This is a genomic window from Bacteroides sp. AM10-21B, from assembly GCF_003472565.1.
Lineage (GTDB): Bacteria > Bacteroidota > Bacteroidia > Bacteroidales > Bacteroidaceae > Bacteroides > Bacteroides propionicigenes.
Genome location: NZ_QRME01000002.1, coordinates 1 through 56,442, shown reverse-complemented (window position 1 = coordinate 56,442; position 56,442 = coordinate 1). Strand labels below are relative to the sequence as shown.

The window sequence follows — 56,442 nt, the reverse complement described above, 5'->3', positions numbered from 1 at the left end:
GACTTTGTTGACGTTGTAGGTACTTCTAAGGGTAAGGGTTTCCAGGGTGTTGTGAAACGTCATGGTTTCGGTGGTGTAGGTCAGACTACTCACGGTCAGCACAACCGTGCTCGTAAGCCGGGTTCTATCGGTGCTTGTTCTTACCCTGCAAAAGTATTCAAAGGAATGCGTATGGGTGGACAGCTTGGTGGAGACAGAGTGACTGTTCAAAATCTGCAAGTATTAAAAGTAATCGCGGAGCATAATCTCCTTTTGATTAAGGGTTCTGTTCCTGGTTGCAAAGGTTCAATCGTAATAATTGAGAAATAATGGAAGTTAACGTATATAACATTAAAGGTGAAGACACTGGGAGAAAGATTACGTTAAACGAGTCTATCTTCGGAATTGAGCCCAACGACCACGCTATCTACTTGGACGTTAAACAGTTTATGGCTAATCAGCGTCAGGGTACACACAAGTCAAAAGAAAGAAGCGAAATTAGCGGTTCTACTCGTAAAATCGGTCGTCAGAAAGGTGGCGGTGGTGCACGTCGTGGTGATATGAACTCACCGGTACTCGTTGGTGGTGGACGTGTATTCGGTCCGAAACCGAGGGATTACTACTTCAAACTGAATAAGAAAGTAAAGGCTCTGGCGCGTAAGTCAGCTTTGTCATATAAAGCTCAGAATAATGCTATCGTTGTAGTAGAAGACTTCAATTTCGAAGCTCCTAAAACAAAAGATTTTGTTGTTATGACAAAAAATCTTAAAGTTTCTGACAAAAAGCTGCTTGTAGTTTTACCGGAAGCAAATAAAAACGTATATTTGTCGGCTCGTAACGTGAAAGGTGCCAATGTGCAGACTGTCTCAGGGTTAAATACTTACAGAGTATTGGACGCTGGCGTTGTTGTGTTTGCTGAAAGTGCACTTTCTGCTATCGACAATATCTTAATGTAAAAAGGAGGCTTAAATAATGGGAATTATTATTAAACCGTTAGTGACAGAGAAAATGACAGCAATTACTGATAAGGCGAACAATCGTTTCGGCTTTATCGTGCGTCCTGAAGCTAATAAACTGGAAATTAAGAACGAAGTTGAAGCCCTTTACAACGTTACCGTAGTTGATGTGAATACAATTCGCTATGCCGGCAAAAACAAGAGCCGTTATACGCGTGCAGGTATCATCAATGGACGTACAAATGCTTATAAGAAAGCTATCGTTACGTTGAAAGAAGGAGATACTATTGATTTTTATAGCAATATTTAAAAGAAATGGCAGTACGTAAATTTAAGCCCACAACACCGGGGCAAAGACATAAAATTATTGGTACTTTCGAAGAAATTACTGCACGAGTACCAGAAAAGTCTCTTGTATTTGGTAAGAAATCTACTGGTGGTCGTAACAATACAGGTAAAATGACCATGCGCTACATTGGTGGCGGTAGTAAGAAGATTATCCGTATCGTAGACTTCAAGAGAAATAAGGACGGTGTACCTGCAGTGGTTAAAACAATTGAATACGATCCGAACCGTTCGGCTCGTATTGCTCTGTTGTTTTATGCAGATGGTGAAAAAAGATATATTATTGCTCCCAATGGATTGCAAGTTGGTGCGACTTTGATGTCAGGTGAAACTGCAGCTCCGGAAATCGGAAATGCTCTTCCGCTTCAGAATATTCCGGTCGGTACCGTGATTCACAATATCGAATTACGCCCGGGTCAAGGCGCTGCTTTGGTTCGCTCGGCTGGTAACTTCGCTCAGTTGACTTCAAGAGAAGGTAAATACTGCGTTATCAAGTTGCCTTCTGGTGAGGTTCGTCAGATTCTCAGTACATGTAAGGCTACTATTGGTAGCGTTGGTAACTCAGATCATGGATTGGAAAGTTCAGGTAAAGCTGGACGTTCTCGTTGGTTGGGACGTCGTCCGCGTAACCGTGGTGTTGTTATGAACCCGGTTGATCACCCAATGGGTGGTGGTGAAGGACGTGCTTCAGGAGGACACCCGAGATCTCGTAAGGGATTGTACGCTAAGGGTCTTAAGACAAGAGCTCCGAAGAAACAATCGTCTAAGTATATTATTGAGAGAAGAAAGAAGTAATCTGATTAATTGAGTAAATTATGAGTCGTTCATTAAAAAAAGGTCCGTATATTAACGTTAAGCTTGAGAAAAAAGTGCTTGCCATGAATGAATCAGGCAAGAAAGTGGTAGTTAAGACTTGGGCCAGAGCTTCAATGATTTCGCCTGATTTTGTAGGCCATACTGTTGCAGTTCACAATGGAAATAAATTTATTCCTGTTTATGTTACCGAAAATATGGTAGGACACAAGTTGGGTGAATTCGCTCCAACTCGTACATTCAGAGGACACGCTGGTAACAAGAAAAAATAAAACAGGATTTATTTGAAATAATAAAGTAATAATATAATGGGAGCAAGAAAAAAAATATCGGCTGAAAAAAGAAAAGAGGCCCTTAAGACCATGTATTTTGCGAAATTGCAAAATGTTCCTACTTCCCCCCGTAAAATGCGTCTCGTGGCTGACATGATTCGTGGGATGGAAGTGAACAGAGCACTCGGCGTTTTGAAGTTCTCTTCAAAAGAGGCTGCCGCCAGAGTGGAAAAACTGCTGCGCTCTGCAATTGCTAACTGGGAGCAGAAAAACGAACGTAAAGCTGAAAGTGGCGAGTTGTTCGTAACCAAGATTTTTGTTGATGGTGGTGCTACGCTCAAAAGAATGAGACCGGCTCCGCAGGGTAGAGGTTACAGAATCCGCAAACGTTCAAACCACGTAACGTTGTTCGTTGGTTCTAAAAGTAATAACGAAGATCAAAATTAAGGTAAATGGGACAAAAAGTTAATCCAATAAGCAACCGTTTAGGAATTATCAGAGGATGGGATTCCAATTGGTATGGTGGAAAGAATTACGGCGACTCTTTGCTGGAAGATAGCAAGATTCGTAAATATTTGAACGCTCGTCTTGCTAAAGCAAGCGTTTCAAGAATTGTAATCGAACGTACACTGAAACTCGTGACTATTACCGTTTGTACAGCACGTCCGGGTATTATTATCGGTAAAGGTGGCCAAGAAGTTGATAAGTTGAAAGAAGAGTTGAAGAAGGTCACTGATAAAGATATCCAGATCAATATCTTCGAAGTTAAAAGACCTGAGTTGGACGCTGTTATCGTGGCTAACAACATCGCTCGTCAGGTAGAAGGTAAAATTGCCTATCGCCGCGCTATTAAAATGGCTATCGCCAATACTATGCGTATGGGTGCAGAAGGTATCAAAATTCAGATTTCAGGACGTTTGAATGGTGCGGAAATGGCCCGTTCTGAGATGTATAAGGAAGGAAGAACTCCGTTGCACACTTTCAGAGCAGACATCGACTATTGTCATGCAGAAGCATTGACTAAGGTAGGTCTTCTTGGTATTAAAGTTTGGATTTGTAGAGGTGAAGTTTATGGTAAGAAGGAGTTGGCTCCGAACTTTACACAAAGCAAAGAAAGTGGTCGTGGAAGCAATAGCGGAAACAATGGCGGAAAGAACTTCAAAAGAAAGAAAAATAATCGCTAACGAATTTGATTTTTAGGAATTATGTTACAACCGAAAAAGACAAAATTCAGAAGACAACAAAAAGGCCGTCAAAAAGGTAATGCCCAAAGAGGAAACCAGTTGGCTTTCGGTTCTTTTGGTATTAAGGCCTTGGAGACGAAATGGATTACAGGCCGTCAGATTGAAGCTGCGCGTATTGCAGTGACAAGATATATGCAACGTCAAGGACAGATTTGGATTCGTATTTTCCCGGATAAACCTATTACAAGAAAGCCTGCTGACGTACGTATGGGTAAGGGTAAAGGTAGCCCCGAGGGATTCGTTGCTCCTGTTACACCGGGTAGAATTATTATCGAAGCTGAAGGAGTATCTTATGAAATCGCAAAAGAAGCTTTGCGCTTAGCTGCACAAAAGCTTCCTATCACAACTAAGTTTGTGGTTAGACGTGATTATGATATCCAAAATCAAAATGCGTAAGAAGTATGAAAATTGCAGAAATTAAAGAAATGACTACCAATGACTTGGTAGAAAGAGTAGAAGCAGAAGTGGCTAACTATAGCCAAATGGTTTTAAATCATTCTATTTCTCCTTTGGATAATCCTGCTCAGATCAAACAATTACGCAGGACTATTGCGCGTATGAAAACTGAATTACGCCAGAGAGAACTTAACAATAAATGATGAGCTTGATGGAAGCAAGAAATTTAAGAAAAGAAAGAACAGGGGTTGTGCTGAGCGATAAGATGGATAAGACCATCACTGTTGCAGCCAAGTTTAAGGAAAAACACCCCATATATGGTAAGTTCGTTAGTAAGACGAAGAAGTACCATGCTCATGATGAAAAGAATGAGTGCAATATCGGAGATACTGTACGCATCATGGAAACTCGTCCTTTGAGCAAGACAAAGAGATGGAGATTGGTTGAAATAATTGAAAGAGCTAAGTAATTATGATACAAGTAGAATCCAGACTTACAGTATGTGATAATAGTGGAGCAAAAGAGGCTCTCTGTATCCGCGTTTTGGGTGGAACAGGTCGTCGCTATGCTTCAGTAGGGGACGTGATTGTTGTCTCTGTAAAGAGCGTTATCCCTTCAAGTGATATTAAAAAAGGTGCAGTGTCTAAAGCTTTGATCGTACGTACTAAGAAAGAAATCCGTCGTGCTGATGGTTCTTATATACGTTTTGATGATAATGCTTGCGTGTTGCTGAACAATGCAGGTGAAATTAGAGGTAGTCGTATTTTCGGTCCGGTAGCTCGTGAACTTCGTGCTACTAACATGAAAGTTGTGTCACTCGCTCCTGAAGTACTTTAATTTTGTAAAAGATTTAAGTAATGAGTAAATTACATATTAAAAAAGGCGATACAGTTTACGTAAATTCTGGTGAAGATAAGGGTAAGACTGGTCGTGTATTGAAGGTTCTTGTTGATAAAAAACGTGCAATCGTTGAGGGTATCAACATGGTGTCTAAGAGCACAAAACCGAATGCAAAGAACCCGCAAGGTGGTATCGTGAAGCAAGAAGCTTCTATCCACATTTCAAACTTGAATCCGGTTGATCCAAAAACTGGTAAAGCAACGCGTGTTGGTAGAAAAGTAAGTGCTGACGGCACTTTAGTGCGTTATTCTAAAAAATCAGGAGAGGAGATTAAGTAATGAGTAATACTGCTAGCCTTAAGAAAGAATATGCAGAGCGTATTGCGCCTGCATTGAAATCACAGTTCCAGTATTCTTCTTCAATGCAGGTACCCGTACTTAAGAAGATTGTTATCAATCAGGGTTTAGGTATGGCCGTTGCTGATAAGAAGATTATCGAAGTGGCAATTAATGAAATGACTGCGATCACTGGTCAAAAAGCCGTTGCAACCATTTCTCGTAAAGATATCGCTAACTTTAAGTTGCGTAAGAAAATGCCGATTGGTGTTATGGTAACTTTGCGTCGCGAGAGAATGTATGAATTCCTTGAAAAACTGGTTCGTGTAGCTTTACCGCGTATCCGTGACTTCAAGGGTATTGAAAGTAAGTTCGATGGAAAGGGTAACTATACCCTTGGTATTCAGGAACAAATTATTTTCCCTGAAATTAATATCGATAGTATTACCAGAATTCTCGGAATGAATATTACCTTTGTAACCTCTGCGGAAACAGATGAGGAAGGTTATGCCTTGTTGAAAGAATTCGGTTTACCGTTTAAGAACGCTAAAAAAGATTGATAATATGGCAAAGGAATCAATGAAAGCACGTGAAGTAAGACGTGCCAAATTAGTAGCCAAATATGCCGAGAAAAGAGCTGCATTGAAGCAAATCGTTAGAACTGGTGATCCTGCTGAAGCTTTTGAAGCTGCACAGAAATTGCAAGAGTTGCCTAAGAATTCTAACCCAATTCGTATGCACAATCGTTGTAAATTGACAGGTCGTCCTAAAGGTTATATCCGTCAATTCGGTATCTCCAGAATTCAGTTCCGTGAGATGGCATCCAACGGTCTTATTCCAGGTGTAAAGAAAGCAAGCTGGTAATTTTTGTTTTTAAATATTGTCAGGGTAGTCCTGATTAATTTAATTTATTTTTATATGACTGATCCAATAGCAGATTATTTGACGAGGTTGCGGAACGCTATTCAAGCAAAGCACAGAGTTGTTGAAGTTCCCGCTTCAAATTTGAAAAAAGAAATCACTAAGATTCTTTTTGAAAAAGGCTACATTCTTAATTACAAGTTTGTAGAAGATGGTCCTCAAGGTACTATTAAGGTTGCCTTGAAGTATGATCCGGTTAACAAAGTTAACGCTATCAAGAAGCTGGAAAGAATTTCTTCTCCGGGTTTGCGTCAATATACCGGTTACAAAGATATGCCGCGAGTTATTAATGGTTTGGGTATTGCTATAATATCTACTTCCAAAGGTGTAATGACCAACAAAGAAGCCGCTGATTTGAAAATCGGTGGTGAAGTTTTGTGTTATGTATATTAATAGGAGGAATTAGCAATGTCAAGAATAGGAAAATTACCCATTAGTATTCCCGCTGGAGTAACAGTTACTCTGAAGGATAATGTGGTTGCCGTAAAGGGACCCAAAGGCGAAATGAGCCAATATGTAGATCCTGCTATCAATGTTGCCATCGAAGAAGGCCATGTCGTTTTGACAGAGAATGAAAATGCAATGCTGGATAATCCGAAGCAGAAACATGCATTCCATGGTCTGTACCGTTCATTGGTTCACAACATGGTTGTTGGTGTATCTGAAGGATATAAGAAAGAGTTGGAACTTGTCGGTGTAGGTTACCGTGCTTCTAACCAAGGTAACATTATTGAATTGAACTTAGGTTACACGCACAGTATCTTTATTCAGTTGCCTGCTGAGATCAAAGTAGAAACAAAATCTGAAAGAAATAAGAATCCTCTTATTATTTTGGAATCTTGCGACAAACAATTGCTTGGTCAAGTTTGCTCTAAAATACGTTCTTTCCGTAAGCCTGAACCGTATAAAGGTAAAGGTATTAAGTTTGTTGGCGAAGAAATTCGTAGAAAGTCTGGTAAATCAGCCGGTGCTAAATAATCATTTAAATTGATAGTATTATGACAACAAAAATAGAAAGACGTATTAAGATTAAATATAGAGTACGCAATAAAATTTCAGGTACAACTGAATGTCCGCGTATGAGTGTGTTTAGAAGCAATAAGCAAATCTATGTTCAGATTATCGACGATTTGTCCGGTAAAACTTTGGTTGCTGCTTCTTCTTTGGGTATGATTGAAAAAATGCCTAAGAAAGAACAAGCTGCTAAAGTAGGTGAGCTGATTGCAAAGAAAGCTCAGGAAGCAGGTATAACTACTGTTGTTTTCGACCGTAATGGTTACTTGTATCATGGGAGAGTAAAAGAAGTAGCTGATGCTGCTCGTAACGGTGGACTTAAATTTTAATCATTATGGCAGGACTTAATAATAGAGTTAAGATTACAAACGATATAGAACTGAAAGACAGATTGGTTGCTATTAATCGTGTAACCAAAGTAACCAAAGGTGGTAGAACTTTTAGTTTTTCTGCTATTGTGGTAGTAGGAAATGAAGAAGGTATCATCGGTTGGGGCCTTGGCAAAGCTGGTGAAGTAACTGCCGCTATTGCTAAAGGTGTGGAATCTGCAAAGAAAAATCTGACTAAAGTACCTGTACTGAAAGGTACGGTTCCTCACGAGCAGTCTGCTAAGTTTGGTGGTGCTGAGGTATTCATTAAGCCGGCTTCTCACGGAACTGGTGTTGTGGCAGGTGGTGCAATGCGTGCAGTGCTTGAAAGTGTTGGTGTAACGGATGTTTTGGCTAAGTCAAAAGGCTCTTCCAACCCGCATAACTTAGTGAAAGCTACTATCTTGGCATTAAGTGAAATGCGTGATGCCCGTATGGTTGCTCAGAACAGAGGAGTTAGTATGGAAAAAGTATTTAGAGGATAAGGAGGAAGAATATGTCGACTATAAAGATTAAACAAGTTAAAAGTAGAATTGGTGCTCCTGCTGATCAGAAGAGAACTCTCGATGCACTGGGACTTCATAAGTTGAATCGTGTGGTTGAACACGAATGTACTCCTTCAATTCTTGGAATGGTGGATAAGGTTAAACACTTGGTTACCATTGTTAAGTAATTATTTGTTGAATATAAAACGAATTACAATATGAACTTAAGTAATTTAAAACCTGCAGAGGGATCTACTAAAACAAGAAAGAGAATCGGACGTGGTCCGGGATCTGGCTTGGGAGGTACTTCTACCAGAGGTCATAAAGGAGCTAAATCAAGATCTGGATACTCTAAGAAAATCGGTTTTGAAGGTGGTCAGATGCCTCTTCAACGTCGTGTTCCTAAGTTTGGCTTTAAAAATATCAACCGTGTAGAGTATAAGGCTATCAACTTGGATACAATTCAGAAACTGGCCGAAGCTAAGAATCTGCAGACAGTGGGTATCAACGACTTCATTGCTGCCGGTTTCATTTCTGCAAGCCAGTTGGTAAAAGTATTAGGTAACGGAACTTTGACTGCTAAGTTGGATGTACAAGCACATGCATTCTCTAAGACTGCTGTTGCTGCCATCGAAGCTGCTGGTGGACAAGTAGTAAAACTCTAATTCGATGAGAAAAGCTATTGAAACATTAAAGAATATATGGAAAATTGAGGATCTGAGACAACGGATCCTCATTACCATATTGTTTGTGGCAATTTACCGTTTCGGTTCGTATGTTGTATTGCCGGGTATTAATCCGTCAATGTTGACACAATTGCATCAACAAACAAGCGAGGGTCTCTTAGCCTTGTTAAATATGTTTTCTGGAGGAGCATTCTCTAATGCATCTATTTTTGCATTAGGTATCATGCCTTATATCTCCGCTTCCATTGTGATTCAGTTGCTGGGTATTGCGGTACCGTATTTCCAGAAATTGCAACGCGAAGGTGAGAGTGGTAGAAGAAAAATGAATCAGTATACTCGTTATTTGACGATTATTATTTTGTTGGTTCAGGCTCCTTCTTATTTGCTCAATCTTAAAATGCAGGCTGGTCCTTCCTTAAATGCTTCATTAGATTGGACTCTGTTTATGCTTACTTCTACCATTATATTGGCGGCTGGAAGTATGTTTATTTTGTGGCTTGGTGAGAGAATTACAGACAAAGGAATTGGTAATGGTATCTCTTTAATTATCATGGTAGGTATTATTGCACGTTTACCGCAGTCTTTGTTCCAAGAGTTGATTTCTCGTATGACTGATAAGACTGGTGGTTTGGTGATGTTCTTGATTGAACTTGTAGTCTTGTTAGTTGTCATAGCATTTGCTATTCTGTTAGTGCAAGGCACGAGAAAGATTCCTGTTCAATATGCAAAGAAGATTGTTGGTAATAAACAATATGGCGGCGCAAGACAGTACATTCCTTTGAAAGTAAATGCAGCTAACGTGATGCCTATCATTTTTGCTCAGGCAATCATGTTCATTCCTATTACTCTCGTGGGATTTTCAAATGTAAATAATGCGAGCGGTTTCATACATGCATTAACTGATCATACAAGCTTTTGGTATAATTTGATTTTTGCGGTGTTGATTATATTGTTTACGTATTTCTATACTGCAATTACCATTAACCCGACTCAGATGGCTGAGGATATGAAGAGAAATAATGGTTTCATTCCGGGTATCAAACCAGGGAAGCAAACAGCGGAGTATATTGATGTCATTATGTCACGTATCACTTTGCCGGGTTCTTTCTTCTTGGCTTTTGTTGCCATTATGCCTGCATTTGCTGGTGTATTCGGTGTGAAGGCGGAGTTTGCTCAATTCTTCGGTGGTACATCTTTGTTAATTCTTGTAGGTGTGGTTCTTGATACTCTCCAGCAAGTTGAAAGTCATTTGTTGATGAGACATTATGACGGTTTGCTGAAATCTGGACGTATTAAAGGCCGTAGCGGTACAGTGGCTGCGTATTAATCTTATTTGAAGAATGATATTTCTTAAAACTGAAGATGAGATAGAGCTGCTCCGTAAGAGTAATTTGCTTGTAGGAAAAACGCTGGCTGAGATAGCTAAGGTTATAAAACCCGGAGTTACTACGAAAGAGTTGGATAAAGTGGCGGAAGAGTTCATTAGAGATAATGGCGCTATTCCTACATTTAAAGGCTTTCCAAATCAATATGGTGAACCATTTCCGGCTTCGATTTGTACTTCTGTAAACGAACAGGTAGTACATGGTATTCCGAGTGATACTGTAGTACTGAAAGAGGGTGATATTGTTTCTGTTGATTGCGGTACTTACATGAACGGTTTTTGTGGCGATTCAGCTTATACGTTTTGTGTAGGTGAGGTTGACGAAGAAATTCGCAAATTACTGAAAGTTACTAAGGAAGCATTATATATAGGAATACAGAATGCAGTTCAAGGCAAGCGATTGGGTGATATAGGATATGCTATACAACAACATTGTGAGTCTAATTCTTATGGTGTAGTGCGTGAGTTTGTCGGTCATGGTATTGGTAAGGAGATGCACGAGGATCCTCAAGTTCCCAATTACGGTAAGCGTGGGTATGGAACAATGTTGAAGAAAGGTTTGTGTATCGCAATTGAACCAATGATAACTTTGGGTAATCGGCAAATAGTAATGGAACGCGATGGTTGGACAGTTAGAACCAAAGACTGCAAATATGCGGCTCATTTTGAGCATACTATAGCAGTTGGAGGTGGTGAGGCTGATGTATTGTCATCGTTCAAATTCATTGAAGAAGTATTAGGAGATAAAGCAATTTAAGAAATTAATATGGCAAAGCAATCTGCAATAGAACAAGATGGAGTTATAGTTGAAGCATTGTCTAATGCAATGTTTCGTGTTGAATTAGAAAACGGACATGAGATTACTGCACATATTTCCGGTAAGATGCGGATGCATTACATCAAAATCCTACCGGGGGATAAAGTAAGAGTCGAAATGTCTCCTTACGATTTATCGAAAGGAAGAATTGTATTTAGATATAAATAAAATTAAGATATGAAAGTAAGAGCATCCTTAAAGAAACGTACGCCAGAGTGTAAGATCGTTAGACGTAATGGCCGTTTGTATGTTATTAACAAGAAAAATCCTAAGTATAAACAACGTCAAGGATAATATTATTATTTTTGCAAAAAAAATAATTTAGTATATGGCTATAAGAATAGTTGGTGTCGATTTGCCTCAAAATAAGAGAGGTGAAGTTGCGTTGACCTATGTATATGGAATAGGTCGTAGTAGTTCAGCAAAGATTTTGGATAAAGCAGGTGTAGACAAGGACCTGAAAGTAAAAGACTGGACGGATGATCAGGCTGCCAAGATTCGTGAGATCATTGGTGCAGAGTATAAAGTAGAAGGTGATCTTCGCTCTGAAGTTCAATTGAACATCAAGCGTTTAATGGATATTGGTTGCTACCGTGGTGTACGTCACCGTATCGGTCTCCCTGTTAGAGGCCAGAGTACAAAGAATAACGCTCGTACTCGTAAGGGAAGAAAGAAAACCGTTGCTAATAAGAAAAAAGCTACTAAATAATAATTGTTGATATGGCAAAAAAAACAGTTGCAGCAAAAAAGAGAAATGTAAAGGTAGATGCTAATGGACAGTTGCATGTTCATTCATCTTTCAACAACATTATTGTTTCTCTGGCTAATAGTGAAGGTCAGATTATTTCTTGGTCTTCTGCCGGAAAGATGGGATTTAGAGGTTCTAAGAAGAACACTCCTTACGCAGCACAAATGGCTGCTCAAGACTGTGCTAAAATAGCATATGATCTTGGCTTGAGAAAGGTAAAAGCATATGTGAAGGGTCCAGGTAACGGACGTGAGTCTGCTATTAGAACTATCCACGGTGCAGGTATCGAAGTTACTGAAATCATCGACGTAACTCCGCTTCCACATAATGGTTGTCGTCCTCCGAAAAGACGTAGAGTTTAAGATTTACCTTTAATAAAAATGAAACTTGATATTGTTATTGGATTGTAAATTCTTCTCTACAATCGCGGCTGCAACAAATTAAGTTCATGAATAACAATTAAATATTTAAAAAGAAATGGCTAGATATACTGGACCAAAATCAAGAATAGCCCGTAAATTCGGTGAAGGTATCTTTGGAGCAGATAAAGTATTGTCAAAGAAGAACTATCCTCCCGGACAGCATGGTAATTCAAGAAAGAGAAAAACTTCTGAATATGGTGTTCAACTTCGTGAGAAACAGAAAGCCAAATACACCTATGGAGTTTTGGAAAAACAATTCCGCAACCTGTTTGAGAAGGCAGCTACCGCTAAAGGTATTACCGGTGAGGTGCTTCTTCAATTACTGGAAGGTCGTCTTGACAATGTAGTATTCCGTTTGGGTATTGCTCCGACTCGTGCAGCTGCACGTCAGTTGGTTAGTCACAAGCATATTACTGTAGATGGTGAAGTGGTAAACGTTCCCTCATATGCAGTAAAACCGGGTCAGGTTATTGGCGTTCGTGAAAGATCTAAATCTTTGGAAGTTATCGCTAACTCATTGGCTGGCTTTAATCACAGCAAGTATCCTTGGTTGGAATGGGATGATAATGCTAAAGTAGGTAAGTTGTTGCACATACCTGAAAGAGCAGACATTCCTGAAAACATTAAAGAGCATTTAATTGTAGAATTGTATTCTAAATAATAATTAATTTCATGGCGATATTAGCATTTCAAAAACCTGATAAAGTATTAATGTTGGAAGCGGACTCTAAATTCGGAAAGTTCGAATTTCGTCCGTTGGAGCCCGGTTTCGGTATTACCGTGGGTAATGCACTGCGCCGCATCCTGCTTTCTTCATTGGAAGGTTTTGCCATCACTACTATCAAAATAGAAGGTGTTGAGCACGAATTTTCCAGTGTTCCGGGAGTAAAAGAGGATGTTACTAACATTATCTTGAATCTGAAACAAGTGAGATTCAAGCAAGTAGTTGAAGAATTCGAGAGCGAGAAAGTAAGTATTACAATCGAGAATTCAAGTGAATTTAAAGCAGGTGACATAGGTAAGTATTTGACTGGATTTGAAGTGTTAAATCCTGAATTAGTTATTTGTCATTTAGATTCAAAATCAACTATGCAGATAGATATTACGATCAACAAAGGTCGTGGTTATGTTCCTGCTGACGAAAACCGCGAATATTGCACCGACGTGAACGTAATTCCTATCGATTCTATTTATACTCCGATACGTAATGTTAAGTATCAGGTAGAAAACTTCCGTGTTGAGCAGAAGACTGACTACGAAAAACTGGTGCTTGAGATTACTACGGATGGTTCCATTCATCCGAAAGAGGCTCTGAAAGAAGCTGCAAAAATATTGATTTATCACTTCATGCTCTTCTCTGATGAGAAGATTACGCTGGAAAGCAATGATGTTGACGGCAATGAAGAGTTTGATGAAGAAGTATTGCATATGCGTCAGTTGTTGAAGACTAAGCTCGTTGATATGGATCTCTCGGTTCGTGCTCTCAACTGTTTGAAAGCTGCCGATGTAGAGACTTTGGGCGACTTGGTACAGTTCAACAAGACTGATTTGCTGAAATTCAGAAACTTCGGAAAGAAATCGCTTACCGAGCTTGATGATTTGCTGGAAAGTCTGAATCTGTCGTTTGGAACTGATATTTCTAAATATAAATTAGATAAAGAATAAAAAATGAGACATAATAAAAAATTCAACCATTTGGGTCGTACTGCCTCTCATAGAAACGCTATGTTGGCTAATATGGCGTGTTCTTTGATTAAGCACAAAAGAATCACTACGACCGTTGCAAAGGCTAAAGCTTTGAAGAAGTTTGTTGAGCCTTTGATTACAAAAGCTAAGGATGATACGACAAATTCTCGTCGTGTTGTATTTAGCAATTTGCAAGACAAGTATGCTGTAACTGAGTTGTTCAAAGAAATCTCTGTGAAGATTGCTGATCGTCCGGGTGGTTACACTCGTATCATCAAAACAGGCAACCGTTTGGGTGATAATGCTGAAATGTGCTTCATTGAACTTGTTGACTACAACGAAAACATGGCTAAGGAAAAAGTTGCTAAGAAAGCTACTCGTACCCGCCGTTCAAAGAAAGCTACTGCTGAAGCTGCTCCCGCTGCAGAAACTGCACCGGTGGCTGAAGCACCTGCCGCTGAAGAAGCAAAAGCAGAATAATTCAACTATTCTTTTTATATGTAGAAAGCCGTCCCAGCGATTGGGGCGGCTTTTTTGTTTATACTTTTATTTACATAAACAAACATTAAAAGATGTGTGTATAAAACAATGCTATGGAATAAACTGTTATATTTGCAAATAGTTATGGGCAAATATCTAAAAATCATAGGACTTCTGGCGTTTGCGTTGGTTTTGTGGCAAACATCGAGTGCTGCATTTACTGTTACTCCGGTAAGTGTAGGGGAGTCTGTGGATATTCAGGCGGTGGCGGTTTCACATCATCAGGACGAGACTTGTTTCACTTCACCGCAATTGCCTTATCTGCCGGTGGCGGAGTTGGCAAGTAGCAGTAGCCATATGCAACTGCTTACAATGTCCCGTATCCAGCGTTCTTATATTAGTGAGTATATTTTTTCTTTAAAAGACTGGGTGGATAAGCTTGCCCAGCGCGAAGCGGTTTTGTCACTGAATAGAGAGAAACTGTTTGACGCTACTGCTTACTATCGTTGCCAGCCTGTGTGTGAATATTACATTTTCACATTGAGGCGGATTCTGATTTAATGTTTTATTGTATTTAGTTATTTTCCTCGTATATGGGTGGTAGGCGCTCAGATGTGGGGTGGATTGTATTTTCTATTTCTCTAATTCATTAATTCATAAAACTATTGATATTATGGCAACTCAAACTATTGACGCAACTCTTTTCACGTCTTCACATCCCGATATTGCAAAACGTACAAGTGTCTCCGGGCTCATCATCTCTGCGTTGATGATGCTGGCAGGTATTCTTATTTTCGCATCTATTTTTGAAATGCACGATAGGTCTTCCACTATCAGCATGGGGTTGATGGTGTTGGGTACGGCATTGATTTTACTGGGAGTATTCCGTTTGTTCTGGAAGTCAAAAGAAATCGTTTACCTGCCTACGGGAAGTGTGGCAAAAGAACGCAGTCTGTTTTTTGACTTGAAATATATAGGTAAACTGACCGAGATGCTTGAAAGCGGCAATCTGGACAGTGAGTCCGGGGTAAAGAGTGAATCGAGCGGCAATGTACGTATGGACATTATGATTTCGCAGGACAATAAATTTGCAGCGTTGCAATTATTCCAGTTTGTACCCTATACTTATACTCCGGTGACTTCTGTCCGTTATTTTACCGGTAACGAAGCGGCGGCTGTTTCAGCTTTTCTGTCAAAATGCAAAGCGATGTAAATTCATGTAGATAAGACATAATCAAAAGATATATAGAGAGAGTGGGGGTTAGTCGGTAACGGCAATCCCCATTTTCTTCATAAGGAAACAGGCGTTCATGTTCTGCGCTATGCCCGGGCGGAGACGGTAGGAGAAGGTCAGTTCATTGTTGGTAATATCCGCTTCGAAGCGGTAGTTACGGATATTCTCCGGGAAAAGGTCGATAAGTGTGCCCAGCAATAAGTCGTGGGTGGCAATGATGCCGTTGGCTTGCAATGCCATGAACTGTTTGATGAGTGCAAAAGACCCCTTTTGTTTATCCATGGAATTTGTACCTTTCAATATTTCATCAAGAATGATGAAGAGTTCTTCACCCGATTGCAGTTTGTCGATAATGAGTTTCAGGCGCTTAAGTTCGGCAAAGAAGTAAGATTCGTTATCGTTCAGGGAGTCGCTGGTGCGCAGGCTGGTGACAAGGCGGGCGGGATATGCCTCCATTTCTTCCGCACAGACGGGCATACCGGTGCAGGCAAGCAGATAATTGATGCCTATCGTGCGGAGATAAGTACTCTTGCCGGCCATGTTGGCACCGGTGATGATAATAAAGAAGGGGCGTTTCTCCATGTCGATGTCGTTGCGGACACAGCGATCGCGATGCATCAGGGGATGTCCCATGTTCTTGGCACGAAGCATGAAATGGGCGTTGGCGTCGGTATTCTTCGTGCCGGAGAGCATATCGGCTCTGCTGAGCAGGACAGGATAGGAGTATTCCGGATGATTGTAGGCAAAGGTTGCCAACGAGTTGAGGGCATCCATTTGTCCGAGGGCGGTGAGCCAATGGGGCAGCTCACCGGCATATTGTTCTTTCCATGCCTCGATACGCATAATCTGTCGTAACTCCCAAAAGAACAGACCGTTGAGAATGACATACATGAATATGTTGTTGCGTTGGTCCAGTTCATTCATCAGCTTGCTCAACCGGCTGATGGAAAGAGAGGCTTTCTGCTGTTCACCTCCAATCTCCTCTTTAAGGCTTTTCAGTAAATTGCACCTCATGGGCTGGGTTTCCATAAGCCTGAGCAGTCCGGCATAGGTTCCAAGAATTTGCAGTTTTTTGCCATACACAGCCTGTATCTTGGTGATTTTCCCTGTAAAAGCAAAGCCGACGGTAACAAACGCCGTCCAAATTACTCCCCATATGCTTGCAGGCAAGTAGCCGGTAATTACTAAAAGTACGCATACGATATTGGCGCTTGTGATGATTGCCGGCAACGTACGCAGGAGCCTGTTCTTACGGAACACGCCGGGACTTGTGGCCCATGTTTTCAATTCCGTTTCGTCGGCAGCCTTTCCTTTATGCAGTAAGCCGAGGATGCGGAACCGTTGGCGGAATTGCAGTTCGGGAGCCAGTTCGCGTACGGCTGCTTGGCGCTCCAGTATATCTTCTTTCTTTTCGAGATGCCGCCCCAGCCAGCCTGCCAACAGACGTTTCCCCGGTTCGGTGCAAGTGCGGTTGATGTACTGAAACAGCGAGTGCTCACCGAATACGTCCAGGTCATAGGCATACAGATGCGCAGGGTCGATAAACTCCTTGCCGCCATCGAAACCGGATGTGTCATAATCCAGTGCGGCCAGCTCTTGCCGGTTGACCTCTATTTCCTTTTCCAAATAATCTTTGCGATGGAACAGGCGATTATGGTATTTTATCAGAAGGATGAACGGCAGAAATGTGACAAGCGCAATCCCTGCCAGTACCGCCCAGCTTTCCGCCCGAAAATAGATAAGTCCTGCGACTCCTGCAACGAACAGCAGCAACCGCAATGTGCCGATGCGATAAATCTGTTGCTGTACTTTATTCAAGCCCTGTTGCGCTTCGTCCGCAATGCGGTGGTAGGTTGATTTTATATTCTCGATGTTTTCCATTTATTTCCATGTTTTATAGATGGGCAAAGATAAGTAAATATATGGTTTTTCCCTCTAAGGGTAGCTGAAATACCAACCGGTTGGTATTCAAAATACCACTGTTTGGTACGAAGCCTACCAATCGTTGGTACGGGAGCTACCACAGCTTGGTACGAGAGCTACCAACGGTTGGTATTTCAAGTACCCTGTGTATGGAAATCATTTTATGGGAGATATGGTGTTTTTTTTCTTCTGTATGTTTGCTGCATAACGATAAAAAATGTACCTTTCGCTCAAGAAAGCAAAGTTTCAAAAAGAAAGGATAGCGATATGAAAAGAAGTTGGGTGTTAGGGATATTGGCATTATTGGCTTTGCCGTGTTCGGCACAGCAGATAATGTATTCCAACTTGAAAGAATTGGTGGAAGACCGTGGAGATACGGTGACCATATTGAAAGTGGAGAAGCGTTCCAAGAATCAGATTTATCTGATGGGAGGGGCGGATTATCGTATAGAGGCTGAGGATAACTCCGGGTTGTGCCGTTATTTAAAATCCCGTTGCTATGCGGTGCGGATAGACACATCGCTCTATGTCAACTGCAGGAAGATGCGCTATAAACGCTACCGCTTCGGTGGCTGGTATGCGCCTGCCATGTGGGTGAAGGGGAAGATTTATTTCTGCGCGCAACCTGTGGGACAAGCCGCTACGAGTACTGCCACTCCTGCCAACGCCGCGAAGTTGGGTGGAGAAGTGGGAGATGCCATCAATGCTTCGGGACTGGTATTTGCACGCGTGTACTATGAGCTGAATCCGGAGACGGGACGCTCGGAGTTTGTGGGCAGGGAAAAGATGCTGGAATTGCTGGCGGATTATCCGGAACTGCAAGAAGCTTTTGAAAAGGAAACGAGCGAATCGTCCGAGGTCATCGGAAAGTATCTGAGACAACTCAAGTCTGAACCGACTTGTTCCACTACAATACGCTGAAACAATCGTAAAGGATAGATTCTTTGATGGTGGGTTACTCGAAAGGAACAGTAGACGCCGATGCCTATGGGCAGGTTGCCAAGTTGCCGGTTAACGGCGGACATCCGAATGGCTTTTATATGGCGCGCTCATCAAGCATCAACTCGGATTGCAGGCGGTTGTCGACAATTCTGTGGAGCCGGTGATGTTTGTGGAAACCTATAACAAGGCTGCGAAGTAACTTTTCTGACTTTATGATAAATAATCCCGGTATTATATTGCGAATATCGGGATTTATTTTTATATTGCGGCAGATGAATGCCTGTGTCTTCTGACAATTTGTAACCATTTACCTTGATATACTATGGAGATTACTTTAAGCAAGACATTGCCCCCTTATCCCACCTTCGTAGAAGGTATCCGGCGGGCGCCCGACCGTGGCTACACCCTCGACTCCGCGCAAACGGCTACGGCATTGAAGAATGCTCTGCGCTACATCCCTAAAGAACTGCACGAGACGCTTGCTCCCGAGTTTATGGAAGAACTCCGCACACGCGGACGCATTTACGGTTACCGTTATCGTCCGCAAGGCGACCTCAAGGCGAAGCCCATTGACGAGTACAAAGGATGTTGCATCGAGGGCAAAGCCTTTCAGGTGATGATAGACAATAACCTCTGTTTCGATATCGCCCTCTATCCCTACGAGCTCGTCACCTATGGCGAAACGGGGCAGGTATGCCAGAACTGGATGCAATACCGCTTGATAAAGCAATACCTCGAAGTCCTTACCAGTGACCAGACACTCGTTGTCGAAAGCGGACACCCGTTGGGACTGTTCAAGTCGAAGCCCGAAGCGCCGCGTGTCATTATAACGAATGCGATGATGGTGGGGCTGTACGATAACCAACAGGACTGGCACACTGCCATACAGATGGGCGTTGCCAATTACGGTCAGATGACTGCCGGAGGGTGGATGTATATCGGGCCGCAAGGCATCGTGCACGGCACTTTCAATACCCTCTTGAATGCCGGGCGGCTGAAGCTCGGTATCCCTCAGGACGGTGACTTGCGCGGGCGGCTTTTCGTATCCTCCGGTCTGGGCGGCATGAGTGGCGCCCAACCCAAGGCCGCCGAAATGTCGGGAGCTGCCGCTATCATAGCCGAGGTGGATGCTTCACGTATCGAAACCCGCCATCATCAGGGCTGGGTGGGGCGCGTGACGGATTCGTTGCCGCAGGCTTTTGCTTGGGCAAGAGAGGCAATGAACAACCGTACGCCGATTTCTGTCGCCTATCACGGTAATGTGGTAGACCTTTTGGAATATGCCGTAAAAGAACAAATACATATTGATTTGCTTTCCGACCAGACCTCTTGCCATGCGGCGTACGACGGCGGCTATTGCCCCGTGGGCATCACCTTTGAAGAACGTACCCGTATGCTGCATGAGACCCCGAAGGCATTCTGCACTGAGGTGGATGCGACCTTGAAGCGTCATTTCCTTGCCATCAAAGCGTTGGTGGGGCAGGGCACTTACTTCTTCGATTACGGCAATTCCTTTATGAAAGCCGTCTTCGATGCCGGTGTACCGGAGATAGCGCGCGACGGCAATGACAAGAACGGCTTTATCTTCCCCAGCTACGTGGAAGACATTATGGGGCCGGAACTCTTTGACTACGGCTACGGACCGTTCCGCTGGGTTTGCCTCAGCGGCAAGCACGAGGATTTGATAAAGACAGACCGTGCTGCCATGGAGTGTATCGACCCTACCCGTCGCGGACAGGATTTGGACAATTATAACTGGATACGCGATGCCGAGAAGAACAATCTGGTGGTAGGTACGCAGGCGCGTATCCTCTATCAGGATGCCGAGGGGCGCATGAAGATTGCGTTGCGTTTCAATGAAATGGTGCGCCGTGGCGAGGTGGGTCCCATTATGCTGGGACGCGACCACCACGATGTCAGCGGCACGGACTCTCCTTTCCGTGAGACGTCCAACATAAAGGACGGCAGCAACGTAATGGCGGATATGGCGGTGCAATGCTTTGCCGGCAACTGCGCACGGGGCATGAGCCTTGTGGCGTTGCACAACGGTGGCGGAGTAGGCATCGGCAAGGCCGTCAACGGCGGCTTCGGCATGGTGTGCGACGGTTCCGAGCGGGTGGACGAAATCCTGCGTTCCGCCATGCTTTGGGATGTTATGGGCGGTGTGGCACGCCGTTCGTGGGCACGCAATGCGCATGCCATGGAGACAAGCGAAGAATTTAACCGCACTCATTCGGAAGGTTATCACATCACGATACCTTACGTGGCGGATGAAGAACTGATAAACAAATACATAAATAAATGATGAATTAAGAATTAAGAATGAAGAATTAGGCTGCGCAATGCAAATGCGCCGCAAGGTAATTCTTCATTCCTCATTCTTCATTTCCAAAGTGTTATGAATAAAATCGTAGAATGTGTCCCCAATTTCAGTGAGGGGCGTGATTTGCAGAAGATAGACCGGATAGTGGCTCCGTTTCGCGGCAGACAAGGTGTGAAGTTGCTGGATTACAGTAATGACGAAGACCATAACCGGCTGGTTGTTACTGTGGTGGGCGAACCCGAACCGCTTCGCGAAGCTGTGCTCGAAGCCATCGGTGTGGCTGTGCAGCTTATCGACCTGAACAGGCATCAAGGCCAGCATCCCCGTATGGGTGCTGTGGACGTTGTCCCCTTTATTCCTATCAAGAACGTAAGCATGGAAGAAGCCGTTGCGCTTTCCAAAGAAGTGGGTGCGGAAGTGGCAAAACGTTATAATCTGCCTGTATTCCTTTACGAAAAATCCGCATCGGCGCCTCACCGGGAGAATCTTGCGGCTGTCCGTAAGGGAGAATTCGAGGGGATGGCGGAGAAAATAAAACTTCCCGAATGGCAACCCGATTTCGGTCCGGCAGAACGTCATCCTACTGCGGGAACGGTAGCCATCGGAGCGCGTATGCCGCTGGTGGCGTATAACATCAACCTCAACACCCCCAGTCTGGAAATTGCGCACGACATCGCCAAGAAGATACGCTTCATCGGCGGCGGCCTGCGTTACTGCAAGGCTATGGGGGTGGAACTGAAAGACCGGGGAATTACCCAAGTGTCCATCAATATGACCGACTATACCCGTACGGCGCTTTACCGTGCTTTCGAGTTGGTACGCATCGAAGCGCGTCGTTACGGTGTCAGCATCGTAGGCAGTGAGATTATCGGCCTTGTACCTATGGAAGCGCTGATTGATACGGCGTCCTACTACCTCGGACTGGAGAACTTTTCGATGCAGCAAGTGCTGGAAGCCAGAATAATGGAGTAACTTTCCGATTCTTTTTTAAACCAGAAAATATGACGGAGAACCTTATTATCTTCAATGCCCGTGTCGTAACTCCCATTGGCTTTTCCGCCCGCCGCGGCAGGGAAATGGAAGAACTTTGTATCATGGATAACGCTACGGTGGAAGTCACCGGCGGCATCATTACCTACGTAGGTCCCAATCGCGGCGAGGAGCGCGACGGCTATTATCAGCGTTACTGGCATTATAATGCCAGTGGCAAGTGCCTTTTGCCGGGCTTTGTCGATTCGCATACGCACTTCGTCTTTGGCGGGGAGCGTGCCGAAGAGTTTTCTTGGCGGTTGAAGGGCGAAAGCTATATGTCCATTATGGAGCGTGGCGGCGGCATTGTCAGCACGGTGAAGGCCACCCGTGAGTGCAACTTTATCCAGTTGCGCGGCAAGGCTGAAGGATTTTTGAAACAAATGAGCGCTATGGGAGTAACCACCGTCGAGGGTAAAAGCGGTTACGGGCTGGACAAGGAAACCGAACTGCTGCAACTCCGCGTGATGCGCAGTCTGAACAATGACGAGCACAAGCGGGTGGACATTGTTTCCACTTTTCTCGGTGCACATGCAGTGCCTCAGGAGTATAGCGGACGTACGGACGATTATGTGGATTTCATTATCCGTGAAGTCATGCCCGCCGTTGTCCAGAACGGGCTGGCGGAATTTTGCGATGTCTTTTGCGAGCAAGGCGTGTTCTCCATCGGGCAGTCCCGCCGCTTGCTCACCGCTGCCCGTGAAATGGGGCTGGCATTGAAACTCCATGCCGATGAAATTGTGCCGTTGGGCGGTGCGGGGCTGGCCGCGGAACTCTCCGCTGTCTCCGCCGACCACTTGCTGCACGCTTCCGATGCGGATATTCGTGCCATGGTGGACAAAGGTACGGTTGCCACATTGCTACCCCTTACCGCCTTTGCTCTGAAAGAACCGTATGCCCGCGGACGCGAAATGATTGATGTGGGGTGCGCCGTTGCGCTTGCCACCGACCTCAATCCCGGCAGTTGCTTCTCCGGCTCCATTCCGCTGACCTTTGCGCTGGCGTGCATCTATATGGGAATGAGTATTGAGGAAGCTATTACCGCCCTCACACTGAATGGCGCTGCCGCCTTGAATCGTGCTGACAGCATCGGCAGCATCGAGGTGGGAAAGAAAGGGGACTTTGTAGTGCTGAATACGGACAATTACCATTTCCTGCCCTACTACGTGGGGATGAACTGCGTACACACCACGGTGAAAGAAGGCGTGCTTTATCCGGTACTCTGAAATAAAGAACTTATACTTAATTTACACTTAAATACTATGTTAGTCGATTTAACACTCAAAGAGTTTTTGAATAAAGTGGCGGGTAGTGATCCCGTCCCCGGTGGCGGAAGCATCGCCGCATTGAACGGAGCCATAGCCTCGGCTTTGGCAGCGATGGTTGCCAATCTTACTATCGGCAAGAAAGGCTATGAGGAGCATGAAGAACTGATGCAACACATCGCCGGCGTGGCTTTGCAAGAGCAAAACACCTTTATCGAAGATATTGACCGCGACTCCGAAGCCTACGACAGTGTATTTGCTTGCTTCAAGATGCCGAAAGCCACCGATGAAGAAAAGACCGCCCGCAGTGCCGCCATTCAGGAAGCTACCAAGTTTGCCGCGCTTGTGCCCATGCAGGTGGCCCGCAATGCCTACGAACTGATGACCGTCATTATGGATGTGGCCCGCTTGGGCAACCGCAACGCTGTGACCGATGCCTGCGTAGCGATGATGTCTGCCCGCTCTGCCGTATTGGGGGCGTTGCTGAATGTGCGTATCAATCTCGCTTCGCTGAAAGATAAAGAGTTCGTAACCAAGCTGCAAGCCGAATCCGACGAACTGGAACGTCTTGCTTGCGCCAAAGAAAAAGAATTGTTGGACGAAATCAATGAGGAACTCAAAGTATGAAGAATGTCTACTATGTCGGTTCGGGCGAACTGACTTTCGACCTTATCGAACGCATCATCAATGAGAACCTGAAACTCGAGTTGGCTCCCGAAGCCAAGGAACGCATACAGAAATGCCGCGATTACTTGGATAAGAAAACAGCCGAGTCTGCTGAACCTCTGTACGGCATAACCACCGGGTTCGGCTCCTTGTGCAGCAAGAACATCTCACAGGATGAACTGGGCACTTTGCAGGAAAACCTCATCAAAAGCCATGCTTGCAGCGTGGGTGAGGAAATCCGTCCGGTCATCATCAAGCTGATGATGTTGCTCAAGGCGCATGCACTGTCCTTGGGACATAGCGGTGTGCAGGTCATTACCGTGCAGCGCATCCTCGACTTTTTCAATAACGACGTGATGCCTATCGTCTACGACCGCGGCTCACTCGGAGCTTCGGGCGACCTTGCGCCGCTTGCCAATCTTTTCCTGCCCCTTATCGGTGTGGGTGATGTGTATTATAAAGGCCGGAAGCGCGAAGCAATCAGTGTGCTCGATGAATTCGGCTGGGAGCCCGTCAAGTTGATGAGTAAAGAGGGACTTGCCCTGTTGAACGGTACGCAGTTCATGAGCGCTAACGGTGTTTTTGCCATCCTTAAGGCTTTTCGTCTCTCCAAGAAAGCCGACTTGATAGCTGCCCTTTCTTTGGAAGCCTTTGACGGTCGCATTGACCCTTTCATGGACTGCATCCAGCAAATCCGTCCCCATAAAGGACAAATCGAGACGGGAGAGAATTTCCGCAAGCTCTTGGAAGGCAGTGAACTCATAACCCGTCCCGGCAAACACGTTCAAGACCCATACTCTTTCCGTTGTATCCCGCAGGTACATGGTGCGACGAAAGATGCCATCCGCTATGTTTCCTCAGTCTTATTGACGGAGATTAATTCCGTAACGGACAACCCCACTATCTTCCCCGATGAAGACCGCATCATTTCGGGTGGAAACTTCCACGGCCAGCCGTTGGCTATTTCGTATGATTTTTTGGGTATCGCCCTTGCCGAACTGGGGAATATTTCCGAACGCCGTATTGCCCAGCTTATCATGGGACTGCGCGGATTGCCGGAATTCTTGGTTGCCAATCCCGGTTTGAATTCCGGATTTATGATTCCTCAATATGCCGCTGCTTCTATGGTAAGTCAAAACAAGATGTATTGTTATGCCGCCAGCAGCGACTCTATCGTCTCCAGTAACGGGCAAGAAGACCATGTTAGTATGGGAGCCAATGCCGCTACGAAACTCTACCGCATCATGGACAACTTGGAGCATATCCTCTCCATCGAGCTGATGAATGCCGCACAAGGCATCGACTTCCGCCGTCCGCAAAAAACCTCACCTGTCTTAGAACGTTTCCTGCACGAATATCGCAAGGAAGTCCCTTTCGTGAAAGATGACATTGTAATGTACAAAGAAATTCATAAAACTGTGGCATTTCTCAGTCGAACTAAGTTCGATTATTAGGAATCTTCCCAATAAATCTGCCATAACCCTAATTTTTATTAATCGTTTAACAAAAGAAAGAAAACTTAATTGACGAATTAAGTTTTCTTTCTATATTTGCTTCGTTTTATTCCGAAAATGAATAAAAAAGAGTTTTGAACTTTAAAAGGAAGAGAAATGAGCGAATATACCAAACACCTTACCCCTCGTCCGGAACTGAGAGAACGGATTATTGAGACTGCGGTGGAAGCATTTTCTGCGCACGGTATTAAAAGTATTACGATGGATGATATCGCAACTTCATTGGGTATCTCCAAACGTACCCTGTATGAAGTTTTCTCTGATAAGGAAACCTTGTTGGAAGAGTGTATTCTGAAAGGTCAGAGAGAAGGGGAGGAGTTTTTGAAAAACGTGCTTGCCACATCCGAGAATGTATTGGAAGTTTTGTTGAAGTGCTATCAACGCAGCATTGAGAAGTTCCATGCCACCAACAAGAAGTTTTTTGAGGATATCAAGAAATATCCCAAGGCCTATGAGTTGATGACGAGACGGCATAATCAGGATTCGGAAGAGGCGGTGAATTTCTTTAAGGAGGGTGTGAAGCAGGGTATTTTTCGTGATGATGTAAACTTTGCCATTATCAATCTGTTGGTAAGGGAACAGATTGACTTGTTGATGAATACGGACATTTGCAAAGAATATTCTTTCCTTGAAGTTTACGAATCTATCATGTTCACCTTCTTGCGAGGTATCTCTACGGAGAAAGGGGCGCATGAGTTGGAGGTATTTATCCGGGAATACCGTAACGAGATAACCTCCGGAGATAAAAAAACAGAGAACAATTAGAAAACGATTAATTGCTTTATGAAGATGCAGAGATTTTTTGAGGGGAAAAAATGGATGTTGGCCGTTGCCATAGTGTTGGTTGGCGGCTATACACGAGCACAAGGGACAAAAGATACCTTGACCCTAAACCTTGACAAGGCTTTAGAAATTGCTTTGAGCGATAATCCTACCATTAAAGTGGCGGAGGAGGAGATTGCTCTCAAGAAAGTAAGCCATAAAGAGACTTGGCAAAATCTGTTGCCTGAAGCCAGTATTTCGGGTACTATGAGCCATACCATTACGGCTCCGCAGTTCAGTATCGGTGACCAGACCGTAAAAATGGGTAAGGATAAGGCGAATACGGCTACCGGAACACTGAACATCAGTTTACCCCTGTTTGCTCCGTCCGTGTATCGGGCCATGTCTATGACGAAGACGGATATAGAGCTGGCTGTGGAGAAGTCACGGGCTTCCAAGCAAGATTTGGTGAATCAGGTGACAAAGGCTTATTACCAGTTGATGCTGACACAGGACTCATACGATGTTCTGCAGAAAAGTTATAAGCTGGCGGAAGAGAATTATAACATTGTCAATGCCAAATATCAACAAGGTGCCGTCAGCGAGTTTGATAAGATAACCGCCGAGGTGCAGATGCGCAGCGTGAAGCCAAGTGTTGTTTCTGCGGGTAATGCCGTGACGCTTTCCAAGCTGCAACTCAAAGTGCTTATGGGTATCACAGCCGATGTGGATATAAAGATTGACGACAGTCTGGCAGCTTATGAAGGAGTAGTGTTTGCTAATCAGTTGGACAATGCAATCCACGAAGGATTGGTAAATAATACCACTATGAAGCAATTGGAGTTGAATCGCCTGATGCTTCAAAAAAATATCAAGTCATTGCGTACCAACTTCATACCAACGATAGGACTGGGCTATTCTTACCAATATCAATCCATGAATAATGATAGTTGGAATATTTTCAATTACAACTATGGCAGCAGTTCTTCACTGGTGTTCAACTTGAGTATTCCTTTATACAAGGCAAGTAATTTCACAAAGCTGAAATCCAATCGTATTCAGATGCGCCAGTTGGACCAGAACCGTATTGATACGGAGCGCAAGCTGAATATGCAGATTACGAGTTATCAGGACAATATGTCGGCCAGTTCCGAGCAAGTATCCAGCAATAAGGAGAATGTGATGCAAGCAGAGAAAGCGGTGCAGATTGCCGGCAAGCGCTACGAAGTAGGTAAGGGGACGGTGCTTGAACTGAATACCTCACAAGTGCAGCTTACAGAGGCAGAGCTGACTTACAACCAGTCGATATACGATTATCTGGTGGCTAAGGCCGACCTCGACCAGGTTTTGGGAAGAGATTACATTATTAAAAATCAGAAATAAAATAAGAACAACGATATGAGAAAAAGTTTTCAATTGATTGCCCTGTTTGCAGTGGTACTGTTGGGCGCTTGCAGCGGCGAAAAAGAAAAAGCTGTTGCTGAACAAGTGGACGAGAAGCCAAGAGTGAAGCTGGCGGATGTAAAAGCACGTCCGGTAGAACAGATTCATGAATACACAGCTAACGTGGAAGCGGAGGTGAAGAATAATATAGCTCCTTCTTCTCCGGTGCGTATCGACAGGATATTGGTGGAAGTGGGCGACCGCGTGTCCAAAGGTCAGAAGTTGGTCAGTATGGATGAGGCCAATTTGAAACAGACCAAATTCCAATTGGACAATCAGGAAATAGAGTTTAAACGTATGGATGAACTGTACAAAGTAGGCGGTGCGTCCAAATCGGAATGGGATGCAGCCAAAATGGCTCTGGACATAAAGGAAACGGCTTACCGTAATTTATTGGAGAACACTTCATTGCTCAGCCCGATAAACGGTGTTGTAACAGCCCGCAACTATGACAACGGTGATATGTACAGCGGCGGTGAACCGGTGTTAGTGGTAGAGCAAATTACTCCGGTGAAACTCTTGATTAATGTTTCCGAAACCTATTTTACCCAAGTAAAAAAAGGTGCTCCGGTATCTCTAAAGTTGGATGTCTATGGAGATGAACCGTTTGAAGGCTACATCAGTCTGGTTTATCCTACGGTAGACCCTAACACTCGTACTTTCCCCGTGGAGATTAAACTTGCCAATAAAGACCAACGTGTGCGTCCCGGAATGTTTGCCCGTGCTACGCTTAATTTCGGTACGAAGGACAATGTAGTCGTACCCGATTTGGCTATCGTGAAGCAATCCGGTTCCGGTGACCGTTATGTCTATGTGTACAAGGACGGCAAAGTTACCTATAATAAGGTGGAACTCGGACGCCGTATGGGTGCTGAGTACGAGTTGGTGTCCGGTGTGCCCGATAACTCACAGGTAGTTATAGCCGGACAGACCAAGCTGGTAAACGGCATGGAAGTAGAGGTGGAAAAATAATTCTTCATTCATCATTCTTAATTCTTAATTAAAAAGAGTATGAGTTTATACGAAGGTGCGGTTAAGAAACCGATTATGACTTCGCTCTGCTTCTTGGCAGTGGTGATATTTGGTCTGTTCTCTTTGTCAAAGTTGCCTATCGATTTGTATCCGGACATTGATACGAATACGATTATGGTGATGACGGCCTATCCGGGAGCCAGTGCTTCGGATATAGAGAATAACGTGACCCGTCCGTTGGAAAATGTTTTGAACTCTGTCAGTGATTTGAAGCACATCACTTCCCGTTCTTCGGAGAATATGTCGCTGATTACGCTGGAGTTTGAGTTCGGTAACGATATTGATGTACTGACAAACGATGTGCGCGACAAGTTGGATATGGTAAGTTCGTCACTTCCCGATGATGTGGAGAACCCCATTATCTTCAAGTTCAGTACGGATATGATTCCTATCGTGCTGTTGTCTGTACAGGCAAACGAGAGCCAGTCGGCACTTTACAAGATTCTGGATGACCGTGTGGTAAATCCTTTGGCACGTATTCCCGGTGTGGGTACTGTGTCTATCAGCGGTGCGCCGCAGCGCGAAATCCAAGTGTATTGCGACCCCTATAAGCTGGAAGCATACAATCTGAGTATTGAAACAATCAGTTCCATCATCGGAGCGGAGAATAAGAACATACCGGGCGGTAACTTCGACATCGGTAATGAAACCTATTCGTTGCGCGTGGAGGGTGAGTTTGATGACTCTCGCCAATTGGCGGATGTGGTTGTAGGTACGTATAATGGCGCTACAGTCTACTTGCGTGATGTTGCACGGATTGTGGATACCGTGGAGGAACGTGCTCAGGAAACCTATAACAACGGTGTACAAGGTGCCATGATTGTAGTGCAGAAACAGTCGGGCGCCAACTCCGTGGAAATCTCCAAAAAGGTGCAGGATGCGTTGCCGCGTCTGCAGAAGAACTTGCCGAGTGACGTGAAGCTGGGCGTCATTGTGGATACGTCCGAGAATATCTTGAATACAATTGACAGTTTGACGGAGACGGTGATGTATGCCTTGCTGTTCGTTGTGATTGTGGTGTTCCTGTTCTTGGGACGCTGGCGTGCCACGTTGATTATCTGTATAACGATTCCGCTTTCTTTGATTGCTTCGTTCATATACCTTGCCATTTCTGGGAATACAATTAATATCATTTCGCTTTCGTCACTCTCCATAGCTATCGGTATGGTGGTGGACGATGCCATTGTGGTATTGGAGAACGTTACGACGCATATTGAACGTGGATCCGATCCCAAGCAAGCGTCCGTTCACGGCACGAACGAGGTGGCAATTTCCGTAGTCGCTTCTACGCTGACGATGATTGCGGTATTCTTCCCGCTGACGATGGTTACCGGTATGTCCGGTGTGCTGTTCAAACAGTTGGGTTGGATGATGTGTGCCATTATGTTTGTTTCCACAGTTTCCGCCTTGACGTTGACCCCGATGCTTTGTTCGCAGTTGCTTCGTTTGCAGCGCAAACAGTCTAAAGTGTTCAAAATATTCTTCGGGCCGATAGAACGTACGTTGGACGGTTTGGACAACTGGTATGCGCGTATGCTGAACTGGGCGGTACGTCATCGTATGGTGGTTCTTGCAGGTTGTGTGGTATTCTTCATTTTAAGTTTGTTCTGTGCCAAGACCATTGGTACAGAGTTCTTCCCCGCACAGGATAACGCTCGTATTGCTGTACAACTGGAATTACCGATAGGTACTCGTAAAGAGGTGGCGCAAGAGGTTTCGGAGAAACTCACCAACCAGTGGCTGCAGAAGTATAAAGGTATTATGAAGGTATGTAACTATACCGTAGGACAGGCTGACTCGGACAACACTTGGGCGTCCATGCAGGATAACGGTTCGCATATCATCTCCTTTAATATCAGTTTGGTAGACCCGGGCGACCGTGATGTGACACTGGAAACTGTTTGCGAGGAGATGCGTGAGGATCTGAAGGCTTATCCGGAGTTCAGCAAGGCACAGGTAATCCTCGGCGGTAGCAATACGGGTATGTCCGCTCAGGCATCTGCCGACTTCGAGGTCTACGGATACAGTATGGAAGAAACTGACAGTGTTGCCGCTCGCTTGAAACGTGAACTGTTGAATGTAAAAGGCGTGTCTGAGGTCAACATCAGCCGTAGCGATTACCAACCCGAATATCAGGTAGACTTTGACCGCGAGAAGCTGGCGCTTCACGGACTGAACCTGTCTACTGCCGCTACCTATCTGCGTAACCGTATTAATGGCGCAACGGCGTCTAAATATCGTGAGGATGGAGATGAGTACGACATTAAGGTGCGTTATGCCCCTGAGTTCCGCACCAGTCTTGAAAGTATTGAAAACATATTGGTTTACAATGCCAAAGGTGAAGGTGTCCGCATTAAAGACCTCGGAACTGTGGTGGAACGTTTTGCTCCGCCTACCATCGAGCGTAAAGACCGCGAGCGTATCGTCACGGTGTCTGCCGTAATCTCCGGTGCTCCGCTGGGCGATGTGGTGGCTGCGGGTAACGCAATCATAGAAAAGATAGAGAAGCCGTCCGACATCACCATCCAGATATCGGGTTCCTATGAAGACCAGCAGGATTCGTTCCGCGATTTGGGAACATTGGGTGTATTGATTATCATTCTTGTGTTTATCGTAATGGCAGCACAGTTTGAATCGCTGACCTATCCGTTCATCCTTATCCTCTCGGTGCCGTTTGCCATGAGTGGTGTGCTGATGGCGCTGTTCATTACCAATACTACGCTGAGTGTAATGAGTCTGCTGGGTAGCATCATGTTGATTGGTATTGTGGTGAAGAACGGTATCGTGCTCATCGACTACACGATTCTCTGCCGTGAGCGCGGACAGTCGGTGCTGAACGCCGTGGTTACGGCAGGCAAGAGCCGTCTACGTCCGGTGTTGATGACTACCATGACTACCATTCTCGGTATGATTCCGATGGCTGTCAGCACCGGTCAGGGTTCTGAAATGTGGAGTCCTATGGCGATTGCCGTAATCGGCGGTCTGACGATTTCCACCATCCTGACCTTGATTTATGTTCCCACCATGTATTGTATCTTCGGTGGCGTAGGCATCAAGCGTCAGCGTCGCAAGATGCAGAAGCAGCTGAACGCTTACTTTGAAGAACAGGGACAGGTTAATAATTAATAGTTGACATATAATAGTTGAATAATGAAATCAGTATTAATCACATTCGATCAAGCATATTATGAGCGCATCGTCGCTACGCTCGACAGACTGAATTGTCGCGGCTTCACTTATTGGGAGCAGGTGCGCGGACGCGGTTCCAAAACCGGAGAACCCCATTATGGCAGTCATGCCTGGCCTTCCATGTGTTCCGCCATCCTTACGATGGTAGAGGACGAGAGGGTGGATTCCTTGTTGGAAGTCCTTCATAATATGGATAAACAAACCGAGCAGTTAGGGCTTCGGGCATTTGTTTGGAACATAGAGAAAACCATTTAGGTTTCCGTTGCATAAATAGTAATTATCCTCATGGGAAATATCTTTTTCCTGTGAGGATAATTCTTTTTTGCAGGAAGATATTTATTTTCATCCGATTCTCTATCTTTGCGCCCGGATTAGTTATGGAAAAGAGTGTTTTGAAACATACAGGTTGGTTGATGCTTATTGTGGTAGCCGTTCTTTTGCTGATGGGCTTGTTGCCCGGAGTCACAATAGGTCGTTATGTGCTGAGGCGGGTGGACATACTGGGTGATGTGCGTCCCGTACCGGAAGTTGTGAGCGAACCGGACAGCCTGTTACTCTCTCCTCCGAAAGTAAAACCGGCTTTTGTAGACACCTGCCGCAACGGAATGACCTGTATTGAGGATTACAGTGATTCCACTTTGCGTGGCATGACACCTTTTTATCGTGCGTTGGACCAACTGGCAACGAGCCCCCGGCTGGTACGTATCGCCTACTTCGGAGATTCTTTCATCGAGGCGGATATTCTTACGGCTGACCTGCGTGCAATGTTGCAGGAACGCTATGGCGGATGCGGGGTAGGCTTCGTTACGATTACTTCCATGACCAGCGGTTACCGTCCTACGGTGCGGCACAACTTCAGTGGCTGGCAGAGCCATTCCATTATGGATTCCGTATTCTTCGATCGTAGCAAGCAAGGTATTTCGGGACATTATTTCATTCCGAATCCCGGTGCGTATGTGGAGCTTCGCGGGCAAAAGAACTACGCATCCCGGCTTGATACTTGCGAACGTGCTTCTATCTTTTTCTATAATAAAGGTGAGGTCACCCTTTCGGCATCTGTCAACAGAGGCGAACCGCAGACTGAAACTTTTCCGCCTACGGGTGAACTCCGTGAAATGGATGTAACGGGGCACATCGGTTCTGTACGCTGGAAAGTGGAAAATGCCGATTCCACCTTGTTCTACGGGCTTGCTATGGATGGCACGCAAGGGATTATAGTTGACAACTTCTCGCTCCGCGGCAGCTCCGGCTTGTCTTTGCGCTCTGTGCCTGTCTGGATGATGCGCGAATTTAACGAACAGCGTCCTTATGATTTGATAATCCTTCAGTACGGACTGAATGTAGCAACGGAACGCGGACGGAACTACGACCGCTATCGCGACGGCATGGTAGCCACCATTGCCCACCTGAAGAACGCTTTTCCGCAAGCGGGTATCCTCGTCGTCAGCGTAGGCGACCGTGAATACAAAACCGAGGAGGGAGACTTGCGGACGATGCCCGGCATCAAGAACTTGGTTCGTTACCAACAGAATTTGGCTGCCGACAGTGGAGTGGCTTTTTGGAATATGTTCGAAGCGATGGGTGGTGAGGGCAGCATGGCGGATATGGTGCATGCCAAACCCTCCTTAGCCAATTACGATTATACGCATATCAACTTCCGTGGCGGCAAACATTTGGCCGGGTTGCTTTATGAGGCGCTGATTTACGGTAAAGAACAATACGACAGGAGGCGTGCTTATGAAGCGGAGCCATAAAAGGTATTTACGATTGGACGATTTACGATTTACGATTTGCTGCGCGGTGTTGGCATTGTTTTTCTCGCCTGTGCAACGTATCTATGCACAAGATACGCTTCCGGGTTGTCCCCGGCTTCAAGAGACGACACTTGATTGTGATACGCTTACGGTCTATGGACAGCGTACGGATACCCTGCCGATTCCTCTCATCACCTTACCCGCAGCTTTTCAGCAGTTGGGAGAGAACGAACTGATAGACAGTGTCGGTATTCTGAAGCCCTTTTGGGAGAAACTTCGTATGCTTCGCTTGGGTGTCACTACCGATACGATTCGCATTGTACATATAGGCGACAGCCATATTCGCGGTCATATCTTCCCGAGGACTACGGGTGAACAGCTTCAGAAAGTATTTGGTGCGCTATCTTATACGGATATGGGGATAAACGGAGCTTTTTGTGTAACTTTTACCCGTCCGGAGCGTGTGGAGGAAATAGCTGCACTTCATCCCGACCTTGTTATCCTCTCTTTTGGAACGAACGAGAGCCATAACCGGCGATACAGTTCCATGCTGCACTATCAACAGATGAATGAACTGGTACGTATGCTGCGTGAAAGTTTGCCCGGTGTCCCGATGCTGATGACTACTCCGCCCGGTTCATACGAGAGTTTTCGCCAGCGTCGTCGTCGACGCACTTATAAAATAAATCCCCGTACGTCTGTGGCTGTACAGACTATTCGCCGTTTTGCCGATGCCAACGGATTGGCTGTGTGGGATATGTACGAGGCTTTCGGTGGTATTCGCCGGGCTTGCCTTAACTGGCAGGAAGCGGGGCTGATGCGTCCCGACCACATACACTATCTTCCGGAAGGATATGTATTGCAGGGTGAAATGTTCTATCGTGCCTTGTTGAAAGCGTATAATGACTATTGTAACCAATGAATGTATTTAATCTAAATATAGACTTTGCCCGCTTGCGCGACCTGTTCGTGTATGATCCGCACGCGCCGATGATATTTAGTAGTGGTATTTTTCTGTGGCTGTTTGCAGCTTTTATCGTGTTCTATTTACTATTGCAACGTCGCACCACAGCCCGTCTGATGTTCGTTACCCTGTTTTCTTACTATTTTTATTATAAAAGTAGCGGTACGTATTTCTTTTTGCTTGCCATCGTTACGGTAAGTGACTTTTTTATAGCCCGTCTCATGTCACGTGCTACTGCGCATTGGTTGCGTAAAATGTGGGTGGCAGTCAGTCTGACGATAAACCTGGGATTGCTGTGCTACTTTAAATATACGAATTTCCTTGGAGACTTTTTTGCTTCGCTGACAGGTGGTACATTCACCGCTATGGATATATTTCTTCCTGTCGGCATATCATTTTTCACATTCCAGTCGTTGAGCTACACGATTGATGTGTATCGCAAGGAGATAACACCCCTTACCAATTTGTTGGATTATGCGTTCTACGTATCTTTCTTCCCGCAATTGGTGGCAGGCCCTATTGTTCGTGCACGCGATTTTATTCCGCAAATCCGTCGCCCGCTGTTTGTTTCCGGGGAGATGTTTGGAAGGGGTATCTTTTTGATTGTAAGCGGTCTTTTCAAGAAAGCGGTTATCTCGGATTATATCAGTATTAATTTTGTGGAGCGCATATTCGATAATCCTACTTTGTATTCGGGCGTGGAAAACCTTATGGGTGTTTACGGTTATGCACTTCAAATCTATTGTGATTTCTCTGGATATAGCGATATGGCTATCGGCATTGCCTTGCTGTTGGGTTTTCATTTTAATATGAACTTCGACTCACCTTATAAGTCGGCGTCCATTACGGAGTTCTGGCGTCGCTGGCATATCTCGCTTTCCAGTTGGCTGCGCGATTATCTCTATATATCTTTGGGTGGTAACCGTAAGGGAAAGATACGTCAATATGCTAATCTCATCATCACTATGTTCTTGGGAGGTTTGTGGCATGGAGCATCTTGGAACTTTGTTTTTTGGGGAATGCTGCACGGTGTTGCCCTGGCAGCCCATAAGTTCTGGATGAGCATTACCGGCAAGAGGAAAGGAAAGCACAGCCATGGTATCCGCCGTTTCTTCGACATTGTTATTACGTTTCACTTCGTTTGCTTCTGTTGGATATTCTTCCGTAATGCCGATTTTTCAACTTCTTTGGATATGTTGAATCAGATATTCACAACTTTCCGCCCTCAACTTCTTCCGCAATTGGTTACGGGTTATTGGGAAGTGTTTGCTTTGATGGCGCTCGGTTTCTTCCTTCATTTCGTACCGGACAGTTGGGAGCACGCTTGCAGTAAGGCGGTTGTTCGTCTTCCGTTGATAGGGAAAGCGTTGTTGTTAGTTGCTATGATTTACCTTGTTATCCAAATGAAGAGTTCGGAGATACAGCCGTTTATCTACTTTCAGTTCTAAGACAGAATGATACATACAATAAAGTTTATGAAACGCCCGGTACAATAGCGTATCGGGTAACCCTGTATCTTTGTGACATAAATAAATCTGATTACTATCATTAAAAAAACAACAATCATGAAACGGGAACTTTTTTATTGGTTACCTCTTCTACTTCTGATAGGGTGTAGCCAGCCTACGTACAAAACTACGTCTTTAGCTCCGGAGAAGCGAGCGGAACTTCTGTTGAAAGAACTTACTTTGGAAGAAAAAGTGGCATTGATGATGGACAGCTCTCAGCCGGTAGAGCGTCTGGGCATCAAGCCATATAACTGGTGGAACGAAGCGTTGCATGGTGTGGCGCGCGCCGGACTTGCTACTGTTTTTCCGCAACCGATAGGAATGGCGGCATCTTTCTCGCCGGAGGCAGTATATGAAGTGTTCAATGCTGTATCGGATGAGGCGCGTGCAAAGAATGCACACTACGCATCTCAGGGAAGCTATGCACGCTACCAAGGTCTTACCATGTGGACGCCTACTGTGAACATCTATCGTGACCCGCGTTGGGGACGAGGTATTGAAACCTACGGTGAAGACCCTTATCTCACCAGCCGTATGGGCGTCATGGTAGTGAAAGGTTTGCAAGGAACCAATGACGGCAAATACGATAAGCTGCATGCTTGCGCCAAGCATTTCGCCGTACACTCCGGTCCGGAATGGAACCGTCACTCTTTCAATGTAGAGGATCTCAGTGCACGTGATTTATATGAAACCTACCTGCCGCCTTTTGAGGCATTGGTGAAAGAAGCTGAGGTAAAAGAGGTGATGTGCGCCTATAACAGTTTTGAGGGAGAGCCATGTTGTGGCAGCAATCGTTTGCTGATGCAGATTCTTCGTAACGATTGGGGCTTTGATGGTATTATTCTTTCCGATTGCGGTGCTATTGCCGATTTTTATAATGAGCATGGACATAAAGCATATCCCAATGCGGAGTCTGCCTCGGCGGCAGCTGTGCTGAACGGAACGGATTTGGAATGCGGTTCCAGTTATAAGGCATTGGTAAAAGCCGTTCAAGAAGGTAAGATTGACGAAAAAGATATTGATAAGGCGGTAATCCGCTTGCTGGAAGCCCGTTTTGCTTTGGGAGAAATGGACAATCCGGAAGATGTGTCTTGGACCAAAATACCTTTTTCGGTGGTAGCTTCTGCCGCTCACGATTCACTGGCTTTGGATATAGCCCGTAAATCTATGACTTTGCTTCAAAACAAAGACAATATTCTTCCTTTGAAACGCGGGGGACTAACCGTAGCGGTAATGGGACCTAATGCCAATGACTCCGTAATGCAGTGGGGCAATTATAACGGTATGCCGCCGCACACAGTCACCATTCTGGACGGAATACGGAAAACATTGGGGGCAGACGATAAGTTGATTTATGAACAGGGTTGCAGCTGGGTGGAAAGAACACTGATTCAAAGCGTATTCAACCAGTGCAAGTCGGCTGACGGACAAGGTTTCACTGCACGCTACTGGAACAACGTAAAGCGTGAAGGCAATCCGGTGACTACCACACAAGTAACTACTCCTTTCCGTTTCTGTACATCGGGAGCTACGGTTTTTGCACCGGGAGTAAACTTGACTGATTTCTCCGCAACTTACAACAGTGTGCTCACCCCCCAACAATCGGGTGAAGTTGTGTTTGAGATTTATGCACATGGTTTAGGTCGTTTGCGTGTCAACGGCGAGGAAGTGAAACGCATCTCTAACGTACATGGCGGCAGAGCGCTGAACTACACTTTACAAGTGAAAGCGGGCACTCCCTATGAAATAGAGCTTGATTTTGAATATTTCAGAAGTGATGCACAGTTGAATTTCGACATCGGTTTCAAGCAGAAGGTGGATATCAATGCATCTGTGGCTCGTGTGAAAGATGCTGATATTGTTATTTTCGCCAGTGGTGTATCTCCGGTGTTGGAAGGCGAGGAGATGGGAGTGAATCTTCCGGGCTTTAGAGGCGGAGATCGTACGGATATTGAATTACCCGCTGTTCAGCGCGAACTGATTAATGCGTTGCATCGTGCCGGTAAGAAGATAATCTTGGTGAATTGTTCCGGTTCGCCTATCGCTTTGGAACCTGAAACGAAGAACTGTGAAGCTATCCTGCAGGCTTGGTATCCGGGTCAGGAAGGCGGAACGGCTGTGGCAGAGGTGCTGTTCGGTGATTATAATCCGGGTGGACGCTTGCCGGTTACTTTCTATCGCAATATGTCTCAGCTTCCCGATTTTGAGGATTATAATATGACAGGACGTACCTATCGTTATATGACTCAGCAACCATTGTTCCCGTTCGGTTATGGATTGAGTTATACAACCTTTGATTACGGACCATTGTCATTGGCAAAAGAACAGATTAAGGCGGGAGAACCTTTGAAATTGGCTGTTAGCGTTACCAACAGCGGCCAGCGTGACGGTGACGAAGTGGTACAGGTTTATCTCAAGAAACAGGATGATGCAGAAGGACCCGGTAAGACTTTGCGCGCTTTTAAACGTGTCCGAATACCTGCCGGAAAGAGTATTGATGTAGAGTTCGACTTGAATGACAAAGAGTTGGAATGGTGGGATGCTCAAAGCAATACGATGCGGGTTTGTGCCGGCAAGTATGATATAATGGTGGGAAGAAGTTCACAGGATCAGGACTTGCAACGAGGAAGTTTCGTAATAGAGTAAGGCTTTAAGCCTTTGATAAAGAAAGAGGGAGAATGTCAGAAACCTGACATTCTCCCTCTTTCTTTATTATGTCTTTTGTGCTCGGAATGCCTTTGGCGACATACCCGTGTGCTTTTTAAAGAACCGTCCGAAGAAAGACTGGTCGGGGAAGCAGTACTTATCGGCTATTTCTTTTAGTGATAAGCCGGTAGATTGTAAAGCTACTTTTAGTTCCAGTATAAGGAAGTCATCTATGATTTCTTTGGCGGTCGTGTTTCCTATTTCTTTGGTGATGGCAGAGAGATATCGGGTGGATATGCAGAGTTGTTCGGCATAAAATGCAACATCTCTTTGGGTAATGCAATGCGTATGCACCAGATTTATAAACTTTTTGAACAATTCATCTTTTCGGTTGCTTCCTTCTATCTGTTCCTGTGTGAAGAGCCGTTGCACCTTGTCGTAAGTATCAAGGAAGAAGATTTGAAGCAGGTTTTGGGCGATGGTATTCCTGAATTGGTTGGCTGAGTCTCTGTATATCGCACTACTGGCTTCGGTAAGCCCTGTAATGGCTCGTAAGGCTTCTTTATCCGTATGGGTGTAACAGGCGTTTTCCTTCAGAAAGTGAATAAACGGCGGGTCAAGCCGGAAGCAGGCGGCCTTGAACATCTCGTCTGAATAGGCGAAATAGTGTACTCGGAACTTCTTGGTTGCTGAAGTGAGGGAGAATATGGAGTTAGGCAGTATCATGACAGTTGTATTCGGAACAATGTGGTATTGCTCCAAATCCAGTGTGATATCCGCCTCTCCGTCGATGCAGAACATGAGTACTCCATTCTTCATTTTGACGAGACGTTTATAAAAGAACTCCAGATTGTCCGTTCCGGTTCTGAATGGTTCTGATTGGGTTGTGAATAGTGGGTTCATCTTTTCTGATAATCGTTTATTTATGTCGGCAAATGTACCGGTTCTTTTTGGTTTATTAAACAACCTGTTCTGAAATTGAACAATTGCGTACGTCCTATGAACTGAGTTCTTGTTTGGAAACGGCATACCTTTGCCACCGATTTTCAAAGTTATCAGTAAATCACTTTTAAGATAAAAAGAGTATGACAACAAAAAAGAGTATGATGAAACAGGTGATAACCGTCATCTGCAGTGCAGTATTGGCAGCTTGCGGCAACGCTCCTGCCGTACAAAACCAATCGGAATATCAGGTGATGGACATCACTATATCCGACAAAGAACTACAAACTACTTATTCGGCGGCCATCCGCGGACGACAGGACATTGACATTTACCCGCAAGTGTCGGGAACGCTCACCCGGCTTTGTGTAGAAGAAGGGCAGGCTGTGCGCAAGGGACAGATTTTGTTTATTATCGATCAAGTGCCGTATATCGCAGCCCTGCGTACTGCCGAGGCTAATGTAGAGGCGGCAAAAGCCGCAGTGGCAACTTCCCGACTGACATACGACAGCAAGCGGGAGCTCTATGCTCAAAAGGTGGTTTCCGAATTCGACCTGAAAACATCCTATAACAGCTTGTTGAGTGCCAAAGCCCAGTTGGCACAGGCGGAAGCCCAGCAGATAAATGCCGCTAACAACCTTTCCTATACAGAGGTGAAGAGTCCGGCTGACGGTGTAGTCGGCATATTGCCCTATCGAGTGGGAACGTTGGTCAGTGCCGGTATGCCGAAACCGCTGACTACCGTTTCGGACAATTCCGATATGTATATTTACTTTTCCATGACGGAGAACCAGATGCTTGAACTTACCCGCCGCTATGGTTCCAAAGACAAGGCTTTGGCGGAGATGCCTGCCGTCAGTTTACAGCTGAACGACCGTTCCACCTATGCTCAGGAAGGAAAGATAGAAACGATAAGCGGTGTAATCGACACCTCCACGGGTACGGTGAGTCTGCGTGCCGTCTTCCCTAATAAGGAAGGATTGCTCACAAGCGGCGGTTCGGGCAATATCATTATCCCTGTAAAGAAAGAGAATTGTATTGTTATTCCGCAAGCGGCTACGTATGAAGTGCAGGATAAGGTGTTTGTCTACAAGGTTGTAGATGGCAAAGCACAGTCGGCTCCTGTACAGGTGACGCGTGTCAACGGCGGACAGGAGTATATTGTAGAGAATGGTTTGCAGGCAGGCGACGTGATTGTAGTGGAAGGCGTGGGACTGTTGCGCGAAGGTGCACCTATTGCACCCAAGCCGGCATCAGCTAATCAACAGGTGAAGGAGGGATAATCTTATGAATCTTAGAACATTTATAGAACGCCCGGTTCTTTCGGCAGTCATCTCCATTACGATTGTCATTCTGGGTATTATCGGCTTGTTTACGCTCCCTGTGGAGCAATATCCGGATATTGCACCGCCTACTATTATGGTGAGTACCACCTATTACGGGGCAAGTGCCGAAACTCTCCAGAAGAGTGTAATTGCTCCGTTGGAAGAGGCTATAAACGGTGTGGAAGACATGACTTACATGACCTCTACCGCCAGCAATGCAGGTACGGTGACCATTACCGTTTACTTCAAGCAGGGTATAGATCCGGATATGGCAGCGGTAAATGTACAGAACCGCGTTTCTAAAGCTACGGGACAGCTTCCTGCCGAAGTAACCCAAGTAGGCGTAACCACCAGCAAGCGGCAGACCAGCATCCTGCAGATGTTCTCCCTGCATAGCCCTGATGATTCTTATGACGAGAACTTTCTTGCCAACTATATCAGTATCAATCTGAAACCGCAGATTCTCCGTATCTCCGGTGTGGGTGATATGATGATTATGGGAGGTGATTACAGTATGCGCATCTGGATGAAACCCGATGTCATGGCGCAGTACAAGCTGATACCTTCGGATGTGACGGCAGTACTGGCGGAACAGAATATCGAGTCGGCCACGGGTTCGTTCGGTGAGAATTCCGATGAAACTTACCAATACACGATGAAATATACGGGACGTCTCATCACTCCCGAAGAGTTTGGCGACATCGTAATCCGCTCTACGGAAGACGGTGAGGTACTTAAACTGAAAGATATTGCCGATGTGGAATTGGGTAAAGACAGCTATGCCTATAAAGGTACTATGGACGGTCACGCAGGCATTTCCTGTATGATATTCCAAACGGCAGGTTCCAATGCGACAGAGGTAAACCGGCAGATTGACGAATTGTTGGAAGAAGCGCGCAAGGACTTGCCGAAAGGAGTGGAACTTACCCAGATGATGTCCAGCAACGACTTTCTGTTCGCATCCATTCACGAGGTGGTGAAAACGTTGATTGAGGCTATTCTTTTGGTTATTCTGGTAGTATATGTTTTCTTGCAGGACATCCGTTCCACGTTGATTCCGTTGGCGGGTATCATCGTTTCGCTGATTGGTACATTCGCGTTCATGTCCATAGCCGGTTTCAGTATCAATCTTATTACGCTTTTTGCGTTGGTATTGGTCATTGGTACGGTGGTGGACGATGCCATCGTTGTGGTGGAGGCGGTGCAGGCACGCTTCGACGTGGGGTATAAGTCTTCTTATATGGCAAGTATCGATGCAATGAAAGGCATCTCGAATGCCGTTATCACATCCTCGCTGGTATTCATGGCTGTATTTATTCCGGTGTCGTTCATGGGGGGCACGTCCGGTACGTTCTATACGCAGTTCGGGCTGACAATGGCGGTGGCGGTAGGTATTTCGGCGGTGAATGCCCTTACCTTGAGTCCGGCTCTTTGCGCTTTGTTGCTGAAGCCTTATATCAATGAAGACGGTACACAGAAGCAAAACTTTGCTGCCCGCTTCCGTAAAGCGTTCAATGCTGCATTCGATGTTCTTGTGGAGAAATATAAGAAGATTGTGTTGCTGTTCATCAAACGCCGTTGGTTGTCGTGGTCGTTGCTGGCATGTTCCGTCGTATTGCTGGTGTTCCTGATGAATACTACCAAGACGGGTCTGGTTCCCGATGAAGACCAGGGAGTGCTGTTTGTCAATGTAAGTACCGCACCGGGTAGTTCCCTGAAAACCACAAACGACATAATGGACCGTATAGAGCGACGTTTGGAAGGCATTCCGCAGAAACTGCACTTGCAGAAAGTGGCGGGCTACGGTCTGTTGTCCGGGCAGGGTAATTCCTTCGGTATGATTATCCTCAAACTGAAGCCGTGGGATGAACGTACGGACGACGAAGATCAGGTACAGGCTGTTATCAACCAGATTTATGCCCGTACGGCAGACATCAAGGATGCAACCGTTTTTGCCATTGCTCCGGGTATGATTCCGGGTTACGGTATGGGTAATGCTCTCGACCTGAACATACAAGACAAACAGGGAGGTGATATCAATACCTTCTTCCTGACCACCCAACAATATTTGGGTGTGCTGAACCAACGTCCCGAAATCTCCATGGCATACTCTACGTTCGACGTACGCTATCCGCAGTGGACGGTGCAGGTGGACGCTTCCAAATGCAAGCGTGCGGGCATTACGCCCGATCAGGTGCTGGCCACACTTTCCGGTTATTATGGCGGGCAGTATGTATCCAACTTCAACCGTTTCTCCAAGGTATATAAGGTAATGATACAGGCTGACCCGAAATTCCGTATGGACGAGGCGTCGCTCGACAATGCTTTTGTGCGTATGTCCAATGGTGAGATGGCGCCTTTGAGCCAGTTCGTTTCACTGACACGTTCATATGGTGCGGAGTCGTTGAGCCGTTTCAATATGTTCAACTCCATTGCGGTGAATGCCATGCCTGCCGAGGGATACAGTACGGGTGACGCTATTCGTGCCGTACAGGAGACTGCGGCAACAGCACTTCCCAAAGGCTATGGCTACGACTTTGGCGGAATCACCCGTGAGGAAAGCCGGCAGAGTGGAACTACGGTTGTCATCTTCGGAATCTGTATCCTGATGATTTACCTCATTCTGAGTGCGCTTTACGAGAGCTTTATCGTACCGTTTGCCGTAATCTTCGCCGTTCCGGTGGGTTTGATGGGTAGCTTCCTGTTCGCCAAGCTGATGGGATTGGAGAATAACATCTACCTGCAGACGGGCCTGATTATGCTGATTGGTTTGCTTGCCAAGACCGCTATCTTACTGACGGAGTATGCTGCCGAGCGTCGTAGGGCGGGTATGGGGCTTATAGCTTCGGCTGTCAGTGCCGCCAAAGCCCGTTTGCGTCCTATCCTTATGACCGCACTCACCATGATATTCGGTTTGCTGCCGCTGATGGTGGCTACCGGTGTGGGTGCCAACGGTAACCGTTCGCTCGGTACGGGGGCTGTAGGCGGTATGGTGATTGGTACGCTGGCATTGCTCTTTATTGTTCCCGCCTTGTTCGTTACCTTCCAATGGTTGCAAGAGCGTCTTCGTCCGGCACAATCCATGCAGACGCGAGACTGGCAGATTGAGGAAGAGATGGTTATAAGCAAACAGGAGATAGAGGATGCGCATAAATGATAATATTAAGATAATGACAATGAAGATAAAACTCATAACTTTATCCGCTTTCTGCCTGTTACTGAGCAGTTGCGGTATCTACACCAAATATGAACGTCCTTCCGATATTGATACCGACGGACTGTACGGACAGGACTTGAACGAGGAAGCCGTTGCCGTTGATACAGCCTCTATCGCATCCTTGTCATGGCGTGAGTTGTTTACCGATTCACATTTGCAGGCACTCATCGAACACGCTTTGCAGGGCAATACCGATTTGCTTTCCGCCCAACAGCGTATCAAGGAAGCCGAGGCCACTCTTTCTTCGGCAAAGTTGGCTTATCTGCCCTCATTTATGCTTACTCCTCAGGGGGGTGTCAGCAGCTTCGACAAGTCAAAAGGTTCATGGACCTATACCGGTATCGCTTCCGCCGGTTGGGAAATCGACATCTTCGGTAAGCTGACAAATGCCAAACGCCGTTCCAAAGCTCTCTATCTTCAGAGTTTGGAGTACGAACAGGCTGTCACTACTTCCCTGATAGCCAATGTCGCCAATCTTTATTATACCTTGCTGATGCTCGATGAGCAATACCGCATTTCCGAGGAAACCGCCGTCAACTGGCGCGAAAGCGTACGTACCATGCGTGCCATGATGGCTGCCGGTATGACGAATGAAGCATCCGTCTCCCAGTCCGAAGCCAACTGCCGTCAGGTTGAGGCTTCCTTGCTGGACTTGAAGCAGCAGATTAAAGAAGTGGAGAACAGTCTTTCCATTCTTCTCGGAGAAGTGCCGGGTGGGATAGAGCGTGGTCGCCTTGCCGGGCAGACCTTTCCCGAAGAACTGACAGTAGGAGTGCCTTTGCAACTCCTTTCCCGCCGTCCGGACGTAAAGAGTGCGGAGCTTTCTTTGGTGTCTGCCTTTTACAGCACCAATGCGGCACGTTCTGCATTCTATCCGTCCATTACGTTGAGCGGTACGGCAGGCTGGACAAACTCAGCCGGGAATATGATTATCAATCCCGGCAAACTGTTGCTTTCCGCTGTGGGCTCATTGACACAACCTTTGTTTAATAAAGGTTTGAACATAGCACAACTGAAGATAGCCAAGGCGCAGCAGGAAGAGGCGAAGCTCGCCTTTCAGCAAGCCTTGCTCAATGCGGGCAGTGAGGTGAACAATGCTCTGACCCAAGTACAGACCGCACGCGGCAAGACGGAGCTACGTGCCGGACAGATTGCTTCTTTGGAAAATGCCGTTCGCAGTACACAACTCTTGATGCAGCATGGCACTTCCACTTATCTGGAAGTTCTCACCGCACAGCAGTCTTTGCTGTCTGCGCAACTGGCGCAAGTGGCAGATTGCTTTGATGAAATACAAGGGATTATTAATTTATATCAGGCACTTGGCGGTGGAAGAGATTAATCAATAGTAATTTTACATACTCTCTCTCGTTTTTATTCTCTTGTCCCTCCACTTTCCGGTCTCTCCGGGAGTGGAGGGCTTTTTTGCGGGACGGAACGGACACATTCGCCGGGGCAGAATGACTGCCAACGAAGCATAAAGATTAAAACAGAAAAGGAGGATAGTAGCCATTATTGGTGCGATATACTTCAAGCACCAAGACAAAAAAGCCGGAGCATGAAGCCCCGGCTTTTTCATTATCAACTCTGATAGCCACAACGTGAAGTGCCACTTCGGGATGTTCAATTTGCCGGACTTCCATCGAATTTGTACCAGTTAATAGAACCGCAAGATACACTTCCTGACGACGATACGCTACCTACTCCAACTTGTTGATTGTAATTACCTGTCAGATTTTGTAGAAATTGTTCTTTGCTTTGACTTTCTTTCAGATAGATATTAATGTTTCCACAACGGAGTCCGCCGTTGTCTGTTCCTCCTGTTCCTATCACAGCCGGCCTGATATCACCGCGTGGAACAGCCGTAAGTATAAGACTTGAGTTCTTAATCGTAATATCTCCAACGACTCCTGCACCCGGCCATCCGCAACTCGTACCTATAACCGCTGCACCTGCTCCACCTGTAGCTTCGATGGTTACATCTTCGATTTTTAATTCCGTACCTGTAGCACTAATGTTCGAATTACCTATGGCAGGATTATTGGTGTCGGGATTTTTAATAATCAACTTTCCTCCTTCTGTGCCTTTGACAATTACTCTACCTCCGCATTTTGTTACTATCCCTTTGCTAACGGTTACAGTTCCCTTGATGATAAATGTGGCATTGATTGTAGTTGCGCTACTGGCCTCGGTCAAGAAGATACTTTCCAATATCGTATTCTCAAGGGTAACTGTAGCGTTGATGGTAGGTCCCCAATCACCACTCAAAGATTGTATTATAAATTCTTTGTTGGAATTATCTCCGGTAATACGATAATTTCCATCGTTTGTTATAATCACATCACCTTCTGAAAAGTCTATCGGTTTCTTTTCCACATTTATCGTTATCTGATGCCATTTTCCCACCACGGGAGTGACTCCGCTATTATTAAGCAGACATTCCACATCTCCTATCTTGACTTTCGTTATCGTGTAGCCCGGCACTACGTTCGCTTCCCAACAATAAGTCACTCCATTGTCGTAGGTTGTTTTCTTCATAGGAATATATTCGGGAGTTCCACTGCCTGTTATTTTTGTGGTGGCATCGTTGGGAGTGAACTTGCAAGCAGGATAAGTGTACACTTTTACCTCTTTCACCTCCTCTTTTCCCGAGCCTTCCAATACTACTCGTATCTTGGCGAGTTGGTGGCTGAATGGCAATTCTATCGGGGTTTGTGTTTGGTAATCCACAGTATTGGCCGTTTCTGCATAAAGCGCATAGGCAAGGCCAGCGCCATTCACTCCTTGATTCTTTAAACTTATATCGTTCGTTATATCATTGGGATACCAGCCTTTCACTTTCTGTGCGGTTTTGTTTTTCCAATACAATGCTGTTTTCGTAGTCAGTCCGGTGACATTTCCGCTTGCATCCACATCCACGCTGTATGTGCCTGTACTTGTATTATCATCACCTATTTGTACGGTTATGAGGTCTCCGTTTGTCCACACACTGTTGTTACCATTGGTTGTATTTTCCGACACACGTGTTTGCGGAGCATCCGCTCCCCACGGCTCTGCACTGCTTCCCGCCGTCAGGCTCACGTCGGTTATTTGCAAGGGATATTTTCCTTCGGGCAAGTCTTGCACCGTACCGTCCGTCAGTTCATCGCTTGTGCAGGCAGCGAGCAACAATGCTGCAACCGAGGTATAAGCAAGTTGTTTTATGTTTATTGTCTTCATATCTTAATCTGTTTGAATGGTTATTTTAGATTTCTACTGTTCCTCCGCCGCTGTTGCCTTTTGTCCACGTCATGTCGTTTGTAGTTACGCTTGCTTTAACTTCCTTGCCGTCTATCGTCAGATTGTAGGTGTACTGCGTGCCGCCTGCCCATTTCCCGGATTGGTCGGGGACAGTTGGAGTATATTTAAAAGGCGAATATCCCTTCATATTTATGGTGATAGTCGTATTACTTACCGCTTGCGGAATGACCAATGCCTTATAGCTGGCAAGGGCGGTTTCTTCTACGCCATCGAATGACACGGTGTTTGGCTGCGTAAGTTTGTAAAAATTGATTTCCAATGGACTTACACCAGCCTTAGCCGACAAACCGCAATTTTTCGTGAGAGTTGTAGTGAAATCTCCATCCGTAACAGCATTTATCGTTACGGATTTTATATTCTCGTCATCATGATTTACCACGCCCTGATTGCGGATGTTTACCACCACTTTGGCAGTCTGATGATAAAAGGTGAGTGGCTTTGTGCCTTTAAAGTCAATGTCGGTTTGTGGGGCATAGAGGAAGTCGCTCTTCTGATAGCCGTCGGGATTTTGGTTTGTTTGTACACTCCACTTCGTTGGCAAAGTGCCATTGTCGTATCCTGTACCGAGATACCACGCCGAAACCTTGATGTCACCTGTACTTTGCCAGTAGAATGGAATGACACCTTCCGCAGCATTCAGCTTGGTTCTTTTGCCATAACTAGCGGTAACATAATTTTTTACTTCATCCCCTATCTTTACCGCCACAGCTTCGTTGCTGTCCCAGAGGTCGTCTGCCGTGGTGCGTGTTGTCGCCGTAGTTCCCAGTCCGGTGGCGGTTAGGGTCACGGGGTACTGTCCTTCGGGCAGGCGGTCGCCGTCTGATACATCGTTTTCATTGCTGCACGAGGCAAGAAGGAATGTTCCTGCCAGCAGGCAATAGATAAATAATCGTTCTATCTTCATAATCCAATTTTTTATTTCCTTCTTTTGTGCCACTGGCAGCGGCGTAGCTGATTCAGAAATTCTCAATGACTATTACATCTCGGCGAAACCATTATTACCCTGTACCGTCTTCCAGCCAAAAATCTCGGCATCTCCAATCGTTAATCCTGTTTTGTTGATGGTTACGGTGTATTTGAGGTTGTAGCCTGCCTTGAACTTGTTATCCGTAGTTGCGGGTAAAGCCAGTGTTGCTTTATAGGTCTGCCCGGCAAAGGTAATTTCAATATCGAACGCATTATTCGTCGTTCCTTGTGGGAAGATGATAACTGATTCAGCGGTATACGGATTCTCCTGTATACCGGAAAGCGAGAATACTAAATCTTTTATTTCTGGAGCAGTGGTGTTCGCTTCTGCCACACCGGTTTCTGTATCGAATGTTCCCGCCATATTCAAACTCTTGATGGTGTATTGTGTCAGTTGGCTCAAATTATCAATACCGGTTCCGGCTTTGAATTCAAACGTCAACTGGCTCATGCAATGCTGGAAGCTGGTGCCTGCCTCATCGCCGCTTGTTTTGAAATTAACGGCTGGAGCATTCTTGCTTGCCGTCGCTCCACGAGCAAACATATAGTCAATTTTCGGTTGCTCTGCCGCTGTTTGGTCTGTGGCTGTTATTGTCTTGCTGATAGTTTCACCTGTTTCATTGAACGGATAATAAGCATTAAAGGTTACTTCTTGCAGGTCTTGGAAATAAATAGGAGAAGAGGATGTAAAGCCATTCTTGCTGTCATACGTGTATTTTACATTGGTTCCGGTTGTTAATCCGGTACTTGTCACAGATATGCCGATTTCATCATCATCAGCCCATGTTGTGCCGGCAGCACGGGTTCCTACGATGTTGTAGATTTCGGCATTGACCTGTGCCGCCACCAGTCCGTCGTTCACTACCTCCGTATCATTGCTGCACGCTGCAAAGACTGTTGCCGCAGCTGCCATCACTAAAAACTTTATTGCTTTCATCTTGATATAATATTTTTGTTATCTGTCAGTTGGCATTAAACTCGCCTCCGTTTGCGTTTTTCCATGCAGAAATCTCGCATCCGGTCACGGTCGCTTCTTTTTTGTTGAGCACAATGCTCAGGTTATACTGCCTTCCGGTCACGAGTCCGTTCTTCGGGTCGGCGTCCTGGGCATCGCGGTTAGCTGTGGTGAAGTCCAATTGTGTAGAAAGCGTCTGCCCCAGCACCGCTTCGAATGTCATGCCGGAGGCAGTATCAAAATTTTGGGGGAACAGTATCAGTGAGTAGGTCACGGTTTGCTTCACTTCGTCCGTTGCGGACGGTGCGTTGTAGTCCTTCCCGGTATCATCGTTATTGGCAAACGGCTTGTATTCAGCCGGGGGTTCGGCTTTGGCGGCGGCTGTTCCGGTGGTGACGTTGAAAGAGCCTTTATACAAGTAGTTGCTCAACATCAGTTTCGCAGTCTTCACCTCTTCGTAGCTCACTCCCGTTCCGGGCTTGATGGTCAGAACCAGTCTTGCCATCTTGTGGGCAAAGCTGAAAGCCACGTTCTTTGAAGCCTTGCTGCCTGTGCCCTGCGCCTGGAGGAAGTCGAAGCTTTTCTGTGCAGACTGTTCGCGAGTGTCGGCAGGGATAGTGACCACGTCAGCCGCTAAGTCGGTCTGCGGATAGTAGGCGGTGAAGGTCACGGCATCCGTAGTCCGATAATAAATCGTCGTGCCGCCCGGCACGATGGTAAAGTTGCCGTCGCCATTCGTTGTCTCGTAGGCCACGTTGGTGTACGTTACATCGCCCGACGTGCCGGAGATTCCTATCTTGTCACCGTTCTCCCAAGTCCGGTCATAGGCACGGGTGGGCTGTTGTCCGGCAATATCCGCTGTGAAGCTTACCGGGATGTTCTCACCGGAATTTCCGGTGGCTTCCTCTTCGCTGTTGCAGGCGGTCAGTGCCAGTAGCAGTGCCGCGGGAAGAATGAAATATTTTTTCATCTTATTGTTTTTTATAGGTTTAATCATCTGTTGTATGAGTTTTCTGTATCGCTGTTTGTCTGTCATTCAGCTTCTATCTCTCCATAGTCCACCTTGTTCCAATCGCTGATGGTGGCGCTCACTTCCGCTGCGTTGTCTTCCACATCGGGCAGCGTCAGCGTGGCATCCAGCGCCAGCGGTTCCATCTTGCCGCTGCCGAAGTTCTTCAGAGCTTGGGTCAGGTCGGTGACAACGTTTTGCACCGTGCCGTCTGTCAGGGTCACTGCAAGGGTCAGCTCTTGTTTTTCGCCCGTCATCACGCCCGGCAGGCGCAGGGAGGCGGTGAGTATCGGGTCTCCCGCGGCACGGGTTTCTCCGCCGCCCGTTCCCATAGTGAATATGGGAACAACCGTTTTCCCTTCCGCAGCCGTCAGGCTTCCGGTAGCCAAATCCACCGAGGAGGCGATGCCCGTCAGTGTGGCGGCGGTTTCAGTAATAAGTTGTTCGTCACCGGGCTTCAGTTTCAATGTCAACGCCAGTGTACGGATGCGCTGCATCATGGGTACAGTTACCTTCAGCGTATCGTCCTTCTGTATTTCTAACTCTTTGGACGCGGAGAACAGGAATCCCGGCATGGGGTTCAGCGTGCCGTCTTCCAGCGTGTTCACCGTGGCGGTGGTTCCGCTGACAGTAACACCTTCCGCCTGATGATAAGCTAACAGGCTCTGTGTTTCCGGCAGGAGCAGCGACTTGAATGCGGTTGCTTCACTGCCTTCTGCAGAGGAACTGCGCGCCACCGTCTGCTCCTCACTCCCGATGCGCAGAATATAGTCGGCAGGCAGCACAGCATCCGAGGAGCATCCCGTCCAGTCCGTAGTTACCTGCACCGCTCCCTTATCAGGATGCGGGGTGTTGTAAAGCTCGTCCTTCACGCAAGAAGCGAGTAGCACACCCGCCGCAGCCCACATTATATAAAACCGTTTATACATTCTCATAATTCTTCATTCTTCATTTAAAAGGGCTTCCACACCAGCATGACGCCAAGCCTGTTGACGCCCCAATAGTTCTTCACTTCGCTGCCGCGGCGGATGCGGACGCCGTCTGTCACCGTATATTTGTCGTAATCGGCACGGGTATAGCCGAGGGCGGCATGGAAATCCAGCGACAGGGTGCGGTTCAGCATCAGCCGGTAGCCGCCTGTGATGCCGCCGCCCCGGTAGTCGCCCTGCTTGCCCGTATCGCTCAGCTTGTAGTTGAACTCGCCGAGGTGGTACATGGCGCCGAGGTAGCCGCGCTGCTTCTTGCCGAGATAGTAACGGAGTTCGGGGGAGACTCTCCAAAGGGCGTAGCGTCGGTTGCGGTTGTCACGGCTCCACGATGTCCACGAACCGCCCGCAAGGATGCCGAGACGGGAGCGGGGGATGCGGTATTCGATGCCGAGGTCGGGGGTGAGCGTAGCCCAGCGAAGGAGGTTGAAGTGGAGTGAGAGAGAAGAAGAGATGCTCGAGGGTTGCCCGGCACGGCGGATGGAGTCGGCGCGCAGCCGTTCGCGTTCGGCAAGGCGGCGGTTCATTTCGGCTTCGGCACGGTCGGCGGCGCGGCGCTGTTGTTCCCTACGGTCGTGCTCGCGGGCGGCAGCGGCTTGGCGTTCGCGTTCTTGTTGGCGTTCATGCTCCAGTTGCCGTTCCGCTTTCAGGCGCACTTCTGCCACTTCATGGTAGTAGGAGCGCACTTTGGCAGCTGCCGCAGGACCGGCAATGCTTTCCACCTTTTCTGCGGAGGCGGGAAGGGTCACTACTACTACATCGCGCAGCTGTTCTTTGCCGTAGGCTTCAGGGATGCGGCGGTCGGTAACGAACATCTGTTCGGTGACGCCGTAGTGAAGAATCAGTTCGGACTTTACGCGATTGTTGCGCAGGTAGGCCATACGGTCGGCGGTGATGCCCGGTGCGGATGATGCGGCGTAGCTGCTGACGCAGATGTAGAGCTGTCCGGCACGCAACTGGCTGTAATGCTGTTTTATACGTGTGCGTATTCTTTCCAGTTCGGGCGCATTCTCTTTATAGGGAACAAAGAACATATCTTTTCCACTCACGAAATGGAGTACGCTGGTGGTATCTGCTCCCTTTTGCGCATATATGCCTAAGGAGGATAGCAGTAATAACGTGATAATAAGTGTCTTGTCTTTCATTCGACAGAGCGGTTTTGGGGTTGGGGTGTTTTTTAAACGTTCGTTTAATAAACACCCTTTTTTGCTTAGTCCGAAACGACGCTTTTGTTAAGCCGGCAACCGGGTAGTTTGCCAGTTTTTATAAATGTCACATGACTGGTTATCAGCCTTATAGTTTTTATTTTTTCTGCCGACTGCTTTTTTAAACCGAATAGTTTGCTGTCTAATTTTTTTAACCTTATATTTGTGTTTATTAAACGAACGTTTAAAAAACACTTTTCCCCTCTTATAATGTACGTATGCGCAGGCGCGTATATTTCTCTTTTTTTTAAGAAAAATCCCTGTACATATATATTATACTGCGATATATACCGCGAAAACGCGCGGCGATTTTTATTCGGAAAAAATAGAATTTCTAACTATATTCCTCCGTTTTTTACTTGTGTGAAGAGAAATAACAACTACCTTTGCCAGGCTTTTAAAATTAAACATTTTTTATTGTTAAATGTAATTAGAAAAAAGCATGAAACAAACTATTTTAAAAAAGTCACGGTGATAGAGGAGGAACGGTATTCCGTCACCCTGAACGATGAGTGTATCAACGCGGAGAAGTTCTCCGCAAGTGTCAAATTATCAGCGGTTGAACAGGCGGAGGTGAAGCACGAACGGCATGAGATATTGCAAGCGGCGGCGCGCATCATTCTTATCCGTAAGAAAAGCGGTATGAAAGCCGATGTAAAGTCATGGGTGGCATTGCTGATGACCCTGTTCCGTTTTCTCAACAGCCGTGACGCCTGTCGCGAGATGACTCCTGAGAGTCTTGAGACCGAACTCCACAACCTTATAAAGGAATTGGAGGAGTGCCGGGCGGACGGTTCTTCCGGAAGGCATCGCATTTGAAATTAGCGCAACGGCTCCTTTGTCCTAAAGGGGCCGTTTGCATATTCCACCGCTTCTCCCCACCTTTGTATGGTGGCAGGAGAGAACTCTTCCCCCCACACACAATAAACTTCAAAACTCACAGTAACAAAAGACAATGAAAGATCTTTGTATCACCCTTTATAAAGGGTTCTCCGCCGTTTCAGGCGAAACGGGGCTTCTTCCGGTCATGGAAGACATTCGTAACGGCAAGTATGCCGACACCGTACACCGCATCACCGACTTTGCCCTGCGCGGCATGAAGAAGGAAGCCGAACTACTGAAGAAGTCCCTTCCATACCTCTCGCTCACCGCCAACTACGCCCGCCGGAGACTTCCCCACAGCATCATCCGCTACAACCACGCCGTCACCATAGACATCGACGGGCTGGCGGACGACCGGATTCCCGACCTCCGCCGCCGTGTGGAGTCCGACCCCGATGTGCTTGCGTGCTTCCTCAGCCCCAAGCAGCACGGCCTCAAGATATTCGTCTTCCTGCGCACCGCCTTCGCCTGCAAGCTGCGCGAGGTGACCTTCTCTGCCGCTGAAGTCAGCTACGACAGTCTCGAAAAGTACCATGCACAGATGTACGATGCCGCCCGCCGCCACATCGAGCAGCTCACAGGCGTGCAGGTAGATACCAGCGGCAGCGACCTGAGCCGGGGTTTCTTCATCTCCTCCGACCCCTGCGCATACCTCAACCGTACCCTCTTGGAGGAGATTCCCGACTATCCCGCCCGCATCCTCCCCGCAGACAAGCCCGCCGGTAAGTCAGCGGACACCTCCCGCAAGTCTCCCCGCCCGGCAGCCGGCAAGCCGGACGTGCCGCCCGCAACCGTAGAGCCCTGGGAACAGATGGAATACCGCAAGGCGCTCAGCACCACCAAGCGCACCGACCGCTTCACCGAAGGCAACCGCGACAACTTCCTCTACATCCTCGGCAACCGCTGCTACCGCAAGGGCATCAGCGAGGCATCTGCCTGCACGCTGATTCTGCGTGACTTCGGGCGGGAGGACATGGACGTGCTCGCCCCCGTGCGCAACGCCTACACCTACATCAGCAAGACCGAAGCCGCCCAAAAGGTGAAAGAGGAGAAGAGGCCCCTCATCAACCGCGTCATGGAGTTTCTGGAACAGCATTACGGCATCCGCCGCAACGTCATCCTCGACCGTCTGGAGTTTCTGCCGCTCGGTGCTTCCGGCACATCCGATACCTCCGGCACGTCCGGCAGCGAGGCGTGCAAAGGCATCTACCGCCCTATGCGCGGCAAGGACTACAACTCTATCTTCGTAGACCTCCAGATGTCCGGCATCGTCTGCTTTCAGAATTTCCTGAAGTCCGTCATCGACTCCGACTATGCCGCCGACTTCAACCCCTTCCTCGACTACCTGGCACGCCTTCCCGCCTGGGACGGTACGGACTACATCGGTGCCCTTGCCGCCACCGTCCGCACGGACGACCAAGAACTGTGGACAGAGGGCTTCCGCCGCTGGCTCGTGGGCATGGTAGCGTGTGCCCTCAACGAGGAAGACATGAACCAGCTTGTCCTCATCCTTTACAGCGAACAGGGCAAGGGCAAAAGCTCATGGATACGCCGCCTGTTGCCCCCTCAGTGGAAAGAGTACTTCTACAACGGCATGATAGACCCCGGCAACAAGGACCATGCGCAGCTGCTTTCCACTCGTCTCATCATCAATATGGAGGAATTCGAGGGAGTGAAGCCCGGCGAACTTGCCGAACTCAAGCGCATCATCACGCAGGAGAACGTGACGCAGCGCAAGGTGTGGGACGCGCAGGCGTTCACCTTCGTCCGCCATGCCTCGTTCATCGGCAGCACCAACAACCGCCAGTGTCTGCAGGACATCGGCGGCAACCGCCGTTTCCTCCCCGTGACGGTGAAGGAGGTGGACTACCGCACGCCCGTGAACCATGCGGGTGTCTACTCTCAGGTGCTTGCGCTGCTGAAGGAGAAGTATCGCTACTGGTTCGAGGGACACGAGATAGAGCTCCTGAACCTCCACAACGAGCTGCACCGCATGAAGGACCCCGTAGAGGAGAACCTCTTCGTCTACTTCCGCAAGGCGCTTCCCGAAGATTTGTGCGTGAAGTGGATGCCTGCCGCAGCCATACTGTCCAAGATAGCCGTCTACGGCAAGGTGCAGGTGAACCGTCAGGCGATGCAGGCTCTGGTGCAATCGCTGGAGAAGTATATGTTCAGAAGCCGTACGAACGCGCAGGGCAGCACCGAATATGAAGTGGTGGACATCCAACAAGCGGACGTGGAGGCGAACTTCAGGAAGTAGGATGTAAGTAAATGCGCATAATTAGTTTATACTATCTGTCATTCAGAGCGAAGCGAAGAATCCACTCTCTTGATATATACACAAAAAAGAGATTCTTCGCTTCGTTCTGAATGACAGATACTCTTGATATAAACTAAATTTCAACACTTGCCTATCAAAAAAAGTTTTGCCCGTGTTGCAAATCCCTTCTGATGTACATCATACGGAATTTGCAACACAGGCAAACTATGCGGAGCCTACAGCACAGGCAGAATCTTGTCCATAAAAAAAGGCTATCTATCCCAGACAGCCAATCTTTTTGTTAACCTTAAATCTAATACTATGAAAAACACACTGCAAAGATACGGACTTCTTTGAAAACTCCAAATTTACGGAGAGAATCGGCGCGTTTTATAACATGGTTTAGTTGAATAATGCTTCTGTTAACATTTAACATAATCAATATGCGTTTTTAACTTGTGTGTGAATACAATCGTTAACAACCTTTACGGCTCTCCGAGCGTCTCCACAATCATCCTCACCTGCCTCCTCGTATAGCGGTGGTCTCCGGGCCCTTCTCCCGCACTGTACATGGCGTTGTACAGTGCGGGGTTTCTCTTTATCCAATAGCGCATCTTGCGCATGGCGGGCACAAGCGGCATATCGGGATTGTACAGGTGTGCCAACTCCGATTTCCGGTAGGAACGGATAATGAACGGCTCTTCAATGCAATGGTTTTCCATCTTCTTTCTTTTGTTTTAAATGGTTGATAATAGCTGTTTTACTCTCTTAACTGTAGCTCAAATATACGGAAAAATCATGGATTACGGAAGTGAAAAGCGTATTATAATCGGTTGAAATTCAATGGAATCAAACTACTGACATCCATATCCCACCGCACCCGTGTACGACAAAACAGGGCTTCCCGGTTCCGTATCTTTGTACTACGGAAAAAGGGAGAGGAGTTGCTTCAAAACTCTGATTGACAAATCATCCTGTCATTCAGAGGAGCTTGCGACGAAGAATCTCCTCCC

General features: G+C 46.5%; 62 protein-coding genes (1 of these 62 only partly in view). 52 read left to right on the top strand and 10 right to left on the bottom strand.

Annotated features, from left to right (window positions below; genetic code table 11):
- The 31 genes from rplC to DW121_RS02180 form a co-directional block, all read left to right on the top strand.
- Positions 1-309 carry the 3' portion of a 50S ribosomal protein L3 gene (gene rplC, locus DW121_RS02330; protein ID WP_117710311.1) on the top strand. It extends 309 nt beyond the left edge of the window, so only the last 309 of its 618 coding nucleotides appear in the window; its start codon lies beyond the left edge, outside the window; the stop codon is at positions 307-309.
- Positions 309-935, top strand: a complete 627-nt coding sequence (gene rplD / locus DW121_RS02325) for a 50S ribosomal protein L4 (RefSeq protein ID WP_117710310.1) — start codon at positions 309-311, stop codon at positions 933-935. The genes rplC and rplD overlap by 1 nt, the downstream gene beginning before the upstream one ends.
- Positions 936-951: 16 nt before the next feature.
- A complete protein-coding gene (gene rplW, locus DW121_RS02320; protein WP_087412064.1) occupies positions 952-1,245 on the top strand; it encodes a 50S ribosomal protein L23 in 294 nt (97 codons plus the stop codon).
- Positions 1,246-1,250: 5 nt separating this feature from the next.
- Positions 1,251-2,075 (top strand): 50S ribosomal protein L2, encoded by an 825-nt coding sequence (rplB, locus tag DW121_RS02315; RefSeq protein ID WP_009122259.1) that lies wholly within the window; start codon positions 1,251-1,253, stop codon positions 2,073-2,075.
- 20 nt (positions 2,076-2,095) lie between these two features.
- Complete coding sequence (rpsS, locus tag DW121_RS02310; protein WP_002558070.1) at positions 2,096-2,365, top strand: 30S ribosomal protein S19; 270 nt, start codon at positions 2,096-2,098, stop codon at positions 2,363-2,365.
- A gap of 36 nt (positions 2,366-2,401) precedes the next feature.
- Positions 2,402-2,812: a 50S ribosomal protein L22 gene (gene rplV / locus DW121_RS02305; protein WP_004291236.1), complete on the top strand. Its 411-nt coding sequence runs from the start codon at positions 2,402-2,404 to the stop codon at positions 2,810-2,812.
- 5 nt (positions 2,813-2,817) lie between these two features.
- A complete protein-coding gene (gene rpsC / locus DW121_RS02300; RefSeq protein ID WP_004291235.1) occupies positions 2,818-3,549 on the top strand; it encodes a 30S ribosomal protein S3 in 732 nt (243 codons plus the stop codon).
- Positions 3,550-3,570: 21 nt separating this feature from the next.
- Complete coding sequence (gene rplP, locus DW121_RS02295) at positions 3,571-4,005, top strand: 50S ribosomal protein L16 (protein ID WP_005656538.1); 435 nt, start codon at positions 3,571-3,573, stop codon at positions 4,003-4,005.
- 5 nt (positions 4,006-4,010) lie between these two features.
- Positions 4,011-4,208, top strand: coding sequence for a 50S ribosomal protein L29 (gene rpmC / locus DW121_RS02290; protein WP_005656537.1), 198 nt, complete (start codon positions 4,011-4,013; stop codon positions 4,206-4,208).
- Positions 4,205-4,474: a 30S ribosomal protein S17 gene (gene rpsQ / locus DW121_RS02285; protein WP_005656533.1), complete on the top strand. Its 270-nt coding sequence runs from the start codon at positions 4,205-4,207 to the stop codon at positions 4,472-4,474. Before rpmC ends, rpsQ begins: the two co-directional genes overlap by 4 nt.
- A 2-nt stretch (positions 4,475-4,476) precedes the next feature.
- On the top strand, positions 4,477-4,842 hold the full coding sequence (gene rplN, locus DW121_RS02280; RefSeq protein ID WP_005825700.1) for a 50S ribosomal protein L14: 366 nt from the start codon (positions 4,477-4,479) through the stop codon (positions 4,840-4,842).
- Between the two features lie 20 nt (positions 4,843-4,862).
- Positions 4,863-5,183: a 50S ribosomal protein L24 gene (gene rplX, locus DW121_RS02275; RefSeq protein WP_117710309.1), complete on the top strand. Its 321-nt coding sequence runs from the start codon at positions 4,863-4,865 to the stop codon at positions 5,181-5,183.
- Positions 5,183-5,740 (top strand): 50S ribosomal protein L5, encoded by a 558-nt coding sequence (rplE, locus tag DW121_RS02270; protein ID WP_117710308.1) that lies wholly within the window; start codon positions 5,183-5,185, stop codon positions 5,738-5,740. Before rplX ends, rplE begins: the two co-directional genes overlap by 1 nt.
- Before the next feature lie 4 nt (positions 5,741-5,744).
- Positions 5,745-6,044, top strand: coding sequence for a 30S ribosomal protein S14 (gene rpsN / locus DW121_RS02265; protein ID WP_025068793.1), 300 nt, complete (start codon positions 5,745-5,747; stop codon positions 6,042-6,044).
- 54 nt (positions 6,045-6,098) lie between these two features.
- On the top strand, positions 6,099-6,494 hold the full coding sequence (gene rpsH / locus DW121_RS02260) for a 30S ribosomal protein S8 (RefSeq protein ID WP_117710307.1): 396 nt from the start codon (positions 6,099-6,101) through the stop codon (positions 6,492-6,494).
- Positions 6,495-6,509: 15 nt separating this feature from the next.
- Entirely contained in the window at positions 6,510-7,079 is a 570-nt protein-coding gene (gene rplF, locus DW121_RS02255; protein WP_009122260.1) for a 50S ribosomal protein L6, read from the top strand.
- 20 nt (positions 7,080-7,099) lie between these two features.
- Positions 7,100-7,444, top strand: coding sequence for a 50S ribosomal protein L18 (gene rplR, locus DW121_RS02250; protein ID WP_117710306.1), 345 nt, complete (start codon positions 7,100-7,102; stop codon positions 7,442-7,444).
- Positions 7,445-7,449: 5 nt separating this feature from the next.
- On the top strand, positions 7,450-7,968 hold the full coding sequence (rpsE, locus tag DW121_RS02245) for a 30S ribosomal protein S5 (RefSeq protein WP_005656517.1): 519 nt from the start codon (positions 7,450-7,452) through the stop codon (positions 7,966-7,968).
- 11 nt (positions 7,969-7,979) lie between these two features.
- On the top strand, positions 7,980-8,156 hold the full coding sequence (gene rpmD, locus DW121_RS02240; RefSeq protein ID WP_004291222.1) for a 50S ribosomal protein L30: 177 nt from the start codon (positions 7,980-7,982) through the stop codon (positions 8,154-8,156).
- Between the two features lie 30 nt (positions 8,157-8,186).
- Entirely contained in the window at positions 8,187-8,633 is a 447-nt protein-coding gene (gene rplO / locus DW121_RS02235) for a 50S ribosomal protein L15 (RefSeq protein ID WP_087412063.1), read from the top strand.
- Positions 8,634-8,637: 4 nt separating this feature from the next.
- A complete protein-coding gene (gene secY, locus DW121_RS02230; protein WP_117710305.1) occupies positions 8,638-9,981 on the top strand; it encodes a preprotein translocase subunit SecY in 1,344 nt (447 codons plus the stop codon).
- Positions 9,982-9,994: 13 nt separating this feature from the next.
- A complete protein-coding gene (map, locus tag DW121_RS02225) occupies positions 9,995-10,795 on the top strand; it encodes a type I methionyl aminopeptidase (protein ID WP_117710304.1) in 801 nt (266 codons plus the stop codon).
- A 9-nt stretch (positions 10,796-10,804) separates the two neighbouring features.
- Entirely contained in the window at positions 10,805-11,023 is a 219-nt protein-coding gene (gene infA / locus DW121_RS02220; protein ID WP_002558052.1) for a translation initiation factor IF-1, read from the top strand.
- Between the two features lie 9 nt (positions 11,024-11,032).
- Positions 11,033-11,149, top strand: coding sequence for a type B 50S ribosomal protein L36 (gene ykgO, locus DW121_RS02215; protein ID WP_002558051.1), 117 nt, complete (start codon positions 11,033-11,035; stop codon positions 11,147-11,149).
- A 34-nt stretch (positions 11,150-11,183) separates the two neighbouring features.
- Positions 11,184-11,564: a 30S ribosomal protein S13 gene (rpsM, locus tag DW121_RS02210; protein WP_009122263.1), complete on the top strand. Its 381-nt coding sequence runs from the start codon at positions 11,184-11,186 to the stop codon at positions 11,562-11,564.
- Between the two features lie 11 nt (positions 11,565-11,575).
- Positions 11,576-11,965 (top strand): 30S ribosomal protein S11, encoded by a 390-nt coding sequence (gene rpsK / locus DW121_RS02205; protein WP_002558049.1) that lies wholly within the window; start codon positions 11,576-11,578, stop codon positions 11,963-11,965.
- Between the two features lie 115 nt (positions 11,966-12,080).
- Positions 12,081-12,686: a 30S ribosomal protein S4 gene (gene rpsD / locus DW121_RS02200; protein ID WP_009122264.1), complete on the top strand. Its 606-nt coding sequence runs from the start codon at positions 12,081-12,083 to the stop codon at positions 12,684-12,686.
- An 11-nt stretch (positions 12,687-12,697) separates the two neighbouring features.
- Positions 12,698-13,690 carry a DNA-directed RNA polymerase subunit alpha gene (locus tag DW121_RS02195; protein ID WP_009122265.1) on the top strand — a complete coding sequence of 331 codons (993 nt, stop codon included), beginning with the start codon at positions 12,698-12,700 and terminating at the stop codon, positions 13,688-13,690.
- 3 nt (positions 13,691-13,693) lie between these two features.
- Entirely contained in the window at positions 13,694-14,191 is a 498-nt protein-coding gene (rplQ, locus tag DW121_RS02190; RefSeq protein ID WP_117710303.1) for a 50S ribosomal protein L17, read from the top strand.
- 144 nt (positions 14,192-14,335) lie between these two features.
- Positions 14,336-14,752: a hypothetical protein gene (locus tag DW121_RS02185; RefSeq protein ID WP_118322951.1), complete on the top strand. Its 417-nt coding sequence runs from the start codon at positions 14,336-14,338 to the stop codon at positions 14,750-14,752.
- 112 nt (positions 14,753-14,864) lie between these two features.
- Entirely contained in the window at positions 14,865-15,404 is a 540-nt protein-coding gene (locus DW121_RS02180) for a hypothetical protein (protein WP_117710301.1), read from the top strand.
- A 48-nt stretch (positions 15,405-15,452) separates the two neighbouring features.
- Here the strand turns inward: DW121_RS02180 and DW121_RS02175 are convergent, their stop codons facing one another.
- Positions 15,453-17,306, bottom strand: a complete 1,854-nt coding sequence (locus tag DW121_RS02175) for a MutS family DNA mismatch repair protein (protein WP_118322950.1) — start codon at positions 17,304-17,306, stop codon at positions 15,453-15,455.
- A 309-nt stretch (positions 17,307-17,615) separates the two neighbouring features.
- Between DW121_RS02175 and DW121_RS02170 the strand changes: the two genes are divergently transcribed.
- The 16 genes from DW121_RS02170 (at position 17,616) to xyl3A (ending at position 38,385) form a co-directional block, all read left to right on the top strand.
- Positions 17,616-18,269, top strand: a complete 654-nt coding sequence (locus DW121_RS02170; RefSeq protein ID WP_118322949.1) for a DUF6563 family protein — start codon at positions 17,616-17,618, stop codon at positions 18,267-18,269.
- A gap of 23 nt (positions 18,270-18,292) precedes the next feature.
- Positions 18,293-18,454, top strand: coding sequence for a hypothetical protein (locus DW121_RS15570; RefSeq protein WP_158573909.1), 162 nt, complete (start codon positions 18,293-18,295; stop codon positions 18,452-18,454).
- Positions 18,455-18,612: 158 nt separating this feature from the next.
- Complete coding sequence (locus tag DW121_RS02160; RefSeq protein ID WP_118322947.1) at positions 18,613-20,595, top strand: urocanate hydratase; 1,983 nt, start codon at positions 18,613-18,615, stop codon at positions 20,593-20,595.
- Positions 20,596-20,688: 93 nt separating this feature from the next.
- On the top strand, positions 20,689-21,585 hold the full coding sequence (gene ftcD, locus DW121_RS02155; protein WP_118322946.1) for a glutamate formimidoyltransferase: 897 nt from the start codon (positions 20,689-20,691) through the stop codon (positions 21,583-21,585).
- A gap of 29 nt (positions 21,586-21,614) precedes the next feature.
- Positions 21,615-22,868: an imidazolonepropionase gene (gene hutI / locus DW121_RS02150; protein ID WP_118322945.1), complete on the top strand. Its 1,254-nt coding sequence runs from the start codon at positions 21,615-21,617 to the stop codon at positions 22,866-22,868.
- A 36-nt stretch (positions 22,869-22,904) separates the two neighbouring features.
- Complete coding sequence (locus tag DW121_RS02145; protein WP_117710296.1) at positions 22,905-23,534, top strand: cyclodeaminase/cyclohydrolase family protein; 630 nt, start codon at positions 22,905-22,907, stop codon at positions 23,532-23,534.
- Positions 23,531-25,027, top strand: a complete 1,497-nt coding sequence (gene hutH, locus DW121_RS02140; protein ID WP_117710295.1) for a histidine ammonia-lyase — start codon at positions 23,531-23,533, stop codon at positions 25,025-25,027. The genes DW121_RS02145 and hutH overlap by 4 nt, the downstream gene beginning before the upstream one ends.
- A 156-nt stretch (positions 25,028-25,183) precedes the next feature.
- Positions 25,184-25,852 (top strand): TetR/AcrR family transcriptional regulator, encoded by a 669-nt coding sequence (locus DW121_RS02135; RefSeq protein WP_118322944.1) that lies wholly within the window; start codon positions 25,184-25,186, stop codon positions 25,850-25,852.
- An 18-nt stretch (positions 25,853-25,870) separates the two neighbouring features.
- Positions 25,871-27,232 carry a TolC family protein gene (locus tag DW121_RS02130; RefSeq protein WP_118322943.1) on the top strand — a complete coding sequence of 454 codons (1,362 nt, stop codon included), beginning with the start codon at positions 25,871-25,873 and terminating at the stop codon, positions 27,230-27,232.
- Between the two features lie 15 nt (positions 27,233-27,247).
- Positions 27,248-28,264, top strand: a complete 1,017-nt coding sequence (locus tag DW121_RS02125; RefSeq protein ID WP_118322942.1) for an efflux RND transporter periplasmic adaptor subunit — start codon at positions 27,248-27,250, stop codon at positions 28,262-28,264.
- A gap of 39 nt (positions 28,265-28,303) precedes the next feature.
- On the top strand, positions 28,304-31,450 hold the full coding sequence (locus DW121_RS02120) for an efflux RND transporter permease subunit (RefSeq protein WP_118322941.1): 3,147 nt from the start codon (positions 28,304-28,306) through the stop codon (positions 31,448-31,450).
- A gap of 24 nt (positions 31,451-31,474) precedes the next feature.
- Positions 31,475-31,768 (top strand): PG0541 family transporter-associated protein, encoded by a 294-nt coding sequence (locus tag DW121_RS02115; RefSeq protein ID WP_117710290.1) that lies wholly within the window; start codon positions 31,475-31,477, stop codon positions 31,766-31,768.
- 122 nt (positions 31,769-31,890) lie between these two features.
- The gene (locus DW121_RS02110) at positions 31,891-33,267 is read left to right on the top strand and encodes an SGNH/GDSL hydrolase family protein (protein WP_118322940.1); all 1,377 of its coding nucleotides are present in this window, start codon (positions 31,891-31,893) and stop codon (positions 33,265-33,267) included.
- Complete coding sequence (locus DW121_RS02105) at positions 33,251-34,189, top strand: SGNH/GDSL hydrolase family protein (protein ID WP_187119997.1); 939 nt, start codon at positions 33,251-33,253, stop codon at positions 34,187-34,189. The genes DW121_RS02110 and DW121_RS02105 overlap by 17 nt, the downstream gene beginning before the upstream one ends.
- A complete protein-coding gene (locus tag DW121_RS02100; protein ID WP_117710288.1) occupies positions 34,186-35,679 on the top strand; it encodes an MBOAT family O-acyltransferase in 1,494 nt (497 codons plus the stop codon). The genes DW121_RS02105 and DW121_RS02100 overlap by 4 nt, the downstream gene beginning before the upstream one ends.
- 117 nt (positions 35,680-35,796) lie before the next feature.
- Positions 35,797-38,385, top strand: coding sequence for a xylan 1,4-beta-xylosidase (gene xyl3A / locus DW121_RS02095; RefSeq protein WP_118322939.1), 2,589 nt, complete (start codon positions 35,797-35,799; stop codon positions 38,383-38,385).
- Positions 38,386-38,451: 66 nt separating this feature from the next.
- Here the strand turns inward: xyl3A and DW121_RS02090 are convergent, their stop codons facing one another.
- On the bottom strand, positions 38,452-39,288 hold the full coding sequence (locus DW121_RS02090) for a helix-turn-helix domain-containing protein (protein WP_118322938.1): 837 nt from the start codon (positions 39,286-39,288) through the stop codon (positions 38,452-38,454).
- A gap of 182 nt (positions 39,289-39,470) precedes the next feature.
- On the opposite strand from DW121_RS02090, the gene DW121_RS02085 reads away from it, so the two are divergent.
- Genes DW121_RS02085 through DW121_RS02075 form a run of 3 tightly spaced genes read left to right on the top strand, consistent with a single transcriptional unit; the run spans position 39,471 to position 45,208 of the window.
- Positions 39,471-40,610, top strand: a complete 1,140-nt coding sequence (locus tag DW121_RS02085; protein ID WP_118322937.1) for an efflux RND transporter periplasmic adaptor subunit — start codon at positions 39,471-39,473, stop codon at positions 40,608-40,610.
- Positions 40,611-40,614: 4 nt separating this feature from the next.
- A complete protein-coding gene (locus DW121_RS02080) occupies positions 40,615-43,809 on the top strand; it encodes an efflux RND transporter permease subunit (protein ID WP_118322936.1) in 3,195 nt (1,064 codons plus the stop codon).
- A gap of 19 nt (positions 43,810-43,828) precedes the next feature.
- Positions 43,829-45,208: a TolC family protein gene (locus DW121_RS02075; RefSeq protein ID WP_118323093.1), complete on the top strand. Its 1,380-nt coding sequence runs from the start codon at positions 43,829-43,831 to the stop codon at positions 45,206-45,208.
- Between the two features lie 142 nt (positions 45,209-45,350).
- Here DW121_RS02075 and DW121_RS15565 read toward each other — a convergent pair whose 3' ends face one another.
- The 7 genes from DW121_RS15565 to DW121_RS02045 all read right to left on the bottom strand — a co-directional run bounded on the left by DW121_RS15565 (position 45,351) and on the right by DW121_RS02045 (position 52,227).
- Positions 45,351-45,509 carry a hypothetical protein gene (locus DW121_RS15565; protein WP_158573908.1) on the bottom strand — a complete coding sequence of 53 codons (159 nt, stop codon included), beginning with the start codon at positions 45,507-45,509 and terminating at the stop codon, positions 45,351-45,353.
- Entirely contained in the window at positions 45,490-47,085 is a 1,596-nt protein-coding gene (locus tag DW121_RS02070) for a hypothetical protein (protein WP_118322935.1), read from the bottom strand. The genes DW121_RS15565 and DW121_RS02070 overlap by 20 nt, the downstream gene beginning before the upstream one ends.
- Before the next feature lie 25 nt (positions 47,086-47,110).
- A complete protein-coding gene (locus DW121_RS02065; protein WP_117710576.1) occupies positions 47,111-48,070 on the bottom strand; it encodes a fimbrillin family protein in 960 nt (319 codons plus the stop codon).
- Positions 48,071-48,142: 72 nt separating this feature from the next.
- The gene (locus tag DW121_RS02060; RefSeq protein WP_118322934.1) at positions 48,143-49,069 is read right to left on the bottom strand and encodes a fimbrillin family protein; all 927 of its coding nucleotides are present in this window, start codon (positions 49,067-49,069) and stop codon (positions 48,143-48,145) included.
- Between the two features lie 25 nt (positions 49,070-49,094).
- Positions 49,095-50,057 (bottom strand): fimbrillin family protein, encoded by a 963-nt coding sequence (locus tag DW121_RS02055; protein WP_118323092.1) that lies wholly within the window; start codon positions 50,055-50,057, stop codon positions 49,095-49,097.
- Positions 50,058-50,119: 62 nt separating this feature from the next.
- Positions 50,120-51,031, bottom strand: a complete 912-nt coding sequence (locus tag DW121_RS02050) for a FimB/Mfa2 family fimbrial subunit (protein ID WP_117710281.1) — start codon at positions 51,029-51,031, stop codon at positions 50,120-50,122.
- A 17-nt stretch (positions 51,032-51,048) separates the two neighbouring features.
- Positions 51,049-52,227 carry a DUF3575 domain-containing protein gene (locus tag DW121_RS02045; RefSeq protein WP_118322933.1) on the bottom strand — a complete coding sequence of 393 codons (1,179 nt, stop codon included), beginning with the start codon at positions 52,225-52,227 and terminating at the stop codon, positions 51,049-51,051.
- A gap of 531 nt (positions 52,228-52,758) precedes the next feature.
- Here DW121_RS02045 and DW121_RS02040 point away from each other — a divergent pair.
- Together DW121_RS02040 and DW121_RS02035 are read left to right on the top strand one after the other, a co-directional pair.
- Positions 52,759-53,106 carry a hypothetical protein gene (locus DW121_RS02040; protein WP_147399659.1) on the top strand — a complete coding sequence of 116 codons (348 nt, stop codon included), beginning with the start codon at positions 52,759-52,761 and terminating at the stop codon, positions 53,104-53,106.
- A gap of 136 nt (positions 53,107-53,242) precedes the next feature.
- Positions 53,243-55,429, top strand: coding sequence for a VapE domain-containing protein (locus DW121_RS02035; protein WP_118322931.1), 2,187 nt, complete (start codon positions 53,243-53,245; stop codon positions 55,427-55,429).
- Between the two features lie 485 nt (positions 55,430-55,914).
- Here DW121_RS02035 and DW121_RS02030 read toward each other — a convergent pair whose 3' ends face one another.
- Positions 55,915-56,151 carry a DUF4248 domain-containing protein gene (locus DW121_RS02030; RefSeq protein ID WP_118322930.1) on the bottom strand — a complete coding sequence of 79 codons (237 nt, stop codon included), beginning with the start codon at positions 56,149-56,151 and terminating at the stop codon, positions 55,915-55,917.
- Between the last annotated feature and the right edge of the window lie 291 nt (positions 56,152-56,442).

Excerpts from the sequence above, each read along its gene's own strand:
- DW121_RS02085 (WP_118322937.1), top strand. The coding sequence starts at position 39,471 with ATGACAACAAAAAAGAGTATGATGAAACAGGTGATAACCGTCATCTGC.
- rpmC (WP_005656537.1), top strand. The coding sequence starts at position 4,011 with ATGAAAATTGCAGAAATTAAAGAAATGACTACCAATGACTTGGTAGAA.
- DW121_RS02070 (WP_118322935.1), bottom strand. The coding sequence starts at position 47,085 with ATGAAGACAATAAACATAAAACAACTTGCTTATACCTCGGTTGCAGCA.
- DW121_RS02090 (WP_118322938.1), bottom strand. The coding sequence starts at position 39,288 with ATGAACCCACTATTCACAACCCAATCAGAACCATTCAGAACCGGAACG.
- DW121_RS02195 (WP_009122265.1), top strand. The coding sequence starts at position 12,698 with ATGGCGATATTAGCATTTCAAAAACCTGATAAAGTATTAATGTTGGAA.
- DW121_RS02115 (WP_117710290.1), top strand. The coding sequence starts at position 31,475 with ATGAAATCAGTATTAATCACATTCGATCAAGCATATTATGAGCGCATC.
- ykgO (WP_002558051.1), top strand. The coding sequence starts at position 11,033 with ATGAAAGTAAGAGCATCCTTAAAGAAACGTACGCCAGAGTGTAAGATC.
- DW121_RS02120 (WP_118322941.1), top strand. The coding sequence starts at position 28,304 with ATGAGTTTATACGAAGGTGCGGTTAAGAAACCGATTATGACTTCGCTC.
- DW121_RS02030 (WP_118322930.1), bottom strand. The coding sequence starts at position 56,151 with ATGGAAAACCATTGCATTGAAGAGCCGTTCATTATCCGTTCCTACCGG.
- rplR (WP_117710306.1), top strand. The coding sequence starts at position 7,100 with ATGACAACAAAAATAGAAAGACGTATTAAGATTAAATATAGAGTACGC.
- rplB (WP_009122259.1), top strand. The coding sequence starts at position 1,251 with ATGGCAGTACGTAAATTTAAGCCCACAACACCGGGGCAAAGACATAAA.
- rplD (WP_117710310.1), top strand. The coding sequence starts at position 309 with ATGGAAGTTAACGTATATAACATTAAAGGTGAAGACACTGGGAGAAAG.
- rplQ (WP_117710303.1), top strand. The coding sequence starts at position 13,694 with ATGAGACATAATAAAAAATTCAACCATTTGGGTCGTACTGCCTCTCAT.
- infA (WP_002558052.1), top strand. The coding sequence starts at position 10,805 with ATGGCAAAGCAATCTGCAATAGAACAAGATGGAGTTATAGTTGAAGCA.
- rpsD (WP_009122264.1), top strand. The coding sequence starts at position 12,081 with ATGGCTAGATATACTGGACCAAAATCAAGAATAGCCCGTAAATTCGGT.
- rplE (WP_117710308.1), top strand. The coding sequence starts at position 5,183 with ATGAGTAATACTGCTAGCCTTAAGAAAGAATATGCAGAGCGTATTGCG.
- rpsE (WP_005656517.1), top strand. The coding sequence starts at position 7,450 with ATGGCAGGACTTAATAATAGAGTTAAGATTACAAACGATATAGAACTG.
- xyl3A (WP_118322939.1), top strand. The coding sequence starts at position 35,797 with ATGAAACGGGAACTTTTTTATTGGTTACCTCTTCTACTTCTGATAGGG.
- rplW (WP_087412064.1), top strand. The coding sequence starts at position 952 with ATGGGAATTATTATTAAACCGTTAGTGACAGAGAAAATGACAGCAATT.
- rpsS (WP_002558070.1), top strand. The coding sequence starts at position 2,096 with ATGAGTCGTTCATTAAAAAAAGGTCCGTATATTAACGTTAAGCTTGAG.
- rplV (WP_004291236.1), top strand. The coding sequence starts at position 2,402 with ATGGGAGCAAGAAAAAAAATATCGGCTGAAAAAAGAAAAGAGGCCCTT.
- ftcD (WP_118322946.1), top strand. The coding sequence starts at position 20,689 with ATGAATAAAATCGTAGAATGTGTCCCCAATTTCAGTGAGGGGCGTGAT.
- DW121_RS02180 (WP_117710301.1), top strand. The coding sequence starts at position 14,865 with ATGGCAACTCAAACTATTGACGCAACTCTTTTCACGTCTTCACATCCC.
- rpsN (WP_025068793.1), top strand. The coding sequence starts at position 5,745 with ATGGCAAAGGAATCAATGAAAGCACGTGAAGTAAGACGTGCCAAATTA.
- DW121_RS02035 (WP_118322931.1), top strand. The coding sequence starts at position 53,243 with ATGAAAGATCTTTGTATCACCCTTTATAAAGGGTTCTCCGCCGTTTCA.
- DW121_RS02045 (WP_118322933.1), bottom strand. The coding sequence starts at position 52,227 with ATGAAAGACAAGACACTTATTATCACGTTATTACTGCTATCCTCCTTA.
- rplP (WP_005656538.1), top strand. The coding sequence starts at position 3,571 with ATGTTACAACCGAAAAAGACAAAATTCAGAAGACAACAAAAAGGCCGT.
- DW121_RS02145 (WP_117710296.1), top strand. The coding sequence starts at position 22,905 with ATGTTAGTCGATTTAACACTCAAAGAGTTTTTGAATAAAGTGGCGGGT.
- rplO (WP_087412063.1), top strand. The coding sequence starts at position 8,187 with ATGAACTTAAGTAATTTAAAACCTGCAGAGGGATCTACTAAAACAAGA.
- DW121_RS02050 (WP_117710281.1), bottom strand. The coding sequence starts at position 51,031 with ATGAGAATGTATAAACGGTTTTATATAATGTGGGCTGCGGCGGGTGTG.
- DW121_RS02135 (WP_118322944.1), top strand. The coding sequence starts at position 25,184 with ATGAGCGAATATACCAAACACCTTACCCCTCGTCCGGAACTGAGAGAA.
- rpsC (WP_004291235.1), top strand. The coding sequence starts at position 2,818 with ATGGGACAAAAAGTTAATCCAATAAGCAACCGTTTAGGAATTATCAGA.
- DW121_RS02075 (WP_118323093.1), top strand. The coding sequence starts at position 43,829 with ATGAAGATAAAACTCATAACTTTATCCGCTTTCTGCCTGTTACTGAGC.
- rplN (WP_005825700.1), top strand. The coding sequence starts at position 4,477 with ATGATACAAGTAGAATCCAGACTTACAGTATGTGATAATAGTGGAGCA.
- secY (WP_117710305.1), top strand. The coding sequence starts at position 8,638 with ATGAGAAAAGCTATTGAAACATTAAAGAATATATGGAAAATTGAGGAT.
- DW121_RS02080 (WP_118322936.1), top strand. The coding sequence starts at position 40,615 with ATGAATCTTAGAACATTTATAGAACGCCCGGTTCTTTCGGCAGTCATC.
- DW121_RS02170 (WP_118322949.1), top strand. The coding sequence starts at position 17,616 with ATGAAAAGAAGTTGGGTGTTAGGGATATTGGCATTATTGGCTTTGCCG.
- DW121_RS15565 (WP_158573908.1), bottom strand. The coding sequence starts at position 45,509 with ATGGAAGTCCGGCAAATTGAACATCCCGAAGTGGCACTTCACGTTGTG.
- DW121_RS02055 (WP_118323092.1), bottom strand. The coding sequence starts at position 50,057 with ATGAAAAAATATTTCATTCTTCCCGCGGCACTGCTACTGGCACTGACC.
- rplF (WP_009122260.1), top strand. The coding sequence starts at position 6,510 with ATGTCAAGAATAGGAAAATTACCCATTAGTATTCCCGCTGGAGTAACA.
- rplX (WP_117710309.1), top strand. The coding sequence starts at position 4,863 with ATGAGTAAATTACATATTAAAAAAGGCGATACAGTTTACGTAAATTCT.
- DW121_RS02060 (WP_118322934.1), bottom strand. The coding sequence starts at position 49,069 with ATGAAAGCAATAAAGTTTTTAGTGATGGCAGCTGCGGCAACAGTCTTT.
- hutI (WP_118322945.1), top strand. The coding sequence starts at position 21,615 with ATGACGGAGAACCTTATTATCTTCAATGCCCGTGTCGTAACTCCCATT.
- DW121_RS02175 (WP_118322950.1), bottom strand. The coding sequence starts at position 17,306 with ATGGAAAACATCGAGAATATAAAATCAACCTACCACCGCATTGCGGAC.
- rpsM (WP_009122263.1), top strand. The coding sequence starts at position 11,184 with ATGGCTATAAGAATAGTTGGTGTCGATTTGCCTCAAAATAAGAGAGGT.
- DW121_RS02130 (WP_118322943.1), top strand. The coding sequence starts at position 25,871 with ATGAAGATGCAGAGATTTTTTGAGGGGAAAAAATGGATGTTGGCCGTT.
- DW121_RS02125 (WP_118322942.1), top strand. The coding sequence starts at position 27,248 with ATGAGAAAAAGTTTTCAATTGATTGCCCTGTTTGCAGTGGTACTGTTG.
- DW121_RS02105 (WP_187119997.1), top strand. The coding sequence starts at position 33,251 with ATGAAGCGGAGCCATAAAAGGTATTTACGATTGGACGATTTACGATTT.
- rpsK (WP_002558049.1), top strand. The coding sequence starts at position 11,576 with ATGGCAAAAAAAACAGTTGCAGCAAAAAAGAGAAATGTAAAGGTAGAT.
- DW121_RS02185 (WP_118322951.1), top strand. The coding sequence starts at position 14,336 with ATGGGCAAATATCTAAAAATCATAGGACTTCTGGCGTTTGCGTTGGTT.
- hutH (WP_117710295.1), top strand. The coding sequence starts at position 23,531 with ATGAAGAATGTCTACTATGTCGGTTCGGGCGAACTGACTTTCGACCTT.
- rpmD (WP_004291222.1), top strand. The coding sequence starts at position 7,980 with ATGTCGACTATAAAGATTAAACAAGTTAAAAGTAGAATTGGTGCTCCT.
- map (WP_117710304.1), top strand. The coding sequence starts at position 9,995 with ATGATATTTCTTAAAACTGAAGATGAGATAGAGCTGCTCCGTAAGAGT.
- DW121_RS02065 (WP_117710576.1), bottom strand. The coding sequence starts at position 48,070 with ATGAAGATAGAACGATTATTTATCTATTGCCTGCTGGCAGGAACATTC.
- DW121_RS02160 (WP_118322947.1), top strand. The coding sequence starts at position 18,613 with ATGGAGATTACTTTAAGCAAGACATTGCCCCCTTATCCCACCTTCGTA.
- rpsQ (WP_005656533.1), top strand. The coding sequence starts at position 4,205 with ATGATGAGCTTGATGGAAGCAAGAAATTTAAGAAAAGAAAGAACAGGG.
- DW121_RS02110 (WP_118322940.1), top strand. The coding sequence starts at position 31,891 with ATGGAAAAGAGTGTTTTGAAACATACAGGTTGGTTGATGCTTATTGTG.
- rpsH (WP_117710307.1), top strand. The coding sequence starts at position 6,099 with ATGACTGATCCAATAGCAGATTATTTGACGAGGTTGCGGAACGCTATT.
- DW121_RS02100 (WP_117710288.1), top strand. The coding sequence starts at position 34,186 with ATGAATGTATTTAATCTAAATATAGACTTTGCCCGCTTGCGCGACCTG.